This window comes from Nonomuraea sp. NPDC001684 (assembly GCF_053596515.1).
In genome coordinates this window covers 55,892-110,501 of the sequence record NZ_JBSFGJ010000001.1, presented here as the reverse complement: position 1 = coordinate 110,501, position 54,610 = coordinate 55,892, and the positions used below count along the sequence as shown (strand labels likewise).

The window sequence follows — 54,610 nt, the reverse complement described above, 5'->3', positions numbered from 1 at the left end:
CTGCGGGCTTGACGCCGTCGGGGCAGGCGGTCTCGGAGCTGGAGAAGTTGTAGCCGCCCTGGTTGAAGCTGGTGCCGACGGTGACGAAGCGGTCGCCGAGCCGCTTGCGCAGCTCGCCGCCCATCGGGGCCGGCACGTACGTGGTGTCGATCGGGGTGTAGCTCAGGTGCGCGTTCAGCCCGGACACCTGGATCTTGGCGCCCGTCGTGCGGTTCCACCAGGTGACGTTGTCGGCCAGCACCTGGTCCCGGTAGATCGCCGCCTGGCGGCGGCCGTCCGCGGTGGCCTGGTCGAAGGCGAAGTCGGTGAAGGTCTGCGACAGCGCGCGGGCGTGCTGGAGCGTCCATCGGTCGGCGCCCTCCTTCTGGAGGAGCTTCAGGGCCTGGGTGGCCCGCTCGGCGTTGTCGTGCCGGGTCTCCAGGGGTACGGCCAGCGCCTGCGCCATGTACTCGCCGGCGTTCTTCGTGGTGGGGCGCAGCCCGTCGTACAACTGGGTGAGCTCGGGCAGCAGGGCGGGCCGACGCTGCTTGGCGTAGGCCAGCACCTTGTCGAAGAGGATGTCGCCGGGGTAGAGCAGGTCGGCGCCCATGAACTGGACCTTCTTGGCGTGGCCGGCGTTGTAGGCGCGCATCCACTGGACCAGGCCGAGGAACTCGCGGTTGTCGAACAGGTCGTAGGGGCCCTTGACCTCGTCGTGGAAGATCGCTTGCGGGTCGCCCTGGCCGTACAGAACATAATCATTCAGGCGCAGGCCGGTGCTCCAGCTCAGCTCGCGGGCGAACGTGGTGAATCCTTTCTCGGTCACCAGGTAGCGGAACAGCCGCTGGTTGAGGGCGTAGAACTCGGCGGTGCTGTGGGTGGCCTCGCCCACGCCGACCACCTCCGCCTGGCCCGCCATGGCGCCGAAGGCGTCCAGGTCGTGCGCCCGGGCGCCCGGGGAGGTGGAGACCAGCGGCTTGGCCACGCTGTCGAGCGCGGACACCACTCCGGTGTCGGCCGACGCCGGGGTGGCGGTCCCGGCGAGGGTCACGGCGGCCAGGCAGCTGAGGGCAAGAATCTTCATGAGGTTTCCTGATACGTGAAGGGGATTGTTGGGGCAGGTCCGAATCTCCCGGGCAGCGCTGACAGCCGGTTGAAGGTCGGCTGACGGCGGCCCGGGGCGTTGTCAGCTCAGATCCGGGGGCCGAGGAAGCAGCCGCCGGAGGCGTCGACGACCTGGCCGGTCACCCACCGCCCGGCCTCGGAGGCCAGGAAGGCGACCACGTCGGCGATGTCGTCGGGCTGACCGACGCGCGGGATGGCGTTGCCGGTGCCGACCATCTGCTGGACCTCGGGCTTGCCGAGCATCCACGGGTTCATGTCGGTGACCGTCGGGCCGGGCGCGACGGCGTTGACGGTGATGCCCCGCGCGCCCACCTGCTGGGCCAGGGAACGGCTGAGCACCTCGATGCCGACCTTGCTCATCGCGTACGGCGCCTCGGGCATCGCGATCCGGGTCGCCGCGGTGGTCACGTTGACGATCCGGCCGCCGTCGTTCAGCAGGGGAAGCGCCCGCTGGATGATGAACAGCGGCGCCTTGGTGTTGATCGCGATCAGCCGGTCGAACGCCTCGGGGGTGATGGCCTCGATCGGGCCGCCGGTGTTGACGGCGGCGTTGTTGACCAGGATGTCCAGGCGTGCCTGCCCGGTCCGCGCGGTGAGGCCCGCCTCCAGCCCGGCGAACAGGGCGTCGACGTCACCGGGCGTGCCCAGTTCGGCCCGCACCGGGAAGGCCCGGCCGCCGTCCTTCTCGATCAGCCGCACGGCCTCCAGGGCCGCGTTCTCGTTGCTGCCGTAGTGCACGGCGACCAGCGCGCCGGCGGCGGCCAGCCGCCGCGCCACGGCCCGGCCGATCCCCCGCGAAGCCCCGGTCACCAGCGCCGTCTTCCCTGCCAGGTGCATCATGTCGTCACTCCTGAATCATCTGACTTGTCCGGTGACCAGGATCCGGGCACTAAATAGCCCGAAACAATGACAAAATGCGCAAGGCAGAATTAACCCCGAAGACAACGTGGGGGAGTCGTGGAGCTTCGCGACATCGAGATCTTCCTGGCCCTGGCCGAAGAGCTCCACTTCGCCCGCACCGCCGAACGACTGCACGTCACCCCGGCCCGGATCACGAAGGCGATCCAGAAGCAGGAACGCCAGATCGGCGCCCCGCTCTTCGAACGGACCCCGCGGTCGGTGCGGCTGACGCCGCTCGGTCGGCAGCTCCGCGACGATCTCTGGCCGATGTACAGCGGCCTCCAGGAGAGCATGCGCCGGGCCAGGCTGGCCGCCGAGGGCATCACCGGCGTGCTGCGCGTCGGCATGATCCCGCACAATTCGCACGACCTGCGGCACTACTGGGACACGTTCCGCAGCAACCACCCCCAGTGGAAGCTGTAGATCCGCATCTCCCCCTTCGCCGATCCGTTCGCCGGGTTGCGGCGCGGCGACATCGACGTCCTCGTCGCGTGGCTGCCCGTCGAAGAGCCCGATCTGACCACGGGGCCGGTCCTGTTCACGGACCCGCGCCTGCTGGCCGTGGCCGCCGACCACGAACTCGCCCGGCACACCACCGGCCTGCTGGAGATGCTCGCCGACTTCCCGCATGTGGACACTCCGTCCAGGCCCGACTACTGGGCGGACGGCTTTCTCCCAGCCCGGACTCCTGTGAGCCGGCGGATCGAGCGCGGCCCCCTGGCGCGTAACACCGAGGAGATCCTCTCCCTGGTCACCACCGGAGAGACCGTCAGCCTCGTCGCCCACCACATGAGGCGGTACTACCTGCGGCCGGACATCACCTACCTCGCGCTTCGGGACGACGATCCGCTGAAGTACGCGCTGGTGTGGTCGACCGAAGCGGAGAACGACCTGATTCGCGCCCTCGCCCAGACCGTCCGGGACCTCGGCCCCCTCGACCTGCTCACCCTCTGACCGGTCGGGCGCCGAAACTCATCCGCGGGGCCGAGGTCAGGGCGAAGGTACGGCGCGCCGCCGCGCCCCGTCCTCCGGCTGAACGCTTCGGCTGGGCTGGTCGCCGTGGGGCGACGGTCCGAGGCTTCGCTCCTCAGCACCGGCTGGTCGAAGGAGGTGAGGCCTTCTGGGGCGTGTCAGATCTGTGCGGGGACGGGCGGGGGCGTGGACAATCACGGCTGCTCGCGTCGTCAACCGGTTCAGCGCTTGTGGCGGGGGTCAGAACTTGCCTGACTGCACCTCTATGCGGTGTCCCAGTTGCTTGCTCAACTCCGTGTGGAAGCTGACGCTGAGAGGTGGCCATCCCCAGAAGTCGAATGCGAGCGCCCCGAGGTCGAAACCGGACCCGAACTGCCACTCGGTGACCGGGACGGAGGCGCCGCATGAGGAGCAGATGACACTTCCTTCGCCGGTCTCCTTCCAGGTGTCGATGCCGTCGCTGAACGGCTGCCAAGCCGCCTGGTCCGCCTCCCACGCGTTCGGGTAGTCGATGATCACAGTCGTCGCGTCACATCGTGGGCAGGTCGCGGAGTCCGCCTCGCTCATCCCCTGCCCTCCGACGTGGTGATCCCGCCCGACGATGACCGCCACCGGGCCCGGTATCCACGATGGGTCCGAGGAATCAGCCACTGCTCGTTGCCAGTTGGGGCCGGGCTCGTATCCGTCGTCCACTTGCAGGCTGTACATGCCGTCCCTGGACCTTTCGCGCGTGATCAGCCCTTCGGCGACCATCCAGTCGACCACCCGCTCTGCGAGCGACTCAGCCTCTTGGCCGGTCACCTCGACATCGACGATCCGCTCGAAGTAGTCACCCATCGTCTTTCAACTCCTTCTCGGTAGCTGATGCCCACTGTGCCACTTTCCTGAGAGAGTGGCGCCGTTCTCCCACTCACCCCGCGGCCCTGTCAGCTTTCAGCATGTGCTGGAAGGGGATACTCGTGGTTTTCAGTACGGCCGGATCGTGCTGTGCCGCAGGCCATATCTGAAGGTAGTGGTCATCAACGGAGCAGCGCTCTTCGGCCATTCCTCGGACGTGATATCGCAGACGATATGTGCCGGGACCGGAAAGCAACGGGGAAAGGTCGTGCGCCTTTTCGTCGTCCCAATCCATGAGCCATCCGGCCAGGAAGACCTGGCCCGACGGGGAGTCGAAACTGATCTCCACGATGTCCTCATAGCCGTCCAGGTCAGCGCCCGGATCCTGGTCGGCGACCGTCACGGTGAAGGGGATCAGCCCCCAAAGTGTGGCGATGTTCAGGCTGGCGAAGCCTCTTCCTTCCGTTGTAACGAGGCCGACCGAGTGGGTCGGTGAGTCAGCTGGCCTGCCATTGGGCTCGTGGTCTCCCTCGTCCAGGAGATAGACCTGACCGCAGTCTGCGACCTCCACATCGATTGAGCCGCGGCGGATCGTCTCGCATAGCATCGTGAACATGGACGAGGCCACCACCGTAAGGCTCCCGCACGGGCAGAACCTCAGGTGCGACACATGCCAGAGCGAGATCTTCGAGTCCCGTCAGTGGAAGCTGCAGACGACCGGAATGAGTTTCATGGGCCTGGACTGGGCCAACCGAGACGCGACCTGCTTCGTCTGTACCACTTGTCGGCGGATTCACTGGTTCCACCTGTAAGGGAACCGGCTGCCGGCGCCCGGAGGTGATCATGGTGCGCGTCGCTGTGTCGGGGCACAGGGGCTTGCCGGGAGAGACCGCTGTACTGGTCGATCGGGCGATACGTGAGGCTCTTGTGGCGTGCCTTCCCGACCTCGGTGGGTTGTCCTGTCTGGCGGACGGGGCCGACCAGATCTTCGCTCGTGCGGTACTCGATCTCGGCGGTGTGCTGTAGATCTGTGTGTCCCGCCTGCTCGTCCTGCTTTTCCGGCTGTTCGGCTGGGTTTGTGCTCGGGGGGCTGGTGAGAAACCGTATCCCCGGGAGGAAAGACGGCTGGTGGTAGGAGAAAGAACTACACCTCGGTGTCGGACCGCGGCTCGGTTCTTTGCCTTCCACCTGTCACTGTGCTCACGTCAGAGCACGCTCCGGGCCACCGGTGCGGCATCTTCTTCCCTGCGTGGAACAGGCAGGAGCCGTGAACCTAGAGGCGCAGATCCTTGAGGTGATGCTACGGGTCAAGGCGCTCGAGACGAGCACCCGCACCGCGGACGACCTCACCATGATCAGCATCGTTCTGATGATGACCGAACTCGTCACCTTCCAGGCTGAGCTGAGACAAGACTGCGAGGCCCTGGTGGACGAGATCGCCAGGCTCCGGCGCCAGATCAACGGCCACGGCTGCGGTCTCCTGCGCCGTCCGGACGTTCGGCAGCGACCGGAGAGCAACTGACGGGCCGGTGCCGGTTGGGAAGGCCTCCTGTCGGGGGAGACGCCGTCTTCGTCTACGCGGCAGGAGGGCTCATGTCCCACGCTGTCTGGGATCATTGAGTGTGGTGCGTAATGCGGCGGGGCGGTTGTGGGCGGACCTGGCTCGGGTGCCTGTCAGGTTTCCCGGGCGGGGAGAGGTCGCGGTGGTCGTCTCCTCCGGGTCGGGGTTGTGCCCGCCCGGATGGACGGGGATCGTCGTGCTGGACGGCGGGGCGCTGGTCACGGTGCCTGATGCAGGGTTGGTCGTGCCGTTGCGTCAGGCCCTGTGCGGTGGTCTCGGTAAGGACGGCGTCGATCTTCCGCGGCTTTCCGAGCGGCTGGAGGTCCGCGAGGTTCTGGGGCCGGCGACGCTCGCGTACGTCGATGCCGAAGCGTTCGTTCCCAGCCATGCCGGGACGGAGGTCGAACGGCTGGCGGCAGGGGATCGGGACGTCGGCGGGCTGCTGGCGGCGGCGAGCGAGCAGGATGCCGACGAGAGCGGGCTGGCGGAGGTCGATTCGGCGGTCTGGGCGGTTCGTGCGGGCGGTGATGTGGTCGCCGCCGCCGGGTATCGGACGTGGTTGGACACGGCGGCGCATCTGTCCGTACTGACTGCCGAGGGGTTTCGGGGGCGGGGGCTGGCTCGGGCGGTGGCGTCGGCGGCGGTGGCCGACGCGCTCGGTGCGGGGTTGCTGCCGCAGTGGCGGGCGCGTCCGGAGGCGTCGCGGCGGGTGGCCCGAGCTCTCGGGTTCCGCGAGCTGGGGTCACAGGTGAGCCTTCGCGTAGAGCGGTGAGCGTGTCTCTGCGGAGCGGTGACCGTGTCTCTGGGGAAGGCGCTCACCGACCAGCTGCGCGAGCAGCTCGTCAGCAGCGCCCGCGACCTGCGCTGGATCCGGTGGCGAGCGCGTGGCCGGGAGGCGAGGACGTACGTGGACCGGCTGCTGCGGATGGCCGACCTGATCCTCGGCAGGGCCGCTGCGGATGATCGCCATGGCTCCCCGGCTGGATGAGGAGCTGGCCCGGCGCTTGGTCAGATCGCGTCGGTGAAGCGGGTGAGGAGGGTGCGGAGGGTGGCGCGTTCCTCGGCGGTGAAGGCGGCGGAGATGCGGCGTTCGATGATCACGGCTGCCTCGTCCGCCACCCGCAGCGCCTCGCGACCGGCGTCCGTGAGGTGGGTCTCCAGCATGGTGCGGTGCCACTGATGGGGGGAACGCTCGATCAGGCCATGTTCGAGCAGGTTCTTCAGTACGACGTTCATGGCCTGCGGCGTGACCAGGCATTCCCTGGCCAGGGCGGCGGCGGAGATGCCCGGGTTGGCGTGGAGGGCGAGCAGGGCGGCGTACTGGGGCACGGTCAGTCCGGCGGTCTTGACCGCGGCGTGCTTGGCCGCCATGAGTCGCTGCTCGGCGCGCTTGACGTCGAGGCCGAGCCGCTCCTCCGGGGGCATGTCCATGCCAGGAGCCTACAAGTCGGCAGGGACTCAAAGCTCTTATGATCATAAAAGCTTTGATAGTGTTCCGGGCATGTCTGTGATTCCGGAGAGCCATCTCGACCTGCTGACCCGTCCCCTGTACGTCCATCTGGCGACGTTGATGCCCGACGGCACCCCGCAGGTGACGCCCGTGTGGACCATCTGGGACGGCGAGTTCCTGCGCTTCACCACCACGAACGACCGGCAGAAGGGACGCAACGCCGGCGCCCGCCCGCACGTGGCGATCTCGGTCAACGATCCGGAGCAGCCGTACCGCTACCTGGAGGTGCGGGGCACGGTGGAGCGGGTCGAACCCGACCCCCAGGGCGACTTCTTCGACGTGCTGGCCAGGCGGTACGGCCTCGACTACGCACGGCCCGTCGGCGACGCCGAGCGCAGGGTGGTCATCGTGGTGCGGCCCACCCGCTGCACCAGCCAGTGACCGGACACCTCTAGGACGGCTGCCGGGGGCGGGGCTGGGCGCGCATGTGCATGCGTTCGCCCTGCCGTCCGAACAGGTTGAGCACCTCCACCGGATGATCGCCCGCGGGGCCGAACCAGTGGGGCAGGTGGGTGTCGAACTCGGCGGCCTCGCCGGGCCCCATGACCAGGTCGTGGTCGCCCACGATCAGGCGGACGCGTCCCGAGAGCACGTACATCCACTCATAGCCCTCGTGCGTGACGGGCTGCGGCTGGTTCTGGTCGGCGGGGATGACCGACTTCCACGCCTGCAGCGGGCCGGGCTGGGCGGTCAGGGGCAGCACGGTCCGGCCGTTGCGGACCACCGGCTTGAGCCGGACGCGCGGGTCGCCGACCTCCGGCGCGCCGACCAGCTCGTCCAGCGGCACCTGGTGCGCCTCCGCGATCGGCAGCAGCAGCTCCAGGCTGGGCCGGCGCTGCCCCGACTCCAGGCGCGAGAGCGTGCTCTTGGAGATGCCGGTGGCCTCGGCCAGGGCCGACAGGGTCACGCCGCGCTGGGTGCGGAGGTGTCTGAGCCGGGCGCCGACCTGGGCCAGCGTGGCGTCGATCCGCGATTGCTGCTCCATGGGGTCCATTCCACCTCCGATTTCCCAGAAATGGCAACAGAAGTTGTCGTCCCCGCGTGCCGGATCGCACCATCGGGGCTGGAGGTGATCGCCATGACTACGGCGATGAACAGCAAGGACACCGAGTACGACGTGGTGGTGGTCGGCGCGGGGGCGGCCGGACTGAGCGCGGCCCTGCTCCTCGGGCGCGCGCGCCGCAAGGTGGTCGTGGTCGACGCGGGCGCGCCGCGCAACGCCCCGGCCGCGCACATGCACGGCTTCCTGTCCCGCGACGGCCTGCCGCCCGCGACCCTGCTGGAGCTCGGCCGGGCCGAGATAGAGCGGTACGGCGTGCGGTTCGTCCGGGGGCGTGTGGAGGAGGTCGAACCGGGCTTCGCGGTGCGGCTGGAGGGCGGCCCGGTGCTCGGCGCCCGCCGCCTGCTGGTCGCCACCGGCCTGTACGACGAGCTGCCCGCCATCCCCGGCGTGTGCGAGCGGTGGGGCAAGGACGTCCTGCACTGCCCCTACTGCCACGGCCACGAGGTCGGCGACCAGCCGCTGGGGGTGCTCGGCACGCATCCGGGCGCGGTCCACCAGGCCCTGCTGCTGCGCCAGTGGAGCGACGACGTCGTCTTCCTCACCCACACCCTCGACCTGACGCCGGAGGACCGCGACCGGCTGGAGGCCCGCGGCGTGCGCATCGTCGGGGGCCTGATCGACCACCTCGTCGTCGAGGACGGACGGCTGCGCGGCGTCGAGCTCGCCGACGGGCGGGTGCTGCCGCGCGCCGCCGTGTTCCTGTTCCCGCGCATGGCGCCGCAGGACCAGGTGCTCACCCGTCTGGGCTGCGACAAGGACGACGCCGGCTGGGTCGTCACCGACCGGACGGGACGGACCAGCGTGCCCGGCGTCTGGGCGGCGGGCAACGTCGTCGACCCGCGCGCGCAGGTCGTCACGGCGGCGGGGATGGGTTCGGCCGCCGCGTCCGCCGTCAACGCCGACCTGGTGGACGAAGAGGTGCGGGACGCCGTCGAGCGGCGCCGCGCGACGTCCGTCCTGGCTCGCTAGCCCCCGCACGCAAGGAGACTTCGTCATGCCCGCGCATGTTCCCGGCTCGGTGCGCAGCGTCACCGAGCAGAACTTCACCGAACGCGTCCTCCAGGCGGAACGTCCGGTCCTGATCCAGTTCTGGGCGGCCTGGTGCCGTCCGTGCCAGATGGTCACCCCGATCGTGGAGAGCCTGGCGGCCGACCGCGCGGGCGAGGTGGACGTCGTCCGGGCCGACCTGGACGACCAGCCCGGCCTGGCCGCCCGGCACGGCATCACCGCCGTCCCCGCCTTCGTGGTGTACGCCGGCGGCCGGCCCGCCGGTTCCTGGACGGGAGCCGCTCCCCGGCACGTCCTGGACGAATACCTCGCCTCGGCCCTGCGCGCGGCGGGGGCGGACCGATGAGCGCCACGGCCACCGGAGGGGCGGCGGTCGCCCGCGGCAGGTTACCGCTGGGGGTCTACCTGCTGTCCTTCAGCCTGTTCTCGATGGGCAGCGCGGAGTTCCTGCTCGCCGGGGTGCTGCCGGCGGTCGCCGCGGACCTGCGGATCACGCTGGCCTCCGCCGGCGGGCTGATCTCGGCGTTCGCGGCGGGGGTCGTGATCGGCGGGCCGCCGCTGGCCGTCATGACCCTCCGCTGGCCGCGCCGGACGACGCTGGTGGTCGCCCAGGCGGCCTTCGCCGCCTGCGTGGCGATCGGCATCCTCGCCGACAGCCATCCGGTGCTGCTGGTCACGCGCTTTCTCTCCGGTCTGGCGTACGCGGGGTTCTGGGCGGTGGCGGCGGTCACCGCGATCGGGCTGGTCCCGGCGGACCGCACCGCCCGCGCGTCCGGGGTGGTCGTCAGCGGGCTGAGCCTGGCGATGATCGCCGGCGGGCCGGCCGGAGCGATGATCAGCTACTTCACCGGGTGGCGCGGCGGGTTCTGGGCCGTGACCGTGCTCACCGTCGCCGGCGCCGTCCTGACGCTCGTGGCGCTGCCCGCCACCGGCGGGCACGGGCAGGCGAGCGTCCGCGGCGAGCTCCGCACGATGCGCCGGCCGCAGCTGTGGATCGTGTACGCCGTCACCCTGCTGAGCACCGCGGCCTACATGATCTCCTACAACTACCTGGCGGCGTTCCTGACGCAGGTCACGGGCGTGCCCGGGGTGTGGGTGCCGGTGATCCTGACGCTGTTCGGCGTGGGGGCCTTCGCCGGGCTGTCGGTCGGGGGCCGCATCGCCGACCGGCTGCCCACCCACGCGCTCCTGGCGGGGGCGCTCGGGATCGCGGCCTGCTCCGTGCTGCTGGCGGTGCTCGGGCGGCATGTCGCGGCCGTCGTGCCGCTGGTGCTGCTGCTCGGCGTCGCCGGGTTCGTGCTGAACCCGGCCATCTACGGGCGCGTGTTCGCCATCGCGTCGGGGGCGCCGGCGCTCGCCGGGGCCACCACGGTCTCGGCCTTCCAGCTGGGCATCAGCCTGGTGCCGGTGCCGGCCGCCGTCGTGCTGGACGCGGGAGCGGGGGTCGCCGCCGTCCCGTGGATCGGCGCGGGGCTGGCCGCGCTCACGGTCGTCCCCGTCCTGCTGGACCGGTTGTCGTCGCGCCAGGCGGGTTAGCAGACGCCGGGCAGGCCGCAGACCTTGACGGCCATCTTCCTGGCGTTCTTGGTGAGCCGGCCGGGGTCGTAGTCGCCCTCGTCGGTCCGGTAGATGATCAGCGCGCTGCCCCGGCGCGCGACGACCCCGGTGACCGTCTGGTTCACGTTGCCGTCCTGCCAGGTCCGGTAGCCCATGCCCACGGCCTCGTCCCCCGCCTTCACCCTGGTCGTCCGCCACTGGACCTTGATCGAGGGCATCGACGGGTCACCCTTGCGCGCGCACCGCCCGGCCTCGGCGCGCAGGCCGGCGAGCGCGGCACGGGCGGCCCGCGGGCTCTTGTAGAGGACGAGCTGCTCGGCCGAGTTGCTGGGCGCGCTGCTCCAGTAGGTGATCGTGCGGGCGGCAGTGCGGCCCCGGTCGACGGCCCGCCGATGCCCGCACGGGTTCAGCTCGAAGGGCGCGGTGAGCCTGTCGCTGATCTTGTATCCCTGCTCGGCGGCGTCGTCCGGGCTCAGCGGCACGCGCGCCTCGCGCTCGGTGAACAGGAAGTTCTTCGGAATCTCGGTCACGGCCGCCGGGGACAGGGCCAGCAGCAGGGAGAGCGTCACGCCGATCATGAACAGTTGGATGCCGCCGGGACCCGCTTGGTTCTGGGCGTGTGGCGCGGATCACAGCAAGGGCGTGTCACGGATGGGGCGGGAGCTTGCATCACGTGGTCAGACGCACCGCATGAAAGGGCACGGCGATGACCACACAGCGCGAGAACGGTAAGGCTCCGCACCACGTCCTGGTGCTGGGGGCGGGGTACGCGGGGATGGCGGCGGCCATTCAGCTCGCGGCGCGGACCAAGGGGCGGACGGACGTCCGGGTGACCCTGGTCAATCCGCGGGAGCGGTTCACCGAGCGGTTGCGGATGCACGTCGTGGCGAGCGGGCAGCAGGTCGCCGAGATGCGCATCCCTGAGCTGCTGGAGGGCACCGGGGCCCGGTTCGTGCGCGGCTGGGTGACCGCCGTGGACGTGCGGGCCAGGAGCGTGCGGATCGACGACGACCAGGTCCTGCACTACGACACCCTCGTGTACGGGCTGGGCAGCGTGGCCGACACGGTGACGGTGCCGGGGGTGGAGGAGCACGCGTACACGCTGGACAGCGTGCCGGACGCCGAGGCGCTGGCCGCCCGGCTGGGCCGGCTGGGCAGGGGCACGGTGGCCGTCTGCGGCAGTGGGCTGACCGGCGTCGAGTCGGCCGCCGAGATCGCCGAGCGCCACCCCGAGCTGGACGTCGTGCTGCTCGGCAGGCAGGAGCCCGGCGCGGCCATGGCGGCCGGGCCGAGGGAGTACGTCAGGAAGGCGCTGGCCCGGCTGGGCGTCCGGGTGCGCAGCGGCGTCGAGGTCACGAAGGTGCTGCCCGGATCGGTCGAGGTGGTGTGCGGACCGGACGCGGAGAGCGTCGCCGCCGACGTCGTGCTGTGGACGAGCGGCACGCGGGTCTCGCCGCTGGCGGCGGCCGCCGGGCTCACCGTGGACGACCGCGGCCGGATCGTCACCGACGCCTTCCTGCGCTCGGTCTCGCACCCGGACGTGTACGCCCTCGGCGACGCCGCCGCGATCCGCCAGGGTTACGGCGTCATGCACGGCACCTGCCAGAGCGGCATGCCGACCGGCGTGCACGCCGCGGTGTCGATCCTGCGCGCCCTGGACGGCCGGCGGCTCAAGCCGTTCCGCTTCGGCTACTACCACACCCCGGTGAGCCTCGGCCGCAACGACGGGGTCGTGCAGTTCACCCACCCCGACGACAGCCCGCGCCGGGTGTATCTCACCGGTCGCACGGCCGCACGGTATAAGGAGACGGTGACCGCAGCACCCTGGCCGACGTACCTCCGCATGAAGAAGATGCCGGTCTCCGGCGCGCTCTGGCCGCGTGGCGGCCGGTTCACCCGGATCGGCGCCGGGCGATGAGCCGCGCGTACCCGGAGCAGGACCAGCAGGTCTTCGACGAGCATCGCAAGCTGCTGTTCTCGGTGGCCTACCGCGTGCTCGGCTCGGCGGCCGACGCCGAGGACGCGGTCCAGGACGCCTGGATCAGGTGGTCGGCCGACGACCGTTCGCAGGTGGCGGATCCGAAGGCGTACCTGGCGCGGATCGTGTCGAACGTGGCCCTGCAGCGGCTGCGGTCCACGCAGTACCAGCGCGAGACGTACGTGGGGCCGTGGTTGCCGGAGCCGATCCTGACCAGCGGCGACACCGCCGACGACGTCGCGGGCGCAGATTCGGTCTCGACGGCGATGCTGGTGGTCCTGGAGACCCTGAGCCCGCTCGAACGCGCGGTGTTCGTGCTCAAGGAGGTCTTCGGCTTCAGCCACGCCGAGATCGCCGAGGCGGTGGAGCGTTCCGAGGCGGCGGTGCGCCAGGTCGCGCATCGGGCGCGGGAGCACGTGCAGGCCCGGCGGCCGCGCTTCACGGCGGACCGGACGCGGCAGCGGGACGTCACGCGGCGCTTCCTGGCCGCCGCGACCGGCGGCGACATCAACACGCTCATGGAACTGCTGTCCCCTGACGTCACCCTGTGGACCGACGGGGGCGGGAAGGTGCGCCAGGCGCTGCGTCCGGTCGTGGGCGCGAAGACGGTGGCCGCGTGGTTCGCCGCGATCGGCACGGTCTCCTACCAGGGCGTCGAGCCGGGCGACATGCGGGCCGAGCTCGCCGAGATCAACGGCGGCCCCGGCGTGGTGTTCCGCGGTCAGGGCAAGGTCGTCGCCACCGTGACCTTCGACTTCGACGCCGACGGGCACATCACCGCCGTCCACAACGTCGCCAACCCCGACAAGCTGGGGGCCGTCGCGGGCGGGACCGCCCGCGACCTCACGCCTTGACAACCGGTGCTGACCCGGCCGGTGGCGACGACCTGACATGTCGGTTGTCCGCCATGCCCTAGTCATGGTGTGTACGTCCCTTTCTGGCGAAACTTTGTTCTGCCGGTTGCGCAACCCCCCAACCGGTAGAAAGAGAGCCACCGCCATGCCATTCAGTCGTAGAGCGGCGCTGCTCAGCGCCGCCCTCGCCGCCACGCTCGTCGCGGCCGGCACCGGAAGCGCCCACGGTGACGCGACGGCCCCCGCCGCCGGCGTCACCGGTGTCCCGGCGTCGTCGGTCACCACCGCGCGGGTCACCCTCATCACCGGGGACGAGGTCACCGTGGCCAGCCAGGCCGGCCGTCCCGTCTCGGTCACCGTCACCCCCGGCGAACGGTCGGCCGGCGCCCTGCGCACCTACACGGTCGGCGGCGACGTGTACGTGCTGCCGAACGAGGCCGCGCCGCTGGTCGCCTCGGGCCAGGTGGACAAGCGGCTGTTCAACGTCACCCAGCTCATCGCCCAGGGGTACGACGACGCCCACAGCGAGTCGATCCCGACCATCGTCCGCTACACCGGCAAGGGCTTGGCCAAGGCCGCTCCGCCCGACGGCGGCCGGCTCACCCGGTCCCTGCCCGGCATCCGGGGAGCGGCCGTCGCCGCGGACAAGAAGCGCGGCGGCGCGTTCTGGGAGGCCGTGGACGACGACACCGCCAAGGCGGGAACGCCCAAGGCCCGGCTCTCCGGCGGCATCGAGAAGCTCTGGCTGGACGGCAAGGTCAAGACGCTGCTCGACAAGAGCGTGCCGCAGATCGGCGCCCCCGAGGCATGGGCCGCCGGTTACGACGGGACCGGCGTCAAGGTCGCCGTACTGGACACCGGCGTGGACGCCGAGCACCCCGACCTGGCCGACCGGATCGCCGAGAGCCGCAGCTTCGTCCCCGGCGAGACGGCGAAGGACGGCCACGGGCACGGCACGCACGTCGCCTCCACGATCGCGGGCAGCGGCGCGGGCTCGGGCGGCACGTACAAGGGCGTGGCGCCCGGCGCCCGGCTGATCGTGGGCAAGGTGCTGGCCGACGAGGGCGCCGGCATGGAGTCGTGGATCCTCGACGGGATGAACTGGGCGGCGCACTCGGGCGCGAAGGTCGTCTCGATGAGCCTGGGCGGCCAGGAGGGCGCCGACGGCACCGATCCGATGGCCGTGGCGGTCAACGAGCTGACCGCCGAGACGGGCGTGCTGTTCACCATCGCCGCGGGCAACAGCGGCCCTGGGACGACCACGGTGGGCTCGCCCGGCGTGGCCGAGGCGGCGCTCACCGTCGGCGCGGTCGACTCGGCGGACGCGGTCACCGACTTCTCCAGCCGAGGGCCCCGCGGCGGCGACGGGGCGCTCAAGCCGGAGATCACCGCTCCCGGCTTCAAGATCGTGGCGGCCCGCGCCGCGGGCACCTCGATGGGCACGCCGGTGGACGGCTCGTACACCACGGCGAGCGGCACGTCTATGGCCACGCCGCACGTGGCGGGCGCCGCCGCCATCCTCGCGCAGCGGCACCCCGACTGGACCGCCGCGAGGCTGAAGAACCAGCTCGTCAGCACGGCGCGGACGACGGCCGGCACCCCCGTGCACAGCCAGGGCGCCGGCCGCGTGGACGTGAGCCGCGCCGTACGCCAGCCCGTCTCGGGCTCCGGCGTGATCGACTTCAGGCTCGCCGACTGGGACGCCGGAGAGCCGGTCACCAAGCAGATCGAGTACGTCAACGACGGCGACCAGCCCGTCACCCTGACGCTCGCCGCCAAGGGCGCGGGCGAGGACCTGCCGGCCACGGCGCTGACCCTGGGCGCCCAGACGGTGACCGTGCCGGCGCACGGCACCGCGTCGGCGGCCGTCACCGTCAACACCTCGGCCGTGCCGGCGGGGGCGCACGGCGCGCACGTCACCGCGACCACCGCCGACGGCCAGACGGTCGTGACCACGGCCGTCGGCTTCGTCCGGGACGTGGAGCGCTTCGACGTCACCCTCAAGGTGCTCGACCGGGACGGCAAGCCGACCACCGGCGCCGCCGTCGTGCACGACATCAACCTCGACAGGCTGGCCCTTCCGGACAGCTACCTGATCGGCGCGGACGGCACCGCCAAGGTCCGGCTGCCCCGGGGCGAGCACGCCTTCATGGCGGAGATCTTCCACTACGCCGCCGACGGGAACCGGGTCTGGGAGTACACCTACGGCGCCGAGCCGGGCGCGGTCATCGACTCCGACCGGACCATCACCTTCGACGGTGCCAAGGCCGGACAGGTCACCATGGACACCCCGAAGCCGAACCAGACGGACAGGGTCCGGCTCGGCCTGTCGGTCCAGAGCGCGGCCGGCACCAGCGCCTACGGCCTCGAACAGTGGATGAACGGCGAGACGAAGGTGTACTCCGTCCCGTCCCAGGGCACGAGCAGCCGCTTCGAGTCCCGGGTCGCCTGGTCGCTCACCGCGCCGGAGCTGAAGGCCCAGGTCCTCGGCGCCGGGGCCGAGCCGATCGAGCCGGCCTACTTCCGGGGCCGGGCCGGCTCCGCGCGCATCGACGGCGCCCAGGTCCTGCGGGCCGCGGACGCCGGGAGCGGGCGTCCCGAGGACTACGTGGGGCAGCCGGTCCGGGGACGGCTCGCGCTGGTCAAGCGCAGCGCCGAGCTCACGCCGCAGCAGCAGGTCGACAACGCGGCCGCCGCGGGAGCGGGCGCGGTCATCATCTACAACGACAAGCCCGACAACTGGGGCGCCGACAACTGGAGCACGTCGCCGACCAGGATCCCGGCGATGACGCTCGCGGGTGAGCAGGGCGCCCGGCTGGCCGCGGCGGCGGCCAAGGGCAGGCTTCAGGTCCGGCTCTCGGGCACGGCGGTGAGCCCGTACGCCTACGAGCTGGTCAAGTACCGCAACGGCGGCGTCCCGGCGGACCAGCGGTACAAGGTGCGCGACGCAGAGCTGGCCACCGTGCAGTCGTCGTTCCACGCCTCGGCGCCGGACACGGAGGCCGGGTACGCCCGGGCGCTGGTCTCGCCGATGCAGGGCACGGCCTACCAGGTCTTCACCCGGATGGTCATCCCGCGGCCCCTCACCGAGTACGTCACGGCCGACCTGCGGACCTTCGAGTCGATGCAGGTGGGCTCGGTCTGGGAGGGCGGCCAGGCGTGGCAGCAGACCGCGCCGTCCGTGCTCAAGGCCGGTCAGCGGGTGTCGCGCGACTGGAACAAGGCGGTGGTCCGCACGGCGCTGCCGGCCGCGGTGGACAAGTCGGCGGTCCGCGAGGGCGCGATCGGCGTGCTCTTCGCGGGCGGGCTGTTCGACACCGCGCCCGGCCAGACGTACCTGTTCCGCGCCTCCGCCGACAAGGAGCAGTCGACGGTCTACCGCGACGGCGAGCTGCTGGGCTCCGCGCCGTCGGCGGCCGTCGCCTTCCCGGTGGTGCCGGAGCGCGCCCGGTACCGCGTGGTGACCGACGTGCAGCGGAACGCACCTTTCTGGACGACCTCCACCAAGGTGCGCACCGACTGGACGTTCCACTCGCAGCAGGTGGCCGCCCAGGACCTGCTGCCGGTCCTGTCGATCGACTACGACCTCGACGTGGACGAGACCAACAGCGCCCACGCGAACGCCCCCACCCGCGTCGGCCTCGGCCTGCGCTACCCGAAGGGCCTGGCGGGGCCGCGCATCACCCGGGCCGCCCTGTGGACCTCCGCCGACGACGGCGCCACCTGGCAGCCGGTACGGCTCGCCGGGGCCGGTGAGCGGGCCTTCACCGGCACGATCAGGAACCCGGCCAAGCCCGGCGGGTTCGTGTCGCTGCGCGTGCAGGCCACCGACGCCGACGGCGGCACCGTCGAGCAGATCGTGACCCGCGCGTACCAGCTAAGCCGATAGTTCCAGGTGAGGGGCGTCCCCGGCGGGGGCGCCCCTCACGGCGGGATCATGCCGGACCGGGCCGCGTACCAGGCCAGCTGCATGCGGCTGTCGGTCCCGGCCAGCTTCATCAGCCGCCGGATCCGGCGCTGGACGGTGCGCTCGCTGGTGCCGAGCCGGCTGGCGACCGTCTTGTCCGGCATCCCGGACAGCAGGTACGTCATCAGCGTGACATCGGTGTCGTCCCAGGCCGCGACCCCTTCGGTCACGCTCGTGGCGGTGAGCCGCAGCGGGGTCGCCGCCTGCCACACCCGCTCGAACAACTCCACCAGAAGATGGACCAGGGACTGCCCCCTGACCAGGAGGAAGCCCGGTTCCACGCTCGTCTGGTCGGGCAGGACGGGCAGGAGCACGACCTCCCGGTCCACGATGATCATCTTGCTGGGCAGCTCGGCGGCGATCCTGATCTCGTAGCCGCCCTTCAGGAACCTGGCGATCTCGGCCGGGGCCCTGGGGTCGTCCAGCGCGGCGCGTTCGTACACGTAGCGGTAGGTGGCCAGGGCGTTGGTGGAGTCGTCGAGGTTGACGTCGAGCACGTACGGGGGCCGGAAGAAGGCCAGCACCTCCCGGCGGGCGCCGCGTTCCAGGTTGCCGAGCCAGGTGGCGAGCTGTTCCGGCGTGGTGAGCGCCTCGATCTCGCCCGCGGGCGAGGCCGCGCCCGTGCGGTAGACCTCCACCAGCTCGGCCAGCCTGCCCTGCACCTGCTGCAACGCGGCCTGGCGCTCGGCGATCAGCGTGCCGAGGCCCACGTCGGGGGGCACGGCCATGTACAACCCGGTGTTGTCGCGGCTGGCCAGACCGAGCGCGACGAGCCGCGTCACGGCCGCCGTCACGGCCGTCACCGGCAGGTCCAGCGCCTCGCCCACGTCGGGGATCGTCACCCGGCGGCGGCGCAGGAGCTCCAGGTAGACGACCTCCTCCTCGTCGCTGAACCCCAGCCTATCCAGCATCTTTCATCACTTTCCGGCTGCCTGGCAGCATCACGGTCGCTCGTACGCGGGCGCGGCCAGCTCCCAGAGGCCGACGGGCCGCAGGGCGCGCGCGGCGGCGAGCAACTGCTTCTCGGGCACGTCGCCGCCGGCGATCCGCAGCAGGGTGTTCCCGTGGGCGGCGAACAGGACCGTGCCGCGGGGATACCTCAGCACCCACAGGTTCGGCGCCGCCTTCGTGCAGATCAAGTCTGAGGTGCTGCTCTCCTGCTCGCAGGCGTGCTCGGGAGGCGCGCTCTCCGTTCGGAGATCGACCACGACGGTGACGGCGTCGGCGCGCTCGTACGTGAGGCTGAGGTCCGGGTGGTGGATCTCCACCTCGGTCAGCCGGAAACCGGGCAGGTCGGGCACGACGTTCGTGGCGTTCCGGGCGGCCATGGCCTGCGCCTGTGCGGCGAGCGCCGTCACGCCGTGGTTCGCCCAGGCCGCCAGGAACACGGACGCGGCCACGCCGGCCGCCGAGAGGCGCAGGGGCGTGGCGACGGGCAGGGCGATCCCCGCTCCCAGCGCGTAGCCGCACGCCCCGGCGGCCATGGTGATCAGGCCGACGCGCCAGGCGCCGAAGGCGAGGAGGGCGGAGAAGGGCGCGGTCATGGTCAGGCCGACGTACAGCGCGACCAGGGCGAACTGCCCCAGCAGCGCCACGAGCCACCAGTTCCGCAACATGGCGTACCAGGAGAGCAACATCCCGGCCGGAAGCGTCGCGAACAACATCAGCAGCAGGTTGCCCGCGGCGTCCTCAGGGCCGTGGAAGGCGATGACGGCCTGTGCCAGGCCCACGACGGCCCCCACGAGGGCCGCCCGGATCAACGCGTTCATGCCCGATCATGGACGATCTTCGCCCATTCCTGTCAAGAGGGGGCATCCGTCCGCTTCTGCCGCGAGAACCAGCGCCAGGACGGCGGCAGGAGCAGCAGGGCGACGACGGGCACCGGCCCGAGGGCGTTCGCGACGAGCAGCCGCACCGGGTCGAGGCCGCCGGAGTCCATCAGCCGCAGCACCACGTAGTCGGTGACGACGAGCACCTCCAGGGCGACGACCGCCCAGCGCACCCACATGGCGCGCCTGCCGAACCGGCCCAACAGCCAGCCGGTCAGCCCGAGGATCGCCGCCTCCCACGCGACCAGCAGCAGCGGGCCGGGGGCGAGGACGGACAACGCCGCGGCGCCCAGGGAGACGACTGCCACCAGCCCGAACGCCACCTGGAGCGTCATGAGAAACCTGGCGGCCCGTACGACGAAGGGCATCGGCTCGGTCCGCACGGTCACCGTCATGGGAGAAATCATGACGGATCGGCCCCCGCCGGGACAGGGGAACCCCGCGTGAATCCCGTCTTTCGATCAGGGGACGATCGTCCGTCCCGGGAGTCCTCAATTGGACAGCGGCATGCGCGCAACGGATATTGGACGGGAATGGAGGATCTATTACATGGATGCGCGTCTGGACCATCTCGTTCTCTGGGTCTCCGACCAGCTTGCCGCCCTGCGTTTCTACGAGCAGGTGGTGGGCCTGCCGGGGGTCCGGGGGGAGGAGTTCCGCGAGGGCAAAGCGGGGTTCCCGAGTGTACGGATCGCCGAGGAGACGATCATCGACCTGATGGCGCAGGACGTGTCGAAGGGCGTGGAGGAGGGCACGGGGGTGACGGGCAGCGCCGGACACCAGATCAACCACTTCTGCCTGTCGGTGAGCAGAGAGGACTTCGAGGCGCTCAAGGTGCGGCTGAAGGACCACGGGGTCGAGGTCACCGGCACCGGCTCCAACTCCTTCGGCGCCCAGGGCATCGCCCCCGAGACCATCTTCTTCCCCGACCCGGACCGCAACGTCATCGAGGTCCGCTACTACCGCTGAGCGGGCGGAGTTGTCGGTCGGGTTTGGTAGACAGGTCGGCATGGGTGTGAGCGTCGACGAGTTCCTCGATCTGGTGCGCGGGCTGCCGGAGGTGACCGAGCATCCCAGCGCGGAGTGGGTCGGTTTCAAGGTCCACGGCAAGGGCTTCGGCTACCTGTGGGAGAAGACCGAGACCGTCGGGGTCAAGGCCACGATCGAGGAGCAGCTCGCGCTGGTGGCCGAGCGGCCCGAGGTGTTCGAGGTGCAGTTCACCGCCGGGCGCTTCGGGTGGGTCGTCGTCCACCTCGGCAAGATCGACATCGACGAGCTGTTCGAGCTGATGGCCGAGGCGTGGTGCCTGACCGCGCCCCGGCCGCTGGTCAGCGCGTTCGAGGCGGAGCACCAGATCGCGCCCTCGTGAGCCGGCGGTAGTCTCGGGCAGCGTGACCCCCGTCGACATCCGGCTTCGCGAGTGGCGCGAGGACGACGCCCCGGCCGTGCTGCGCGCGTTCCGTACGCCCGATCTGCGCCGCCAGTCGTCCTTCCCCGTCGTCACGCTCAAGGACGCGGTGGGCTGGATCACGTCCTGGACGGGCGTCGGGCACGCGTTCGCGGTGACCGTCGAGGGCGGCGCGGTGGTCGGCAACGTGGCCGTGGCCGGGATCGACGCCCACGACAACGGGTGGGTGTCCTACTGGGTCCTGCCCGCGCACCGGGGGCTCGGGATCGCGACGGCGGCCACCGAGGCGCTGGCCCGGTGGGCGTTCGGCGAGCGCGGGCTCTTCCGGCTGGAGCTGGGGCACCGCACCGACAACCCCGCGTCGTGCCGGGTGGCGACCAAGGCGGGGTTCCGGGCGGAGGGCGTCGAGCGCGGCAAGCTCCGCCACGAGGGTGTGCGCCTCGACGTCGAGCGCCACGCCCGCCTCGCCACCGACTGACCCGCCCGGCCCGCTCCCGCCGCGGAGGACGCGGGGGGCGACGCTCGCATGGGGAAGGCTTGATCCCACTGCGGAGGCCCGGGGGGCCGACTGCTCCCGGCGCGGACGGTCCGGCGGCCGGGGAGCCCGGGAGGGCCGGGTGATCGGGTGCGCCACGTGGTGGCGGAGTGATCGGGTGCGCTGGTCACGTGGTGGCGGGGTGAACTACCCTTTTTCGGGTGGACAGCGAGAGCCGGGCCGCGGCCGGGCTGCTGGCGGCCCTGAGCAGGGCGGCCGAGATCCTCGCCGGCTTACGCCACCCTTTCGTGCGCAGCCGTCCCTTCTCCTGTTTCGTCCCGCCCTCGGGGGTGCGCACCGGCGCGGACTTCGTCCTCCCCGACGGCCGCGAGGTGCGCTTCGAGGTGTCCCTCACCGTCTCCGGCGACGCCTTCCACGTGGCGGGCGGGATCACCGCGGAGGGCGAGCCGCTGCTGGAGCTGCCGCGCCGAAGCCTGCCGAACGTGCACGACGCGCTCGCCGTCCTGGACGACTACGCGGGCGACGTCGCCGCCCCCGCTGACCGCATGCTGGACGGCCTGCTGGACGAAATTGTCTAATTGTCTGACAATGGCGGCATGAAGAACGGACCTCTCGCCGTCGTGGGCGCCTCCGCGCTCTGGGGCACCGCGGGCACCGCGGGGCTGCTGGTCTCGGCCGACTCCGTCGCCCTGGCCGCGGCCCGGTTGGTCATCGGCGGCGCCGCGCTCGGCCTGCTCGCGCGGGCCGGCGTCCGGCGGGCGTTCCGGCCGGTGCTGGTGCCGGCGGCCCTGGCGGTGGCGGCGTACCAGCTGTGCTTCTTCGCGGCGGTCGGCCGCACGGGCGTGGCCGTCGGCACGGTGGTCGCGATCGGCAGCGGGCCCGTGTTCACGGGCCTGCTGTCCTGGGTGCTGCACGGCCGGCGGCCGAGCGGGCGGTGGGCGCTGGCGACCACGGCGGCGGTCTGCGGGTGCGCGGCGCTGATCGGCGGCGGCGGCGCGCAGGCGGGCGGGCAGATGGTGTCGGGGGTGCTGTTCGCGCTGCTCGGCGGCCTGCTCTACGCCTTCTACGCGGTCTCCGCGGCCAGGGCCATCGAGAAGGGGGCCGAGTCGGACGCCGTGATGGGCGTGCTGTTCGGCGGCGCCGCCCTGGTCATGCTGCCGGTGCTGCTGGTCAACGGCGTCGGCTGGCTGGGGGAGCCGCGCGGGCTGCTCGCCGTGCTCTACCTGGGCCTCGGCACCACCGCGCTGTCCTACATCCTGTACGGGCGCGGCCTGCGCACCACGCCGGTCGCCACGGCCTCGACGCTGGCGCTGGCCGAGCCGGCCGTCGCCGCGCTGCTGGGCCTGCTGGTGCTGGGCGAGCGGCTGGCCCCGCTGTCGATCGCCGGGCTGGTGATGCTGGTGCTCGGGCTGGTGGCGGTGGCCGTGCCGGAACGCGGCAGAGCCCGGGGCAGCGAGCAGGGCAGGGAAACGGCACTAGCATCACAGCCGTGATGTTGCCCCTCAAACCCGTCTCCACGGTCGGCGCGCTCGCCGACGCCCTGCGCACCCGCGTGCTCTCCGGCGAGATCGCGCCGGGCACGCCGCTGCCCGAGCAGGAGATCGCCGCGTCGTACGGCGTGGCCAGGCCGACCGTGCGCGAGGCGCTGGCCGGCCTGGTGCACGAGGGACTGCTCAGACGGGAGCGCAACCGCAGCGCTTATGTCCCCGAGGTGACGATCTCGGACCTCCAGGACCTCATGTACGTGCGCCGCCCCCTGGAGGACCTGATGGCTCAGGCCGTGGCCGGCCGCCGGGTGCCCGACGCCGAGGCCGCGCTGCTCAGGTGGGCGGAGCTGCCGGCCGACGCGCCCTGGTCGGCGACCGTCGCCGAGCACATGGCCCTGCACGAGGCGCTGATCGAGGCGGCCGGCAGCCGGCGGCTCGAACGTCTCTACGCCACGCTCGCCGCCGAGACCAGGCTCGGCATGGTGCGCCTGCGCCAGGTCTACCGCGACCGGGACGTCCTGATCCGCGAGCACCGCGAGCTGCTCGACGCCATCGCGGCCGGCCCGGTGGAGGCGGCGCGGGCGGCCGTCGCGGCGCATCTCAGCCACAACTGGGGCAGTCCCGAGCTTCCTTGAACGGGTGGCTCATGTGCGTCATTGAGCGCGAACCCTTGCGGGACGGCCCCGGAACTCGCAAGAATCGCGGCCATGCACGGCAACCCGATGCCGGACTCCTACGTATATGTCACCGAAGAGGGCGTCACCCGCCACTACGCCGACGGCAGCGTCGAAGCCCTCGCGTGGGAGGACGTGGTGGAGGTCCGTGTCGCCACCGAATCCGGGGAAGACGTCCACTACATCCTGCTCGATCGGGACGGTGAAGGCTGCGTGGTGCCGCGTTCCGCGACCGATGCCACCTTTGTCGCCCGGCTACGCTACTTGCCCGATTTCGATCTCGACCGGCTGAACCTGGCCGCCGATTCCGTGCGTGACGGAGTTGTGGTCGTGTGGCGCAGCCCTGATCCGCCGTCCGCATTGCCGGACCTGGAGTACGACTAGCGGCTCCGCCTCCCGGTCACCTGGCGAAATGTCGCCATAAACCTCACATTTTCTCGCTCTGATGCTGCACTTTTGGATCGTTCCGTCAACCCCCGAAACCCCTAGATCGACGTCCGATTGTGGACATTTCCCGTTATTCCCCAGGTTGGAATCGATCTTTACTCTTTAGTGGGGGCCGCCGCCCTTGATAACGCATGGGTCATTGTCAACCTATGCGGCACAAGGAACGTCCTGTTATCGCGGTGAAAGCAGTTATCACAGGGTGGTGCTATGAGGGTGGGGACTGGGGAGTCCACTGCTGTGCTCCTCGAGGCCGCGCCACGCCTTGAGTCCAACATCTGGACCCGGGCGTATCTGCGGCTCCTGTTAGGCGGGGACACGGCGTGCGCGCTGTTCGCGTGCGCGTGCGTGCTGGGCGTACGCCTGGCCTCCGGCGTGTACGTGCCGATCGCCGAGTACGTGCTCGGGCTCGGCCTGCTCGTCGTCTGGCCGGTCGCGCTCATGATGGCGGGCGCGTACCGTCAGCGCGCCAACGGCGAGGGCACCGAGGAGTTCAAGGCCGTCTTCACCGGCGGCATCGGGCTGATGGCCACCACGGCCATCCTGGCCTACGCCACGCAGACGGCCATCGCGCGCAGCTTCGTCATGGCGATGCTGCCGCTGGTGCTGCTGGCCACGCTCTACTTCCGCTACCGCATGCGCAAGCGGCTTCATCGCAGGCGGGCGATCGGCGAGTACATGCGGCAGGTGATCGCGGTCGGGCACCGGGAGTCGATCCTCGACCTCGTCGTGCAGTTCCGCCGCCAGCCGCACCACGGCATGCAGGTGGTGGGCGCCTGCCTGCCGCACGACACGCTCGACGTCGACCTCGACGGCATCCCCGTGATGGGCTCCTTCGGCGACGTCGCCGAGGTCGTGGCCCATTCGCGGGCCGACGCGGTGGCCGTCCTGGCCTGTCCCGAGCTGGACGGCGCGGCGCTGCGCCGGCTGGCCTGGAGCTTGGAGACCGCGCGCACCGACCTGTTCGTCGCGCCCGCGCTCATGGACGTCGCCGGCCCGCGCATCAGCATCAGGCCGGTGGCCGGGATGCCGCTGCTGCACGTCGAGCACCCGGAGTTCGACGGCACCCGGCAGCTCGTGAAGGCGGCCTTCGACCGGCTGGTGGCCGGCGCGGCCCTGCTCGTGCTCGCGCTGCCGCTGCTGACGCTCGCCCTGGTGATCAGGCTCACCAGCCGGGGGCCCGCGCTGTTCCACCAGACCAGGGTGGGCAGGGGCGGCCGGGAGTTCCGGGTGGTGAAGTTCCGCACGATGGTGGTGGACGCCGAACGGCTCAAGCACCAGCTTCTCGCGGCGAACGAGTTCGACGGCGTGCTGTTCAAGATAAGGAACGATCCAAGGATCACCCGCGTCGGCGCGTTCCTGCGCCGCTACTCGCTGGACGAGCTGCCGCAGCTGCTCAACGTCATCCGTGGTGAGATGTCCCTCGTCGGCCCCCGGCCGCCGCTGCCGGAGGAGGTCGCCAGGTACGGCGCCGACGTGCGCCGCCGTCTGGTGGTCAAGCCGGGCATGACCGGCCTCTGGCAGGTCAGCGGGCGCTCCGATCTGACGTGGGAGGAATCCGTCCGGCTCGACCTGCGCTACGTGGAGAACTGGTCACTCCTGCTCGACCTGCAGATCCTGTGGAAGACCTGGTCCGTCGTCACCCGTGGAGAAGGGGCTTACTAGCAGTGAAGGCACTCGTGCTCGCCGGAGGGTCGGGCACACGGCTCCGGCCCATCACGCACACCTCGGCCAAGCAGCTGGTCCCCGTCGCCAACAAGCCGGTCCTGTTCTACGGGCTGGAGGCCATCGCGGCGGCCGGGATCCGGGAGCTCGGCCTGGTGGTCGGGGACACGCAGGCGGAGATCGAGACGGCCGTGGGGGACGGCTCGGCGTTCGGGCTGCAGGTCACCTACCTCCGCCAGGAGGCGCCGCTCGGGCTGGCCCACGGCGTGCTGATCGCCCGCGAGTTCCTCGGCGACGACGACTTCGTCATGTACCTGGGCGACAACTTCGTCGTCGGCGGCATCAACGACCTGGTGGACCGGTTCGCCAGGGAGCGGCCCGCCGCGCAGATCATGCTGACCAGGGTCGGCGATCCCGGCCAGTTCGGGGTCGCCGAGCTGGACGCGAAGGGCCGGGTGGTCGGTCTGGAGGAGAAGCCGGCCCGGCCCAAGAGCGACCTGGCGCTGGTCGGCGTGTACCTGTTCAGCCCGGCGATCCACGCCGCCGTCGCCGAGCTCAAGCCGTCGTGGCGGGGAGAGCTGGAGATCACCGACGCCATCCAGTGGCTGATCGAGGCCGGGCTGCGCGTGGAGTCGTCGGTGATCTCGGGATACTGGAAGGACACCGGCAACGTCACCGACATGCTGGAGGTCAACCGGCTGGTCCTGGAGTCGGTCGAGCCCGGCGTGCGCGGGCGGGTCGACGAGGCCAGCGAGCTGATCGGCCGGGTCGTGGTCGAGCCGGACGCGGTGGTCGAGCGCTCCCGCGTGGTCGGCCCGGCGATCATCGGCCGGGGAGCGCGCGTCCAGGACAGCTACGTCGGGCCGTTCACCTCGGTCGGCGCGTCGTGCGTGGTCACCGGCAGCGAGATCGAATACTCGATCCTGCTGCCCCGGGCGTCCATCGACGGCGTCGGCCGGATCGAGGCGTCACTGATCGGCCACGACGTCGAGGTCACCCGAGCGCCCAACACGCCCAGAGCCCACCGTCTCGTGCTGGGCGATCACAGCAAGGTACAGATCACTACATGACAAGAATTCTGGTGACCGGCGGCGCGGGATTCATCGGCTCCCACTTCGTCCGGGGGCTGCACGACGCGTACGTCACGGTCCTCGACAAGCTCACCTACGCGGGGAACCGGGCCAACCTCGAAGGGGTGCGGCACGAGTTCGTCCACGGCGACATCTGCGACGCCGAGCTGCTGCGCGAGGTCGTCCCCGGGCACGACCTGGTGGTGAACTTCGCCGCCGAGTCCCACGTCGACCGGTCGATCGAGGGCGCCGCCGCCGAGTTCATGCGGACCAACGTGCTCGGCACCCAGACGCTGCTGCAGGCGTGCCTGGAGGCGGGCACGCCCAAGGTCGTCCAGGTCTCGACGGACGAGGTCTACGGGTCGATCGACATCGGCTCCTGGGACGAGTCCGCGCCGGTGCGCCCGCGTTCGCCGTACGCGGCCAGCAAGGCGGGCGGCGACCTGATCGCCCGCTCGTACGCGATCACCTACGGCCTGAACGTGTCGATCACCCGCTGCGGCAACAACTACGGCCCCCGGCAGTACCCGGAGAAGCTGATCCCGCTGTTCGTCACGAACCTGCTGCGCGGCCGCCCGGTCCCGCTGTACGGCGACGGCGGGAACGTGCGCGACTGGATCCACGCCGAGGACCACTGCGCCGGCATCCGCCTGGTCGCCGAGAAGGGCGAACCCGGCGAGATCTACCACATCGCCGGCACCGCCGAGCTGACGAACAAGGAGCTGACCGCCCGCCTGCTCGAAGCCTGCGGCCGCGACTGGGACTCGGTGCGCCACGTCGAGGACCGCAAGGGCCACGACCGCCGGTACTCCCTGGACGACAGCAAGCTGCGCAAGCTCGGCTACCGCCCGGAGATCCCGTTCGACCAGGGGTTGAAGGACACCATCCGCTGGTACGCCGAGCACCGCGACTGGTGGCCCGCGTGACCGGGCGCCTGCCATGAGGTGGCTCGTCACGGGCGGCGGCGGGATGCTGGCCGCCGACGTCCTGGAACGGGCCGCGCTGACCGGCGAGCCGGTGCTCGCGCTCGCCCGGTCCGAGCTCGACCTGTGCGACCGGCGCGCGGTGCGCGACTTCGTCGCCGCCTACCGGCCGGGCGTGGTGGTCAACTGCGCCGCCTGGACCGCCGTGGACGACGCCGAGACCCACGAGGACGAGGCACTGGAGATCAACGGGCACGCGGTGGGCTGGCTGGCCGCGAGCTGCGCGCGGGCCGGGGCGCGGCTCGTGCACGTCTCCACCGACTACGTCTTCGACGGCACCGCGCCGGGCCCGTACCCGGAGGACGCGCCGACCGCGCCGGTGAACGCGTACGGCAGGACCAAGCTCGCCGGCGAGCGGGCGGCGCTGGAGCACGGGCACCACGTGGTGCGCAGCGCCTGGCTGTACGGCGCGGCCGGCCCCAACTTCGTCCGGACCATGATCAGGCTGGCGGCCGAGCGCGACACCGTGGACGTGGTCGACGACCAGCACGGCCAGCCGACGTGGACCGCCGACCTGGCCGACTATCTGGTACGGCTGGCGCGCTCCGAGCTGCCGCCGGGCGTCTACCACGGCACCAGCTCCGGGGAGACGACATGGTGCGGCCTGGCCAAGGAGATCTTCACGCTGCTCGGCCTGGACCCGGACCGGGTGCGCCCGGTGAGCTCGGCGGGCTTCCCCCGGCCGGCCCGGCGGCCGGCCAACAGCGTGCTCGCGCACACGAAGGGAGAGCCGATCCGGCACTGGCGCCAGGCGCTGCGCGCGGCCTGGCCGGTGCTGACCCGCGGGCGCCGGTGCGGCGTCGCGTAGGCGGCGCGGTGCTGTGGATCATGGTGGCGGGCCTCGCGGGCTGGGCGGGGCTGCGGCTGCTCGGGTGGGAGCCGAAGTTCCTGTGGTCGCAGCTCGTGTCGTTCACGCCGTACGCGGCGGCGTTGTCGGTGGTGCCGCTGGCGTTCGCGCTCTACCTGCGCGCCGGGGCGCTGATCGCCGCCGCGCTCGCCGTGACCTGCGCGTTCGCGGTGGCCGTCGTGCCGCGCGCGGTGCCCGAAGGCAACCCGCCGGCCGCCGGGCCGGTGCTGCGGGTGCTGGCGGTCAACCTGCTGCACTCCTCCGTGCTGCCGCCGGTGCTGGTGGAGACGGTCGAGCGCGAGCGGCCCGACGTGCTGCACCTGCTGGAGTTCACCGGCCTGATGCGGGAGCGGGTGGAGGAGCTGGGGCTGACGCGGCTGCTGCCGTACCGGATCGTGCTGCCGGGGGAGGACTCGTCGGGGGCGGCGATCTACTCGCGGTACCCGTTGCGGGCCGCGGACTCGCCGATCGCGGCGCCGCCCTTCGAGGAGAGCCCGCGCCACCTGCCCGCCGTCGTCACGCTGCCGGGCGGGCGGGAGGCCGAGATCGTCGCCGTGCACGCGTGCGCGCCCTCGGAGGGCTGGCGCACGGCCTGCTGGGCGTCGAGCATCCGGGCGCTGCCGCCCGCCGGCGGCCGCCTGCGGATCCTGGCCGGGGACTTCAACTCCACGCTCGACCACGCGGTGCTGCGCGACCTGATCGCCACCGGCTACCGGGACGCCGCCGACGTCACCGGAAAGGGGCTCTCCATGACCTGGCCCTACTACGAGCAGCCGCGGCTGTTCCCGAAGGTGGCCATCGACCACGTGCTGGCCGACCGGCGGATCGCGGTCCGGAGCTTCCAGACCCTGCGGGTGCCGCGGACCGACCACCGGGCCACGCTCACCGAGCTGGTCCTTCCTTGATGTGACGTTTCCGGAGCTGAGACCGATATGTCATGGACACCCAGGGGGACGGATGACGAGGTTGCCGGAGCGGAAGACGGTGTTCGGCACCGTGCTGGACGCCCTCACCATGAACCAGGTGATCGCCCGCTGCGTGGCGGCCGTCGCGGAGGGCGGCAGGCTGACCATCGGCGTGGTGAACGCCGCCAAGGTCGTCAACATGCGCGCGGACGCCGCCCTGCGCCAGTCGGTGCTGGACAGCGACCTCGTGCTGGCCGACGGGCAGGCGGTGGTCTGGGCGGCGCGGGCGCTCGGTCACCGGATCCCCGAGCGGGTGGCGGGCATCGACCTGTTCACCGAGCTGATGGCCGAGGGCGACCGGCGCGGCTACCGGGCGTACTTCCTGGGCGCGACCGGTGAGGTGCTGGCCGGGGTGCTGGACGAGGTGCGCACCCGCTACCCGGGGCTGGCCGTCGCCGGCTCCCGCGACGGCTACTTCGCGCCGGAGGAGTCGGCCGAGGTCGCCGCCGAGATCGCCGCCTCGCGGGCCGACCTGCTGTTCCTGGGCATCACCTCGCCGAAGAAGGAGATCTTCATCCGCGAGTGGGGCGAGCGCACCGGGGCGCGGATCATCCACGGCGTGGGCGGCTCGTTCGACGTGCTGGCCGGGCGTACCCGCAGGGCGCCGGTGCGCTGGCAGCGATTAGGGCTGGAGTGGCTCTACCGCATGCTCCAGGAGCCGCTGCGGCTCGGGCCGCGCTACGTGCGCACCAACGGCAGTTTCCTGCTCCTGGTGGTCAGGGAGTGGGCCGGTGTCAGACGCAGGATCGAGGAGACGACGTGACGGATCACCGGATCGCTCTGCTGAGCTCCGGCCACCAGGACTTCGTGCGGGGCATGCTGGACCTGTCGGTACGCGGCCTGCCCCCCGGCTACGCCGACGGCGGCTTCGTCTTCACCCGCCGGGGCCGGCGACAGCCCGACGGCACGTGGACGGCCGTGCCCGAGGGGCGCAGCATCCGCTACTCCGCGATCGTCGCGCTCGGCGTGGCCACCCTGGAGGAGGCCCGGCAGCGGGCGGCGCTGGCCGGCGACGACGTCCTCGACCTGGTGGGGAACCTGGTCAAGCGGCTTCCAGAGGTGAGCGGCGCCGGCGACGCGGCGCTGATCTGCTGGGCGGCGGCCGAGGCCGGGCACGCCGACCTCGACCTGGCCCTGAGCCGCCTGGCCGAGCTGGACGCGGGTGGGCAGATCCACACCGTCGAGGCGGCGTGGGTGCTGGCCGCCCTGGTCGCGGCCGGGGTGCGCGACGGCCGGGCCGAACGCGCCCGCGAGCGGCTGCTCGGCGGGCTGGCCGGCAACCGGCTCTACCCGCACGCGCTCGGCCGCGGCCCGCTGGTGCCGCGCTACCGGGCCCACGTGGGCTGCTTCGCCGACCAGGTCTACCCGCTGCAGGCGCTGGCCCGGCTGCACGCCGCCACCGGGGACGCCGAGGCGCTGCGGGCCGCCGAGCAGGTGGCCGCGGGCATCTGCCGGGCGCAGGGGCCGGAGGGGGAGTGGTGGTGGCACTACGACGCCCGTACCGGCTCGGTGGTGGAGGGGTATCCGGTGTACAGCGTGCACCAGCTCTCCATGGGGCCGATGGCGCTGCTGGACCTGGCCGACGCGGGCGGCACGGCGTACGTGGCGGAGATCTCCAAGGGGCTCGACTGGATGATCGAGCGGCCCTCGTTCGTGCTCGACGACCTGGCGCTGACCTGGCGGAAGGAGGCCAGGGCCGATCCGCGCAAGCTGGTGCGCGGGCTGCGGGCGATGGCGACGGGGGTGCACAAGGAGATGCGGCTCGGCGTCCTGGACCGGGTCTACCCGCCGGTCGCCGTGGACCGGGAGTGCCGGCCGTACGAGCTGGGGTGGTTGCTGTACGCGTGGCTGGCCAGATGCGGACAAAGCGCGTGACTTAGCCCTGGATCGGTGCGATAGATCGATCCAGGGCTCGGGGGATTTTTCCGTTTCAAGGGGGTTCCCGTGTTACGGCGGCTTCGCCATGCGCTTTTTTCCGTCCTGCTGATCACGACCGGGCTGGCGATCGTCGCGCCGCCGCCCGCGCAGGCACTGCCGGGCAGCTTCCAAAGACAGGTGGTCTTCAGCGGCCTGACCAATCCGACCAACATCGAGTTCGCCTCGGACGGCCGGGTGTTCGTCGCCGAGAAGAGCGGCCTGATCAAGGTCTTCGACTCACTCACCGACACCACGCCGACGATCTACGCCGACCTGCGCACGCAGGTGCACAACTTCTGGGACCGCGGGCTCCTCGGCCTGGCCCTGCACCCGGACTTCCCGGCCGACCCGCGCATCTACGTGCTGTACTCCTACGACGCGGTGCCCGGCGGCAGCGCGCCGCGCTGGGGCGCCGCGGGCGTGAGCGCCGACCCGTGCCCGACCCCGCCCGGCGCGACCGGTGACGGCTGCCTGATCACCGGGCGGTTGTCCGTGCTGGCGCCCTCGGGCGGCTCGGTCGCCGAGACGCCGCTGATCACCGGCTGGTGCCAGCAGCACCCCAGCCACTCCGTCGGCGACCTGGCGTTCGGCCCCGACGGCATGCTCTACGCCAGCGGCGGCGACGGCGCCAGCTTCAACTTCGCCGACTACGGCCAGGACAACGTGACCAGCTCCGACGTCACGCCGGACAACCCCTGCGGCGACCCGCCCTCGCCCGTGGGCACCGCGCTCAGCCCGCCGGCCGCCGAGGGCGGCGCGCTGCGCTCGCAGGACCTGCGCACCGGCGGCGACCCGGCGGGCCTGAACGGCAGCATCATCAGGGTCGATCCGGACACCGGCGCGGCCGCCCCCGGCAACCCGAACGCGGGCAGCAGCGACCCCAACGCGGCCAGGATCATCGCCTACGGCCAGCGCAACCCGTTCCGCATCACCGTACGGCCCGGCACGAACGAGATCTGGGCGGGCGAGGTCGGCTGGAACACCTACGAGGAGATCAACCGGATCGCCTCGCCCACCGGCCCGGTCAGCAACTTCGGCTGGCCCTGCTACGAGGGCCCGGCCCGGCAGGGCGGCTACGACAACCTGAACCTGACGCTCTGCGAGAACCTGTACGCGGCGGGCCCGTCGGCCGTGACGCAGCCGTACTTCGCCTGGAACCACGCCTCCAAGCCCGCGCCGAACGACCCGTGCCCGTCAGGCGGATCGTCCTCCAGCGGCGTCGCGTTCTACGAGGGCGGCTCCTACCCGCACGCCTACGACGGCGCGCTGTTCTTCTCCGACTTCAGCAGGTCGTGCGTCTGGGTCATGACCAAGGGCGCGAACGGCCTGCCCGACCCGGCCACGGTGACCACGTTCGACTCCGGGATGCCCGCCGTGGAGGTGCAGACCGGCCCCGGCGGCGACCTGTTCGCGGTCGACTACACCAACGGGCAGATCGTCCGCTACATCTACGCCAACCACCCGCCGTCGGCCGTCATCAGGGCGAGCGCCACCGCCGGCGTCGAACCCCTCACGGTGAACTTCACCGCCGCCGACTCCAGCGACGCCGACGGCGACCCGCTGACCTTCCAGTGGGACCTGGACGGCGACGGCGAGCTCGACGACTCCACCGCGACCGCGCCGTCCTTCACCTACAGCCAGCGCGGCTCCTACGTCGTGCGGCTGCGGGCGAGCGACGGCCATGGTGGGCAGGGGGACGCCACCGTCACGATCAACGTGGGCAACACCTCGCCGCAGGCGACGATCAACACGCCGTCCACCGGGCTCACCTGGGCGGTCGGCGACACGATCGCCTACTCGGGCTCCGCCACCGACGCCCAGGAGGGGACCATCCCCGGCTCGCGGATGGTGTGGAAGCTGAGCCTGATGCACTGCCCGCTCACCTGCCACGAGCACGAGATCACCTCGACCACCGGCACCAGCGGCACGTTCGTCGCGCCCGACCACGAATACCCCTCCTACCTGAAGCTCTCCCTGACCGCGACGGACGCGCAGGGCCTCACCGACATCAAGAGCGTGGTGCTGCAGCCGAAGACGGTGAACGTCGGCTTCGAGACCTCGCCTTCCGGCCTGCAGATCGGCTTCAACAGCGAGCAGTCCGTGACCCCCTTCACCAGGACGGTGATCGTGGGCTCCCACAACTCGATCTCCGCGCCGTCGCCGCAGAGCGCGGACGGCTTCACCCACACCTTCGCCTCCTGGTCCGACGGCGGCGCGGTCAGCCACGACATCACCGCCCCGGCCACCGGCGTGACCTACACGGCCACCTTCGAGCGGGCCCAGGGGCCCGACGGGCTGGTGGCCGCGTACGGGATGAACGAGGGCGCGGGCACGGCGGTCGCCGACTCCTCCGGCAAGGGCAACGCCGGGACGGCGGCGAGCACCACGTGGAGCACGAGCGGCAGGTTCGGCAAGGCGTTGTCGTTCGACGGCACGTCGAGCTGGGTGACCGTGGCCGACTCGGCCTCGCTGCACCTGACCGGCGGGATGACGCTGGAGGCGTGGGTGCGCCCGACCAGCGTGACGGGCTGGCGGACGGTGCTGATGAAGGAGTTCGGCGCCGACCTGGACTGGGCGCTCATGGCCAGCGGCGGCAGCGGCCCGGCGGCGTTCGTCCACACCTTCGCGGGTACGAACGCGCAGGCGCCGGGCAACCTGCCGCTGAACACGTGGAGCCACGTGGCGGCGACCTACGAGGGCAGCCGGCTGCGGCTGTACGTGAACGGCAGCGAGGTGGGCGGCACCTCGATGTACGGCAACCTGCGCACCGGGACGGGCCCGCTGCGGATCGGCGGGAACAGCGGCTCCGGCGAGCACTTCAGCGGCCTGATCGACGAGGTGCGGATCTACGACCGGGCGCTCACCCCGGCGCAGATCGCCACCGACATGAACACCCCCGTCGGCCCCCAGGGACCGCCCGACACCACGCCGCCGACCGCGCCCGGCCCGCTGACCGCGACCGGCGGCCCGGGCAGCGCGCAGCTCGTCTGGACGCCCGCGACCGACAACGTCGGGGTGACCGGGTACACCGTCCACCGCTCCTCGACCGCGGGGTTCACCCCGTCGGGGGCCAACCAGGTGGGCTCGACCGGCGGGCCGGCGTTCGTCGACTCGGGGGTCGCGCCGGGCACGTACTACTACCGGGTGGTGGCCTTCGACGCCGCCAGCAACACCGGGCCGCCGTCCAACGAGGTGTCGGCGGTCGTGACCCAGCCGCCCGCCGTCAGCGGCCTGGTGGCCGCGTACGGCATGAACGCGAGCAGCGGCACGGCCGTCGCCGACTCCTCCGGCGCCGGCAACAACGGCACCGCCACCGCGGCGACCTGGGTGGCCGGCAAGTACGGCCAGGCGTTGTCGTTCAACGGCACGTCGAGCTGGGTGACCGTGGCCGACTCCGCCTCGCTGCACCTGACCGACGCCATGACGCTGGAGGCGTGGGTGCGCCCGTCCAGCATGGACGGCTGGCGGACGGTGCTGATGAAGGAGTTCGGCGCGGACCTCGCCTGGGCGATCATGAGCAGCGGCAGCAACGGCAGCCCGTCGGCCTTCATCCACACCTCCTCGGGGGTGAACGCTCAGGCGCCGAACTACCTGACGTTGAACGCCTGGAGCCACGTGGCCGCCACCTACGACGGCTCCACGCTGCGGTTCTACGTCAACGGCGTGGAGGTGGCCACCAACCCCACGGGCGGCGACCTGCGCATCGGTACGAGCCCGCTGCGGATCGGCGGGAACAGCGGTTCGGGTGACTACTTCAGCGGCCTGATCGACGAGGTGCGGATCTACAACAAGGTGCTCACCCGGGCCCAGATCGGCACCGACATGAACACGCCGGTCAGCTAGCTCCGGCTGCTCTCGTCGCGCAGCCAGGTGGTGTAGTCGCCCGCGCGGATCGCGCGGGCGGCCCGCCGCCTGGCCAGCACGGCCATCGCGGCGAAGACCACCGCCGCGCCCGCCAGGCGCGGCTCCTTCGCCACGATGGCCGCCAGGTCGCGCGGGCCGGTGCGCTCGCCCGCGCCGGCCGAGGTCCGCTCCAGCTCGGTGACGCTGGTCATGGCGCGGACCCGGCGGCGCAGCAGGTCGGCGACCGTGCGCGGCGGATGGATCACCACGCGGGCGGTGCCGACGATCACGCGTTCGCCGGGCGTGAACGCCAGCGAGGCGGTCAGGTCGTCGGCCATCACCGGCGGCAGCGCGCGCAGCCGCTCGTTGCCCGCGCCGTTCACCGCGATCACGCCCCGGGCGAACAGCCCGGCGCGGACGTGCGGCAGCCGCGTCCAGATCGCGTAGTAGGCGCGCACCGGCCACGGGCGGTCGGCCAGCGTCAGGTCCCGCTCCGGCGCGGCGGCGAGCGGCCCGTCCGGCGCGGCCAGCACGGCCGCCAGCGCGCGCGCCGAGGCCGTGCTGAGCTCGATGTCGGCGTCCACGTACAGGCGGGGGTAGCCGCGGGCGGCCGCGTCGCCCAGGCGCAGCGCCGCGCTCTTGGACGGGACGGGCGTGGTCAGCACCCGGACGTCGTACGGCCGGGCCACCTCCGCCGTGCCGTCGGTGCAGCCGTTGGCCACGACCACCACGTCGAACTCGCCGGGCGCAGCGTCGCCGAGCAGGCCGTCCAGCAGCCGGCCGAGCACCTTGGCCTCGTTGTGGGCCGGGATCACGACGCTCACCACGACGGGAGGATCCCCGCGTCGCGGGCCTGCTTGAGCGTGGGGGCGGCGGCGTCCTTCGCCGACAGGACCGGCTCCACGTCGATCGGCCACTCGATGGCGAGGTCGGGGTCGAGCGGGTGGATGCCGTGCTCGTGGGCCGGGTCGTACGGGGAGGAGCAGAGGTAGACGACCGTGGCCGACTCGCTGAGGGCCATGAAGCCATGACCCAACCCCTCGGTCAGGAAGATGCCCTGGCGCGAGACGTCGTCCAGCCGCACCGCCTCCCACCGCCCGTACGTCGGCGAGCCCACGCGGACGTCCACCACGACGTCCAGGGCCTCGCCCGCCACGCACATGACGTATTTGGCCTGGCCGGGCGGCACGTCGGCGAAGTGGATGCCGCGCAGCACGCCCCGGCCGGAGACCGAGCAGTTGACCTGGGCCAGCTCGATCGAGCGCCCTGTCGCCTCCCGCAGGTCGGCGGCGCGGAAGCTTTCCAGGAAAACGCCCCGGGGATCGCTGAGGATGCGGGGGGTGTAGAGCAATGCTCCATCGATGCTCAGGCGTTTCATGAAGACACTTGTAACACTCATTGCCGCTCACCCGAAGTATGGCTGTGGGTTTCCAAAGGGGGAAATCTTGTCATTTCTGGGTGGGGCCCTTTGTTGATGACATCGTGCCGGTTGTGCGGCTCGACGGACCTGGTCGGCGTGGTGGATCTCGGGGCGACACCGCCCTGTGAGCTCTTCCTCACGGCGGAACAACTCGATCAGCCCGAGCTCACCTATCCCCTTCATCTGCGGGTTTGCACGGGCTGCTGGCTGGCCCAGATCCCGCCGTTGATCACACCGGAAGAGACATTCACCGAATACGCCTACTTCGCGTCATTTTCTGCCTCCTGGGTGGAGCACGCGCGGCGGTTCGTCGACGCGGCCGTGGAACGGTTGAAGCCGTCGTTCGTGGTCGAGGTGGCCAGCAACGACGGCTACCTGCTGCAGCACGTGGTCGGACGCGGCATCCGGTGCCTCGGCATCGAGCCGTCGGCCAACGTGGGGCAGGCGGCCAAGGACAAGGGCGTGCCGACGCTCACCGCGTTCCTCACCCCGGAGACGGGCGCGTCGGTGCGGGACGGGAACGGTCCGGCCGACCTGGTGGTGGCCAACAACGTCTACGCGCACATCCCCGACGTCATCGGCTTCACCAAGGGGCTGCGCGCCCTGGTGGCCGACGACGGATGGGTCTCGATCGAGGTCCAGCACCTGCTCACGCTCGTGGAGCTGAACCAGTACGACACGATCTACCACGAGCACTTCCAGTACTACACGGTGGCCTCCGCGCAGCGGGCGCTGGCGAGCGGCGGCCTGACCCTGGTCGACGTCGAGCTGCTGCCCACCCACGGCGGGTCGATCCGGCTGTGGGCGCGGCCTTCGGGCAGCCCGTCCGGCCGGGTGCTCGACGTGCTCGCCAGGGAGAAGGCCGCCGGGCTGCACGACCTCTCCGGTTACGCGGGGTTCGCGGAGCGGGTCGCCCGCGTCCGCCGCGACCTGCTCCGATTCCTGATCACCGCCGCCGAGGAGGGCAAGACGGTCGCCGGGTACGGCGCGCCGGGCAAGGGCAACACGCTGCTCAACCACTGTGGCGTCCGGCCGGATCTGCTGGCCTACACCGTGGATCGCAATCCGTACAAACACGGCAGGTTCACGCCGGGCACCAGGATCCCGATCGCTCCGCCGGAGCGCATCGCCCAGGACCGTCCGGACTATGTGCTGGTCCTGCCGTGGAACCTGCGCGAAGAGCTCACCGCTCAGCTCTCCTATGTGCACGAATGGGGAGGCCGGCTGGTCTTCCCGATCCCACACCTGGAGGTCGTGTGAAGGTTGTCTTGTTCTGCGGAGGATTCGGCACCCGGATGCGGACCGGTGTGCCGGGCGAGGTGCCCAAACCGATGGCGCTCGTCGGTCCGCGACCACTGCTCTGGCACGTGATGCGCTACTACGCCCACTTCGGACACAAGGAGTTCATCCTGTGCCTGGGGTACGGCGCCCACCACATCAAGGACTTCTTCCTCGGCTACCAGGAGGCCACCTCCAACGACTTCGTGCTGCGCGGCGGCAAGGTCGAGCTGCTGTCGAGCGACATCTCCGACTGGTCCATCTCGTTCGTGCAGACCGGGACGGACTCCCCGATCGGGGAGCGGTTACGCCGGGTCCGCAGCCATCTGGGCGACGACGAGGTGTTCCTCGCCAATTACGCCGACGTGCTCACCGACGCGCCGCTGCCCGAGATCATCGACCGGTTCACCGAGTCCGGCGCGGCCGCCTCGATGATGGTGGTGCCGCCGTCCCAGACCTTCCACTGCGTGGACGTCGGCGAGAACGGGCTGGTCGGCGGCATCTCGCCGGTCAGTGAGATGCCGGTGTGGGTCAACGGCGGCTACTTCGTGCTGACCCAGGAGATCTTCGAGCACATCCCTGAGAACGGCGACCTGGTCGCCGACGGCTGCGCCGAGCTGGCCAAGCGCGGACGCCTGCTGGCCTACCCCCATCGCGGCTACTGGCGGCCCACCGACACCGTCAACCAGCGCATGGAGCTGGACGAGGCGTACTCGCGCGGCGTGCGCCCGTGGGCTCTGTGGGAACGGTCCCGGTGATCGGACTGCGTCCCGGGGGCGTGACCTCCGTCGTGGCGCTCGCCGCGCACTGCGACGACCTGGCGATCGGAGCCGGCGGCAGCCTGCTGACGATCTGCGCCGCCCGTCCCGGCGTGCGCGTGGACGCGCTGGTGCTGTCCGGCGGCGGGACCGAGCGGGAGGACGAGGAGCGCGCCGCGCTGGCCGACTTCTGCCCCGGCGCGGACCTGCGGGTGAGCGTGCTCAAGCTGCCCGACGGCTACCTGCCGGCCCGCTGGGAGGAGGCCAAGGCCGCGGTCGAGGAGCTGCGCGCCCGCACCGAGCCCGGCCTGATCCTGGCGCCCTGGCGCGGCGACGCCCACCAGGACCACCGGGGGCTGGCCGAGCTGGTGCCCACCGCCTTCCGCGACCACCTGACGCTCGGCTACGAGATCGTCAAGTGGGACGGCGACCTGGCCGCCCCTGCCGTCTACCAGCCGCTCACGCCGGAGGTGGCCGAGCGCAAGGCGGACCTGCTCCAGCGCCACTACGCCTCGCAGCGGCACCGCCCCTGGTACGACCGCGAGGCGTTCCTGGGGCTGGCCCGCATCCGGGGCATCGAATGCCACACGCGGTACGCCGAGGCGTTCCACGTGTCCAAGCTGACCGTCGATCTGGAGAACTGATGCGGGTACTTCTCACCGGCCACCAGGGCTACCTGGGCAGCGTGATGGCCCCCGTCCTGGCCGAGGCCGGGCACCAGGTCGTCGGCCTGGACTCCGGCCTGTTCGCCGACTGCGTGCTCGGGCCCGAGCCCGAGCCGGTCGAGGCGCACGCCGTGGACCTGCGCGACGCCGGGCCCGAGCACGTCGCCGGGTTCGACGCGGTGATCCACCTGGCCGCCCTGTCCAACGACCCGCTCGGCGCGCTCGCGCCCGACCTGACCTACGACATCAACCACCACGCCTCCGTACGGCTGGCCAGGCTGGCCAAGGACGCGGGCGTGCGCCGCTTCCTGTACGCCTCCACCTGCTCGGTCTACGGCGCCTCCGGCGGCGCGGACCTGCTGGACGAGGAGGCCCCGCTGCGCCCGGTCACGCCGTACGCCGAGTCGAAGGTGCGGGTCGAGGACGACCTGACCGCGCTGGCCGACGACGACTTCACCCCGGTGTTCCTGCGCAACGCCACCGCCTTCGGGTTCTCGCCGAGGCTGCGCGCCGACATCGTGCTGAACAACCTGGTGGGCCACGCGCACCTGACCGGCGAGGTCCGGGTGTTGTCCGACGGCACCCCGTGGCGTCCGCTGGTGCACGCCAGGGACATCGCCGACGCGTTCGCCGCCGCCCTGACCGCGCCGCGCGAGGCCGTGCACGCGACGGCCTTCAACGTGGGCACCGAGGCCAACAACGTGACCGTGGCCGAGATCGCGGCCGAGGTGGTCGCGGCCGTCCCCGGCTCGACGCTGACGATCACCGGCGAGACGGGCGCCGACCCGCGCTCCTACCGCGTCGACTTCTCCCGGATCAGGTCCGCCCTGGGCTACGAGGCCCGCTGGACGGTCAAGGCGGGCGCCGTCGAGCTCATCGACGCCTACCGCGAGCACGGCCTGACCCGGCACGACTTCGACCGCCGCTTCACCAGGCTGGCCCGGCTCGCCGACCGGCGCGAGGCCGGCACCGTCGACGCCACCCTGCGGCCATGACCGGCCCGGAGATGCACGACCTGGTACGGCGGCTCTACCCGCTGTGCCGCAGCATCACCGGCGACGGCCTGCGCCGCACCCTGGAGATCATCGGCGGCTCGATCCCGCTGGAGATCACCGAGGTGCCGACGGGCACGCAGGTGCTCGACTGGACGATCCCCCGCGAGTGGAACATCCGCGACGCCTACGTCAAGGACGCCGCCGGGAACCGGGTCGTCGACTTCCGGCGGAGCAACCTGCACGTCGTCGGCTACAGCGCGCCGGTCGAGGCCACCATGTCGCTGGCCGAGCTGCGCGGACGCCTGCACACGCTGCCCGGCCAGCCGGACCTGGTGCCGTACCGGACCAGCTACTACGCCGAGACCTGGGGCTTCTGCCTGAGCCAGAACACCCTGGACGGGCTGGCGGAAGGCCCGTACGAGGTCAGGATCGACTCCACGCTCGCCGACGGCCACCTGACCTACGGCGAGCACGTGATCCGGGGCCGCAGCTCGCAGGAGGTGCTGATCTCCTGCCACGTGTGCCATCCCTCGCTGGCCAACGACAACCTGGCCGGGGTGGCGGTGGCGGTGTCGCTGGCCCAGCGGCTCCTCGACCCCTGGTACACCTACCGGTTCGTGTTCGCGCCCGGCACCATCGGCGCGATCACCTGGCTGGCGCTCAACCGCGAGCGCGCGGACCGGATCAGGCACGGCCTCACGCTGGCCTGCGCCGGGGACGCCGGGACGATCACCTACAAGCGCAGCAGGCGCGGCGACGCCGAGATCGACCAGGTCTTCGCGCACGTGCTCAAGGACCGGCCGCACACCCTCCTGGACTTCTCGCCCTACGGCTACGACGAGCGGCAGTACTGCTCGCCGGGGTTCGACCTGCCCGTGGGCTCGCTGACCAGGACGCCCTACGGGGGTTACCCGGAGTACCACACCTCGGCCGACGATCCGGACTTCGTGCGGCCCGAGGCCATGGAGGACACCCTGGAGACGCTGTGGAGCGCCGTGCGGGTCCTGGAGGGCAACCGCCGCTACCAGAACCTCAGCCCGTACGGCGAGCCCCAGCTCGGAGCGCGCGGCCTGTACGGCTCGCTGGGCGGCCGCAGTGACACGAAACAGGCCCAGATGGCGATGTTGTGGGTGCTCAACCTTTCCGACGGGCGGCACAGCCTGCTCGACATCGCGGAACGGTCGAACCTGCCGTTCCAGGCATTGGCGGACGCGGCGAACGCCCTGCAGAACGCGGGCCTGCTGAAGGAGTGGGTGGATTGAGCCTGGCGCTGAAAGTCGGCGACGTGGTCGAGGTTCTCAGTGCTGAAGAGATCCTGGCGACCCTCGATGAGCGCGGAGAGCTGGACAGCCTCCCGTTCATGCCGGAGATGCTGCGGTTCTGCGGGCAACGGCTGACCGTCCACAAGGTGGCCAACAAGCTCTGCGACACGATGACCAGGACCGGGATGCGGAAGATGGAGGACGCCGTCCACCTGACCGGCTCCCGCTGCGACGGCACGGCCCACGGCGGCTGCCAGACGGCCTGCCTGCTCTACTGGAAGACGTCCTGGCTGCGGAAGGTCGACGGGCCGCCCACGGCCGAGGAGCGGGTCCGTCCCGAGCGGCCGCTGCTGCCGCTGCTGGAGGTCAACACCCGCAAGGAGCCCGCGCCGGACGGCGAGGAACGGTTCCGCTGCCAGGCGACCGAGCTGCTGCGGGCCGCCCCCGAGCTGCTGCCGTTCCGCAGCATGGGCCAGTACGTCACGGACGTCCGGGTGGGCAACGCCGGGATCGCCTCGACCGTCCGGACGTTGTTCTTCGGCCTGTTCAACCGCTACCAGCGGCTGTCCAGGAGGTTCCCCCGGGCGCTGCGCTTCAGGGGCGGCCTGGACTGGGGGTTCGTGCAGCCCGGCCCGCACACCGGCCCGGCCCCCACCGGGACGACCGACCTCCAGCCGGGCGAGCTGGTCCGCGTCAAGTCCAAGGACGAGATCGTCGCCACGCTCACCACCAAGGGGTTCAATCGGGGGCTGGGCTTCGAGGAGGACATGGCCCGGTCGTGCGGCAAGGTCGCCCGGGTCACCGCGCGGGTCGAGCGCTGCATCGACGAGAAGACCGGAAAGCTACTTGAGATGAAAAATCCGTGCATCGCCTTGGACGGAATCATCTGCGACGGTGTGTACAAGTCCAACTGCCCCCGCGCGTTCATCCCGTTCTGGCGGGAGATCTGGCTGGAGCGGGTCAACGAGCAAAAGTAGGGCACAGCATGGTGGATCAGGCGAGCCCGGACATCAGTGACATTGGGCGCAAGGCGGGTCGAGGGGCGGTGTGGAGCCTGCTCGGCACGCTCGTCACCCGTGCGGGCTCGTTCATCCTCGGGCTGATCCTGGCCCGGCTCCTCGCACCCGCGGACTTCGGCACGTACGCCGTCGCGCTCGCGGCCACCCAGTTCGTCATGGTGGTCAAGGACGTCGGCGTCATGTCGGCCGTCGTGCAGTGGCGCGGCCGGCTGGAGGACATCGCGCCCACGGCCACGACGCTCACGATGATCTCCGCGCTCGGCCTGTACGGGATCTTCTGGGTCGGGGCGCCGTACTTCTCGGCGCTGGCCGGCAGCGCGGAGGCCACCACCGTGGTGCGCATCCTCACCGCGGTCATCCTGGTCGAGGCGGTCACGGCGGTGCGCAGCGCGGCCCTGCTGCGCTGGTTCCGCACCGGCAAGAACGCCAAGGCGGTGCTCGCCGGCTTCCTGGTCAACGCGCCGGTGGCCATCGTGCTCGCGGTCAACGGCGCCGGGGCCTACAGCTTCGCCTGGGGGCAGCTCGCCGGGGCCGTGGTCACCGGCGTCTTCATGCTGATCTACGCCCGGCTGCCCTACCGGCTGGGGTTCGACCGGAACGTCGCGGGCCGGCTGCTGAGGTTCGGGATCCCCTCGGCGGCCGGGATCGCCCTGGAGGTCCTGCTGCTCAACGTGGGCTACATCATCGTCGGCAACATCATGGGCGATGCGTGGCTCGGGTTCTACCTGATGGCGTTCAACGTGTCGAGCTGGGTGCCCGGCATCATCGGCAGCGCCATCCGCATGGTGTCGATCGCCGGCTTCTCCCGGCTGGCCGAGCGGGACGAGGAGTCGCTGTCGATCGGCGTCCAGCGCAGCGTGCCGCTGCTCATCGCCATGGTGCTGCCGCTGGCGGTGTTCATGGCGGTGCTGGCGCACTCGCTGATCATCTTCATCTACGGCCCGCAGTGGGAGCAGTCCGCCGGGGTGCTGCGCTTCCTGGCGGTCCTGATGGTGGTGCGCATGCTCACCGCCTTCGCGCTCGACATCCTGAACGGCCAGGGCGCCACCCGCTCGACCGTCTGGATGAACCTCGGCCACGCCGCGGCGATGATCCCGGCGGTCATCGCCGGCACGCACCTCGACGGCATCCGGGGCGCCGCGATCGGCCAGGCGGCCGCCGCCGTGCTGGTCGCGCTGCCGCTGGCGATGATCGCCGTGCAGCGGGCGGGGGTCCGGCTCGGGCCGGTGCTGCCCGGTCTCGTACGCCCGGCGGTCGGGGCGGTGGTCTGCGCCGCCGTCATGCTCGGCCTGGCGAGCCTGACCCACGGCAGCCCGTTCGTCCAGCTCGCCCTGGCCGGCGGCGGCGGACTGCTGGCGTACGTGCTGGTCGTGGTGACCCGCGACCAGTTCCACCTAGTGAGCGCCCGTCTGGTGCGGCTGCTGCCCGCCCGCGCGCGCTGACCCCGAGGAGAGACGATGCTGGTGTCCATCGGAATCCCGGTACGCAACGGCGCGGACCGGCTGGAGACGGCCGTGCGCTCCGCGCTCGCCCAGGATCACGCCGAGCTGGAGGTCGTGATCTCGGACAACGCCTCCACCGACGGCACGCAGGAGCTCTGCCGCGAGCTGGCCCGCCAGGACGACCGCATCGCCTACCACCGCCAGCCCCACGACCTGCACGTGGTGGGGAACTTCGTGGAGGTGCTGCGCCGCGCGCGCGGCGAGTTCTTCCGCTGGATGGGCGACGACGACCTGCTCGAACCCGACTACGTCTCGCGCACGCTGGAGCCGTTCCTGGCCGACGAGCGGCTCATCCTGGTCACCTCCGACGTCCGGTACACCGGCGCGGACGGGACCGTCCACGAGCCGCGCTACCGCGGCACCCGGATGCTCTCCGACGACCCGGTCGACCGCCTCGACGAGCTGTGGGACGTGGTCACGACCCAGCACCACGGCCTCGACCCCCTCTACGGGCTGATGCGGCGCGAGCGGGTGGCCGCCGTGCCCAGACCGCTGATGATCCGCGAGGACGAGGTCTACGCCACCATGCTCGCGCTGACCGCGCCCTGGGGGCACGTCCCGCGGGTGCTGGCCCATCGCAACCTGCGCGAACGCCGCCTGTCCGGGATCGCCGCGGCGCTCGGCGTGCCCGCCTGGACCGCCCATTTCGCCACCACGCTGCAGTTCCGGGCCATGCACCGGGCCCTCGGCGGCACGGAACTGTCGGCGGAGCAACGCGCCCGCGCGCGGGCCGTGCTGCTGCGCACGTACTGGCGGCGTCAGCAGCAGATGCTGACGCACCGCAGCCGCAAGATCGCCGGGTTGGCCGCCCGACTCGTCTCCTCGAAAGGGTGAAACCCTCGTGCTGATTCGCATCGTGCGGCTGCTCATGCAGCCGGGCCGCATCCTGCTGGCCGTCCTGCGGCGCCTGCCGTTCGGCTCCCACGAGCTGCGCTGCGCGCTCGACCTCTATCCGCGGCCGCACTACGCGTACGGCGTCCAGCAGGCGGCCGAGCTGGCCAGGCGGCTCGGCGTCGGCCGGATCAGCGTGGTCGAGTTCGGCGTCGCCGGCGGCGCGGGCATGGTCGAGCTCAACCGCATGGCGGCGCTGGCGACGGCCGCGACCGGCGTCAAGATCGACGTGTACGGCTTCGACACCGGCGCCGGCCTGCCCAAGCCCACCGACTACCGCGACCTGCCCTACATCTGGCGCGAGGGCGACTTCGTCATGGACGTCGAGGCCCTGCGCGCCCGCCTGGGAGCGGCGCGGCTGATCCTGGGCAACATCGAGGACACCGTCGGGGAGTTCCTGGACGGCGAGCACCCCGCGCCCATCGGCTTCGTCTCGATCGACGTGGACTTCTACTCCTCGACGGCGGCGGCGCTCAGGCTGTTCGCCGGCGACCACCGCTACTTCCTGCCCCGCGTGTTCGTCTACCTGGACGACACCGTCGGCGACGACGACCAGGTCATCCACAACGACTACGTCGGCGAGCTGAGCGCGATCCGGGAGTTCAACGAGGACAACAAGGCGATGAAGCTGGCCCCGATCCACGGCCTGCGGCACAAGCGCCCGGTCCCGGCCCCCTGGAACGACAACATCCAGGCGCTGCACCGGTTCGACCACCCCGACTACTCGACCTATGTCGCCCGTCCGGACACCGAGACACAATTGCCGCTGTAATTCCCTGTAACGAAGAAGCGGGCACCGGCGAGAGAAAGGAAAAGAACGACGCGAGGGGGTAAATCTCGCTATGTCCGTTATATTAACCAATAGCCGAATTCGGGATGATGTTCGGCGCCAAATGATCTTCAAAGGGGACGTGTTCCTCTACTCCGCCACCCCCGCCTCGACCAAGCTGATCGAGTTCGCCCGCGAGCTGATCGAGGAGGCGTTCGGAGCACGCGACCCCCAGACCGCCCAGCACGAGATGCCGGTGGAGGACTTCGCCGCGCTGCTCGCCGAGCTCAAGCCCCGCTTCATCCATCATCCCACCAGCAAGAAGCTGATCCGCGCCCTGCTGGAGGAGCTCGGCATGGCGCTGGACGAGACGTACTTCGACGTGCCGCGGCTGCGCACCTCGACCGCCGACCACTACCTCGACTCGGGCATCTCCTACGCCTACCACGCGCACAGGGACTGCTGGTACTCCGCGCCGTTCTGCCAGGTCAACTGGTGGATGCCCATCTACGAGGTGGTCCCGGAGAACGTCTTCGCCCTGCACCCGCAGTACTTCGACCGTCCCGTGCGCAACGGCAGCGGGCGCTACGACTACGCGGAATGGACGGCGGTGAGCCGGCCCACCGCCGCGCAGCACGTCCACAGCGACACCAGGGAGCAGCCCAAGCCGGAGGAGGCGCTCGACCTCGACCCCGAGCTGCGGCTCGTCCCGGAGCCGGGCGGCATGATGCTGTTCTCCGGTGCGCACCTGCACTCCACCGTCGCCAACACCTCCGGCAGGACCCGGTTCAGCATCGACTTCCGCACCGTCCACATCGACGACGTCCGCTCGCGCGCCGCCGCCCCCAACGTGGACGCCGCCTGCCGCGGCACCACCCTGCGCGACTTCCACCGGGCCGACGACCTGTCGCGCATCCCCGAGGAGCTCGCGGCGGCCTACGAGGCCGAGGCGCTGGCGAAGATCACCTGATCCGGGTCACCTGAACCGCGCCCGCGCGGCCTCGCGCAGGCTCCGCCAGCCTCTGTGCCGCTGGAAGGGCAGCTCGAAGACGGACGCGAACAACCACGCCACTCCCACGCTCGCCGGCACGGCCAAGGCGAGCGTGAGGAGGAAGGCGGGCATCCCCGGCGGCACGCGCGGCGCGACCACCAGCCGGTTGACCATGACGACCAGCGGCGCGTGGATCAGATAGAGGCTGTAGGAGAACGAGCCGAGCCGCCGTACCGGACGGGTGTCGAGCAGCCGGACGAGCCAGGAGGGCCGGCCCGTCGCCACGCCGGCCAGCAGCAGGCCGGCGGCGGGACCGACCGCGAGGTCCACCCAGAAGAAGTGCCCGACCACCCACTCCGGACCGGCCGCCACGACCAGCGCGAGCACCGGCAGCGCGGCCGCCGCGGCCAGCCAGTGCCAGGGCGGCCGCCCGGTGCGCTCCGACGCCCGCACCACCCCGGCGCACACCGCGCCCACGGCGAACAGCGCGGCGAACTGCGGGGTCAGCCGCATCAGCAGCTCCACGGCCGGCACGTACGGCGCCAGCGCCCCCACGGCCACCACGACCAGCGTCACCGCGCCCAGCATCACCGCCGCCCCCCACCGGCGCAGCACCAGCACCATCAGCGGGAACACCAGGTAGAGCTGCGCCTCGACGGCGATCGACCACATGGCGCCGTTGGGGCTGGGGGAGCCGAAGACGTCCTGGAGCAGCAGGCCGTAGATGAGCACCGACTGCCCGGTGGGCGCCTGCTGGCCCGGCTGCGGGATGACCGTCCACGCGATCACCAGGCTGAACAGCAGCGCCGCCCAGTACGGCGGCAGGATGCGCCAGGCCCGCCGGTTGAAGAACGCGGGGATGCTGCCCAGCCGCCAGCCGGACCGGGCGGGCGAGACCGCGAGGGAGAACCCGGACAGCACGATGAACACCACGACCGCGAAGTGCCCGTAGAGCAGCCACCCCGTCCACCAGGGCGCGTCGTTGACCGGGAACCCGGGGAACGACAGCAGCCAGCAGTGGTGCAGGACCACGAACAGCGCGGCCAGCCCCCGTAACCCGTCGAGCCCGGCGAGCCTGCTCCGTGTCGCCGGACGCTCAGTTGTCAGCCCCACCGAAAGCCCCCGTCGCCGTAGTCGTAGGTCTATCGCGGCGATCACGTCCGATGTAACCGATCTGGGGGGATGTAACGTCTGCCAGTGATTGGGCGATGGTCCGCTATAGGGCAAGTTCGCTGATGCGGGGGAACGTACCAAAATGGAGTTCTGGAAGGCGATTCTTGGTCTTCTCCGACGAATTCTGATAGGCCCGCCGCTGATCCTCCTGTCGATCCTGGTGGGCGGCGTGGTGTACCTCGTCCTCCCGGCCCACTACACGACCGACGTCTCCCTCGTCCTCGCGACCCCGGTGAACGGCGGCACGGTCAACAGCGACAAGACCAAGCAAGGGCTGACCAACCCCTTCCTCTCCTTCAACGACGCGCTCAAGACCGGTGCCAGCATCGTCATCCTCGCGATGAACACCCAGGACGTCTGGACCGAGCTCGGCGCCCCCAAGGACGGCCCGACCGAGATCACCATCGACGACGGGCGCACCAACCCCAACGTCCTGGACATCAACGGGCCCTACATCTACATCAGGGTGGACAGCGAGTCCCCGCGGCAGGCCACGACCGTGCTCATGGCGGCCCGCGAGCGCGTGGCGAGCGAGCTGTTCAAGTGGCAGAAGACGCTCGGCGCGCCGCCGAACACCTTCATCACCTCCACCGACATCGTGCCGCCGTCCAAGCCCGAGGCCGACCACAGCGCGAACTGGCAGGGGGCGATCGGCGGCGCGCTGCTCACCCTGTTCCTGGGGCTCGGCATCGCCTACGGCGTGGTGGTCCGGCGCGAGCCCCGGCAGCGCCGGCAGCCCGAGCCCGCCGCCCCGGCCGCGCCTCCCGCCGCCGCTCCCGTTCCGATTCCGGTGCCGGCTCCCGTTCCGGTGCCGGCTCCCGAGCCGGTCGAGGTCCAGGCGGCCGAGCCCGCCGAGCTCCCGGTCCTCGACGAGGACAGCTCGGCCACCATGGAGTTCCCCGCCTACCGGGCCGGCCCGCTGTCGCCCGTCCCGGGGCCGAGGAAGGCGAACCAGGACGACGGCGAGAAGTGAGGGCCCGCCATGGACTTCTGGGCGACGGCGAAGATCCTGTTCAAGCGCTGGTACGTGACGGTCCCCGCGTTCCTGCTCACGGTCGTCACGGCCCTCGGCGTGTTCGCCGTCGCGCCCAAGACCTTCATCTCCAGCTCGGCGCTCGTGCTGACCCTGCCGGTGACCGGCGGCAGCGTGCCGAGCGACCCCAAGTTCCCCAATCCGCGCACCAACCCCCTGGTCTCCTTCGACCAGGGGCTCAGCATGACCTCCTCGATCCTCATCCAGGCGCTCAACACCCCCCGGACGGCCGCCGAGGTCGGCGCGCCCATCGGCGGCGACGTCACCCTCAAGATCACCAGCGGTGGCACCAACCCCGAGCTGATGCCCGCGACCCCGTTCATCGTGATCATCTGTGAGGCGCCGACCGCCGAGCTGGCCCACGGCATCGTCGTGAAGGTCACCGCCCTGGCCCAGAAGGAGCTGCGGGCCCGGCAGCAGCAGGTCAAGGCGCCGCCCACCACGTACGTGACCGCCACCGTCGTGGTGCCGCCGACCGCGCCCGACGAGAAGAAGGGCAGCCGTATGCGCAGCGCCGTCATCACCGGCGCGCTGGCGTTCTTCATGAGCCTGTTCGCCGCCTTCGCCGTCGAGAGCTTCGCCCGGCACCGCCGTTCGCGCCGCCGGGCCGGGGGCGGTCCCGTGCGGTTCGAGCCCGCGCTCGCCAACGGCGCCAGGACGCCGGCGGGACACGAAGGATGACCGGCACCGTCCTGCCGCGGCGCGCCGACGGCGCCACCCTGGCCTGCCTGTTCGTGCTGTTGCTGCTGATCCTGCCGGCCCGCCTGGCGGTCGCCGGGCTGCCGCTCTCGCTCACCCCCGCCGAGATCATGGCCCTGTTCATGGGCGTGGTGTGGGTGTGCGCCCAGATGGTCGGCACGACCGGCGTCGCCAAGGGCGGCAACCCCGTCCGCACCTCGATCTTCGTCTACGGCATGCTCCTGCTGGCCGTCTACGGCTACACGACCTACCGCTACCTGCCCTCCGACGAGCTCAACCTCGCCGACCACACGCTGGTGCTCTACCTGGGGTACGCGAGCCTGCTGCTGGTGATGTGCGACGGGATCGGCAGCCGCGAACGCCTCGACTTCGTGCTCAAGGCGGTCGTCATCGGCGGCACGTTCGCCGCGATCGTCGCGTTGCTGCAGTTCCGGCTGGACTTCGACCTCACCGAGTACATGCGCGTCCCGGGCCTGCGCCACTCCTCGGTCGAGGAGGTGCCGACCGTGATCTCCCGGTCCGACCTGCGCAGGGTCGCCGGCACGCTCGGCCACCCGATCGAGTTCGGCGCGCTGTCGGCGATGCTGCTCCCGCTGGCCGCCCACCTCGGCTTCCAGGCTCGCAGCCGGGGCCAGGCCGCGACCCGCTGGTGGGTCTGCGCGGCCGTCATCGCGGCCGGCCTGATGTTCTCGGTCTCCAGGACGGCCGTGCTCGGCCTGGCCGGGGCCGGGCTGATCCTGCTGCTCGGCTGGTCCAACCGGCGGCGGATCGTCACCATCGGCGCGTTCGTGGTGTTCCTGGGCGTCATGAAGGTGCTGGCGCCGGGCCTGATCGGCACGTTCTACAACCTGTTCGCCGGCGCGGGCGAGGACAGCAGCGTCATCTACCGCACCCACGACTACCCCTTCGCGATGCGGGAGTTCGCCAAGAGCCCGTTCTTCGGCCGCGGCCTCGGCACCTGGTACCCCTTCAAGCACCAGGTGTTCGACAACCAGTACCTGCTGTCCCTGGTGGAGACCGGGGTGGTCGGCGTGCTGGGGTTCGTCGGCGTGATCGGGTGCGGGATCGTCGTCGCCCTGCGGGTGCGCCGGATGAGCACCGACCCGAACGTGCGCAACCTCGGCCTGACCATCGCCGCCTGCCTGGTGATCCCGCTGCTCGGCGCGGCCACCTTCGACCTGCTGTCCTTCCCCGGCATCACCAGCGTGCTGTTCCTGCTCGTCGGCGCGGCCGGGGCGCTGATGCGGTTCGAACGCCGCGATCAGGCGGCGAGAACGGCCCTGAGCTCCTTCCACGTGCCCGCCGACCTGTCGCGCTCGCTGATCGCGGTCACCGGCAACGGCCACGGCAGCGCGAGGTCGGGGTCGTCGTAGCGGACGGCCAGGTCCTCGGCCGGGTCGTGCTCCCTGTCGATGCGGTAGCAGACGTCGGCCTGCTCGGTCAGCGCCTGGTAGCCGTGCAGCACGCCCGGCGGCACGTACAGGTTGGCGAAGGTCACGTCGTCGAGCCGGACGGCGACGTGCGAGCCGAACGTCGGCGACCCGGGCCGCGCGTCCACCAGGACGTCCAGCACCGCGCCGCGGGCGGCGCGCACCAGCTTGGCCTCGCCGCGCCCCGACCGGCCGTGCATGCCCCTGATCGTGCCGAGCCGCGAGCGCGACTGGCTGTCCTGGACGAACGCCGTGTGGTCCAGCCCGTGCTCGGCGGCGATCACGGCGTCGAAGGTCCTGGTGAACAGGCCGCGGTCGTCGTGGCTCGGCGTCGGCACGAACAGCAGCGCGCCTTCGAGCCCCAGTCGCTCGACTCTCATCGTGTTCCTCTCCTGTGGAAGGGCTCGCGGCTCCTGTGTGAGGGTCCGCGGTTCAGCCCGGCAGGGCCCGCAGCCGGCGGGACGGCCTGAGCAGGGCCACGACCGAGGCCCTGGCCGTACGCCGCCCGGCCGCCGCCCGCATCGCCTCGCCGAGCAGCACCGCCAGGTAGAAGCCCGCGGTCGCGACCCGGCCCCGGCGCCGCCGGAACAGCCGGACGCGGTTGACGGTGAGCAGCGCGGCCAGCATCGGGCTGGTCTTGGCCTCGCCGCCGATGTGCTCGACCACGGCGGCCGGCTCGTACCAGAGGGTCCAGCCGGCGTCCGCGGCGCGCAGCGCGTACTCGGTCTCCTCGCTGTAGAGCAGGAAGGACTCGTCCCAGGGGCCGAGCCGGGCCAGCGCCGTGGCCGAGACGAGCATGGCGGCGCCGGTGGCCCAGTCGGCCGGGCCGGGACGTTCGTAGCGGGCCGGATCGACGACCATCTCGCCCAGCGTGCCGATCCGGCCCGCCAGTCGGCCGCCGACCAGCGACTCGGCCAGCGCGCGGCGTACCGCGGGCGTGCGGCGCAGCGAGTGGTGGAGCACCCCCTCGGTGCTGACCAGCCGGGGGACCGCGATGCCGGTGCCGGGCCGGTCGAGGGCCGCGGCCAGCACGGCCAGCGCGCCGGGGCGCAGGCGGCAGTCCGGGTTCAGGACGAGCACCGCGTCGAGGTCGTCCAGGTCGAGCGAGGCGACCCCGGCGTTGATCGCCGCGGCGTACCCGGCGTTCCGGCCCACCTGAAGGGGCCGTACGGGCAGGCCGGCGGCCTGTTCGGCGATGGCGAGCGAGTCGTCCTTGGAGGCGTTGTCGGCCACGACGACGTCGGTGAGCCGGACCCCCTTCGCGCCCTCGGGCAGGGAGGCCAGGCAACCGCCGAGGACCGGCGCGCTGTTGTAGGTCACGATCACGATCGCGACTCGGGGAGAGCCGGGCGTCACATGTCGCCATCGGCGGCCGGGAATGGATCGTTACAGGTAACAGAAGGCACTGATGAGGCGATGAGGAGGTAGGGGCCGGGTGTCGTAGGAGACGGAGACACATTCCATGCAGGATCTGCAGGCTTTCACCTTCCACCGGGACGAGCTGTTCCCGCTGGCGGACAAGTACTCCGAGCAGTTCCGTACCGCCTCGCCGTTCCGTCACGTGGTCATCGACGACTTCCTGCCGCCCGAGGTGCTGGAGCCCGTCCTCGACGAGTTCCCCGAGCCGCGCGACGCCACCTGGCAGCGGTTCGACAGCGCGCGCGAGGTGAAGCTGGCGCTGGCCGACACCGAGCGCATGGGGCCGGCCACCCGGCGCCTGCTGGCCGAGTTCAACAGCGGCGTGTTCGTCGAGTTCCTGGAGCGGCTGACCGGCATCACGCAACTGGTCTCCGACCCGCACTTCGAGGGCGGCGGCCTGCACCAGATCCGGCCCGGCGGCTTCCTGAAGGTGCACGCCGACTTCAACCGCAGCCGCCGGCTCAACCTCGACCGCCGGCTCAACGGCCTGCTCTACCTCAACAAGGACTGGCAGGAGAGCTACGGCGGCCACCTGCAGCTGTGGAACAAGGACATGACCGAGTGCGAGGGCAAGATCCTCCCGGTCTTCAACCGGTTCGTGCTGTTCGCCACGACCGACGACGCCAACCACGGCCACCCCGACCCGCTCACCTGCCCGGACGACCGGGCCCGCCGCTCGATGGCGCTCTACTACTACTCCAACGGCAGACCCGACGACGAGGTCACCGACGACCACACCACGCTGTTCAAGCAGCGGCCGGGCGAGGCGTGGAGGAGCAACCTGCGCCAGGTCGCCAAACGCTGGACGCCGCCCGCGCTGGCCGACCTCGTCGGCGGCCGGAGGACCAAGGGCGAGTGAGGCCGTACGTCCGAGGGGGCTGGTGCCTCGTCGCGGTCCTGGTCGTGCTGCTGGGCGGCTGCACCGGGTCCCCCGGCGGGCCCGAGGTCACCCGGTCGCCCGCCGCGGCCACGTCCAGGCCGGGCACGCCGTCGCCGTCGAAGCCGGCCGAGCAGGGCTGGCCGGGCGCGCACAACACCGGCGTGCCCGAGGGGATGGCGCTGCGCAAGTCAGGATCGATCCGGGTGACCAGGAACGGCACGGTGATCGACGGCGTCGAGGTGACCGGCTACATCACGGTCGAGGCCGACGACGTGGTCATCCGCAACACGCGGGTGCGCGGCACCAAGGGCTGGTGGGGCATCCTCCAGCGCGAAGGACGCACCGGCCTGACGGTCGAGGACACCGAGATCTTCGGCAACGGCAGGGCGCGCACCCAGTTCGGCATCCTCAACCAGGGCAAGCTGATCACGATCCGCCGCGTGGACGTCCACACCATCTCCAACGGCATCCTGACCCAGCAGGGCCTGGTCGAGGACTCCTACGTGCACGACCCGAAGTACTACTCCGGCGACCACACCGACATGATCATGTCCACCGGGCCGCCCGCGCCCGGCACCGAGCTGGTCATCCGGCGCAACACGGTGATCAACACGCTCGACCAGACCGGCGCCATCGCCCTCTTCCAGGACTTCGGCGTGGTCAAGGACGTGACGGTCGAGGGCAACCTGCTGGCCGGCGGCGGCTGGTCGCTGTACGCCGGGGCCGGGGTGAAGGGGAAGTCGTCCAACATCAAGGTGATCGGGAACGTGTTCAGCCGCCGCGTCTGGCCCAAGGGCGGAGCGGCGGGGCCGGTTTCATATTGGGATAAAGACGGGCCCGGAAATCGATGGCAGGGGAACACCTGGGAAAACGGCGGCACTGTGACGCCGGGATGACGCCTCTCTGTCGGATTTGCCGCGATAGATGAGAAACATGAGCTTGTTGTGAATTTGGAGGATAACGAGTTTATTTCGGTAAAAGGCACCACTTCTTCTTTCGGCATGGCTACTCTCTCCCCTTGGGGGACTCGGACTCGGCCACGATCGGAAGGAGTCGCCTGTGTCGCGGCATCGAAGAGGGAAGAGACGTACCGGCTGGTTATCCCTGGCCGGGGTCTCCGTGGTGGCGCTGCTGGCCGGCGGGTACGGCCTCGTCGTCTCCGACGTACTGGAGCCCCGGGCCGTCCTGACGGAGGCCAGTGGGGCGAGCGGCGCGGCTTCGCCGCAGGCCGCCGCCGGCCGGCGAGCCCGGCCGCGTCCCACCACCCACAAGCCCCGGCCCACCAGGACCCGGAGCCAGGAGCCCAGGTGGTGGCCCAGGCGGCCCACGAGGAAGCCGACCGCGCGCCCGACGCGCCGTCCCACCCACCGGCCGACGCACCGCCCGACGCCGACCGGCACCCTGCCCGGCACCCCACCGGGCACCCCGCCCGCGACGCCCACGACGACGCCCACGACGACGCCCACGGTGAGCCCTCCCGCCACGCC

The 54,610-nt window shown here is 71.3% G+C and carries 58 protein-coding genes (2 of these 58 cut by a window edge); 43 read left to right on the top strand and 15 right to left on the bottom strand.

What is annotated here, in order from left to right; all coding sequences use genetic code 11:
• Positions 1-1,063: the 5' portion of an erythromycin esterase family protein gene (locus ACWCSD_RS00580; protein ID WP_449912203.1), read on the bottom strand. 269 nt of this gene lie to the left of the window's left edge; 1,063 of the gene's 1,332 nt are visible here — the first part of the coding sequence; its start codon is at positions 1,061-1,063; the stop codon falls past the left edge of the window.
• A 107-nt stretch (positions 1,064-1,170) separates the two neighbouring features.
• Positions 1,171-1,944: an SDR family oxidoreductase gene (locus ACWCSD_RS00575; protein WP_449912201.1), complete on the bottom strand. Its 774-nt coding sequence runs from the start codon at positions 1,942-1,944 to the stop codon at positions 1,171-1,173.
• Positions 1,945-2,061: 117 nt separating this feature from the next.
• Here ACWCSD_RS00575 and ACWCSD_RS00570 point away from each other — a divergent pair, with 117 nt between their 5' ends.
• Together ACWCSD_RS00570 and ACWCSD_RS00565 are read left to right on the top strand one after the other, a co-directional pair.
• Positions 2,062-2,427, top strand: a complete 366-nt coding sequence (locus ACWCSD_RS00570) for a LysR family transcriptional regulator (RefSeq protein WP_449912199.1) — start codon at positions 2,062-2,064, stop codon at positions 2,425-2,427.
• Positions 2,428-2,958, top strand: coding sequence for a LysR substrate-binding domain-containing protein (locus ACWCSD_RS00565; RefSeq protein WP_449912253.1), 531 nt, complete (start codon positions 2,428-2,430; stop codon positions 2,956-2,958).
• Between the two features lie 258 nt (positions 2,959-3,216).
• On the opposite strand, the gene ACWCSD_RS00560 is transcribed toward ACWCSD_RS00565, so the two are convergent.
• Together ACWCSD_RS00560 and ACWCSD_RS00555 are read right to left on the bottom strand one after the other, a co-directional pair.
• Entirely contained in the window at positions 3,217-3,813 is a 597-nt protein-coding gene (locus ACWCSD_RS00560) for a hypothetical protein (RefSeq protein WP_449912197.1), read from the bottom strand.
• Positions 3,814-3,886: 73 nt separating this feature from the next.
• The gene (locus tag ACWCSD_RS00555; protein ID WP_449912195.1) at positions 3,887-4,429 is read right to left on the bottom strand and encodes a hypothetical protein; all 543 of its coding nucleotides are present in this window, start codon (positions 4,427-4,429) and stop codon (positions 3,887-3,889) included.
• Between the two features lie 633 nt (positions 4,430-5,062).
• Here ACWCSD_RS00555 and ACWCSD_RS00550 point away from each other — a divergent pair.
• From ACWCSD_RS00550 to ACWCSD_RS00540, 3 genes are all read left to right on the top strand, one after another.
• Entirely contained in the window at positions 5,063-5,335 is a 273-nt protein-coding gene (locus tag ACWCSD_RS00550) for a hypothetical protein (protein ID WP_449912193.1), read from the top strand.
• Positions 5,336-5,516: 181 nt separating this feature from the next.
• Positions 5,517-6,146 (top strand): GNAT family N-acetyltransferase, encoded by a 630-nt coding sequence (locus ACWCSD_RS00545; protein WP_397154548.1) that lies wholly within the window; start codon positions 5,517-5,519, stop codon positions 6,144-6,146.
• Between the two features lie 24 nt (positions 6,147-6,170).
• Positions 6,171-6,362, top strand: a complete 192-nt coding sequence (locus ACWCSD_RS00540) for a hypothetical protein (RefSeq protein WP_397154546.1) — start codon at positions 6,171-6,173, stop codon at positions 6,360-6,362.
• 20 nt (positions 6,363-6,382) lie between these two features.
• Here ACWCSD_RS00540 and ACWCSD_RS00535 read toward each other — a convergent pair whose 3' ends face one another.
• Positions 6,383-6,805: a MarR family winged helix-turn-helix transcriptional regulator gene (locus ACWCSD_RS00535; RefSeq protein WP_397154545.1), complete on the bottom strand. Its 423-nt coding sequence runs from the start codon at positions 6,803-6,805 to the stop codon at positions 6,383-6,385.
• 70 nt (positions 6,806-6,875) lie between these two features.
• Between ACWCSD_RS00535 and ACWCSD_RS00530 the strand changes: the two genes are divergently transcribed.
• Positions 6,876-7,265 carry a PPOX class F420-dependent oxidoreductase gene (locus ACWCSD_RS00530; protein WP_358290172.1) on the top strand — a complete coding sequence of 130 codons (390 nt, stop codon included), beginning with the start codon at positions 6,876-6,878 and terminating at the stop codon, positions 7,263-7,265.
• 10 nt (positions 7,266-7,275) lie between these two features.
• Here the strand turns inward: ACWCSD_RS00530 and ACWCSD_RS00525 are convergent, their stop codons facing one another.
• Positions 7,276-7,869, bottom strand: coding sequence for a helix-turn-helix domain-containing protein (locus ACWCSD_RS00525; RefSeq protein WP_397154544.1), 594 nt, complete (start codon positions 7,867-7,869; stop codon positions 7,276-7,278).
• A 93-nt stretch (positions 7,870-7,962) separates the two neighbouring features.
• On the opposite strand from ACWCSD_RS00525, the gene ACWCSD_RS00520 reads away from it, so the two are divergent.
• The 3 genes from ACWCSD_RS00520 to ACWCSD_RS00510 are packed head-to-tail and all read left to right on the top strand — an operon-like array spanning position 7,963 to position 10,491.
• The gene (locus ACWCSD_RS00520) at positions 7,963-8,916 is read left to right on the top strand and encodes an NAD(P)/FAD-dependent oxidoreductase (RefSeq protein WP_449912189.1); all 954 of its coding nucleotides are present in this window, start codon (positions 7,963-7,965) and stop codon (positions 8,914-8,916) included.
• A gap of 25 nt (positions 8,917-8,941) precedes the next feature.
• Entirely contained in the window at positions 8,942-9,301 is a 360-nt protein-coding gene (locus tag ACWCSD_RS00515) for a thioredoxin family protein (protein ID WP_397154542.1), read from the top strand.
• Positions 9,298-10,491, top strand: coding sequence for an MFS transporter (locus tag ACWCSD_RS00510; protein ID WP_449912187.1), 1,194 nt, complete (start codon positions 9,298-9,300; stop codon positions 10,489-10,491). The genes ACWCSD_RS00515 and ACWCSD_RS00510 overlap by 4 nt, the downstream gene beginning before the upstream one ends.
• On the opposite strand, the gene ACWCSD_RS00505 is transcribed toward ACWCSD_RS00510, so the two are convergent.
• On the bottom strand, positions 10,488-11,090 hold the full coding sequence (locus ACWCSD_RS00505) for a hypothetical protein (protein WP_449912185.1): 603 nt from the start codon (positions 11,088-11,090) through the stop codon (positions 10,488-10,490). The two genes, ACWCSD_RS00510 and ACWCSD_RS00505, sit on opposite strands and share 4 nt — an antisense overlap.
• A gap of 128 nt (positions 11,091-11,218) precedes the next feature.
• On the opposite strand from ACWCSD_RS00505, the gene ACWCSD_RS00500 reads away from it, so the two are divergent.
• The 3 genes from ACWCSD_RS00500 to ACWCSD_RS00490 all read left to right on the top strand — a co-directional run bounded on the left by ACWCSD_RS00500 (position 11,219) and on the right by ACWCSD_RS00490 (position 17,233).
• Positions 11,219-12,430 (top strand): NAD(P)/FAD-dependent oxidoreductase, encoded by a 1,212-nt coding sequence (locus tag ACWCSD_RS00500; RefSeq protein ID WP_449912183.1) that lies wholly within the window; start codon positions 11,219-11,221, stop codon positions 12,428-12,430.
• Positions 12,427-13,344, top strand: coding sequence for an RNA polymerase sigma-70 factor (locus ACWCSD_RS00495; protein WP_397154532.1), 918 nt, complete (start codon positions 12,427-12,429; stop codon positions 13,342-13,344). The genes ACWCSD_RS00500 and ACWCSD_RS00495 overlap by 4 nt, the downstream gene beginning before the upstream one ends.
• Positions 13,345-13,489: 145 nt before the next feature.
• Positions 13,490-17,233, top strand: a complete 3,744-nt coding sequence (locus tag ACWCSD_RS00490) for a S8 family serine peptidase (protein ID WP_449912181.1) — start codon at positions 13,490-13,492, stop codon at positions 17,231-17,233.
• Positions 17,234-17,268: 35 nt separating this feature from the next.
• On the opposite strand, the gene ACWCSD_RS00485 is transcribed toward ACWCSD_RS00490, so the two are convergent.
• From ACWCSD_RS00485 to ACWCSD_RS00475, 3 genes are read right to left on the bottom strand one after another with little or no spacing between them, the layout of a single operon-like run.
• A complete protein-coding gene (locus ACWCSD_RS00485; RefSeq protein ID WP_397154528.1) occupies positions 17,269-18,222 on the bottom strand; it encodes a helix-turn-helix domain-containing protein in 954 nt (317 codons plus the stop codon).
• Between the two features lie 30 nt (positions 18,223-18,252).
• Positions 18,253-19,080: a hypothetical protein gene (locus ACWCSD_RS00480; RefSeq protein ID WP_449912178.1), complete on the bottom strand. Its 828-nt coding sequence runs from the start codon at positions 19,078-19,080 to the stop codon at positions 18,253-18,255.
• Positions 19,081-19,112: 32 nt separating this feature from the next.
• Positions 19,113-19,535, bottom strand: coding sequence for a hypothetical protein (locus tag ACWCSD_RS00475; protein WP_397154524.1), 423 nt, complete (start codon positions 19,533-19,535; stop codon positions 19,113-19,115).
• A 154-nt stretch (positions 19,536-19,689) separates the two neighbouring features.
• On the opposite strand from ACWCSD_RS00475, the gene ACWCSD_RS00470 reads away from it, so the two are divergent.
• The 15 genes from ACWCSD_RS00470 (at position 19,690) to ACWCSD_RS00400 (ending at position 34,939) form a co-directional block, all read left to right on the top strand.
• The gene (locus ACWCSD_RS00470) at positions 19,690-20,109 is read left to right on the top strand and encodes a VOC family protein (RefSeq protein WP_397154522.1); all 420 of its coding nucleotides are present in this window, start codon (positions 19,690-19,692) and stop codon (positions 20,107-20,109) included.
• A gap of 40 nt (positions 20,110-20,149) precedes the next feature.
• Complete coding sequence (locus tag ACWCSD_RS00465; protein WP_364327188.1) at positions 20,150-20,509, top strand: MmcQ/YjbR family DNA-binding protein; 360 nt, start codon at positions 20,150-20,152, stop codon at positions 20,507-20,509.
• Between the two features lie 22 nt (positions 20,510-20,531).
• Positions 20,532-21,026 (top strand): GNAT family N-acetyltransferase, encoded by a 495-nt coding sequence (locus tag ACWCSD_RS00460; RefSeq protein WP_449912175.1) that lies wholly within the window; start codon positions 20,532-20,534, stop codon positions 21,024-21,026.
• Between the two features lie 218 nt (positions 21,027-21,244).
• Positions 21,245-21,622 carry a hypothetical protein gene (locus tag ACWCSD_RS00455; protein ID WP_358290119.1) on the top strand — a complete coding sequence of 126 codons (378 nt, stop codon included), beginning with the start codon at positions 21,245-21,247 and terminating at the stop codon, positions 21,620-21,622.
• An 18-nt stretch (positions 21,623-21,640) separates the two neighbouring features.
• Entirely contained in the window at positions 21,641-22,537 is an 897-nt protein-coding gene (locus tag ACWCSD_RS00450) for a DMT family transporter (RefSeq protein WP_449912173.1), read from the top strand.
• On the top strand, positions 22,537-23,166 hold the full coding sequence (locus ACWCSD_RS00445; RefSeq protein WP_358290759.1) for a GntR family transcriptional regulator: 630 nt from the start codon (positions 22,537-22,539) through the stop codon (positions 23,164-23,166). Before ACWCSD_RS00450 ends, ACWCSD_RS00445 begins: the two co-directional genes overlap by 1 nt.
• Positions 23,167-23,238: 72 nt before the next feature.
• A complete protein-coding gene (locus ACWCSD_RS00440) occupies positions 23,239-23,589 on the top strand; it encodes a hypothetical protein (protein WP_397154515.1) in 351 nt (116 codons plus the stop codon).
• Between the two features lie 270 nt (positions 23,590-23,859).
• Positions 23,860-25,314 (top strand): sugar transferase, encoded by a 1,455-nt coding sequence (locus ACWCSD_RS00435; protein WP_397154513.1) that lies wholly within the window; start codon positions 23,860-23,862, stop codon positions 25,312-25,314.
• Positions 25,315-25,316: 2 nt separating this feature from the next.
• On the top strand, positions 25,317-26,384 hold the full coding sequence (locus tag ACWCSD_RS00430; protein ID WP_397154511.1) for a glucose-1-phosphate thymidylyltransferase: 1,068 nt from the start codon (positions 25,317-25,319) through the stop codon (positions 26,382-26,384).
• Positions 26,381-27,310: a dTDP-glucose 4,6-dehydratase gene (rfbB, locus tag ACWCSD_RS00425; RefSeq protein WP_352364744.1), complete on the top strand. Its 930-nt coding sequence runs from the start codon at positions 26,381-26,383 to the stop codon at positions 27,308-27,310. Before ACWCSD_RS00430 ends, rfbB begins: the two co-directional genes overlap by 4 nt.
• 13 nt (positions 27,311-27,323) lie before the next feature.
• Positions 27,324-28,175, top strand: coding sequence for a dTDP-4-dehydrorhamnose reductase (gene rfbD / locus ACWCSD_RS00420; protein ID WP_449912169.1), 852 nt, complete (start codon positions 27,324-27,326; stop codon positions 28,173-28,175).
• The gene (locus tag ACWCSD_RS00415; RefSeq protein ID WP_397154507.1) at positions 28,160-29,119 is read left to right on the top strand and encodes an endonuclease/exonuclease/phosphatase family protein; all 960 of its coding nucleotides are present in this window, start codon (positions 28,160-28,162) and stop codon (positions 29,117-29,119) included. Before rfbD ends, ACWCSD_RS00415 begins: the two co-directional genes overlap by 16 nt.
• Positions 29,120-29,171: 52 nt before the next feature.
• Positions 29,172-29,942 carry a WecB/TagA/CpsF family glycosyltransferase gene (locus ACWCSD_RS00410; protein ID WP_449912167.1) on the top strand — a complete coding sequence of 257 codons (771 nt, stop codon included), beginning with the start codon at positions 29,172-29,174 and terminating at the stop codon, positions 29,940-29,942.
• Complete coding sequence (locus ACWCSD_RS00405; RefSeq protein ID WP_449912165.1) at positions 29,939-31,054, top strand: hypothetical protein; 1,116 nt, start codon at positions 29,939-29,941, stop codon at positions 31,052-31,054. The genes ACWCSD_RS00410 and ACWCSD_RS00405 overlap by 4 nt, the downstream gene beginning before the upstream one ends.
• 69 nt (positions 31,055-31,123) lie before the next feature.
• Positions 31,124-34,939, top strand: a complete 3,816-nt coding sequence (locus tag ACWCSD_RS00400) for a LamG-like jellyroll fold domain-containing protein (RefSeq protein WP_449912163.1) — start codon at positions 31,124-31,126, stop codon at positions 34,937-34,939.
• On the opposite strand, the gene ACWCSD_RS00395 is transcribed toward ACWCSD_RS00400, so the two are convergent.
• Entirely contained in the window at positions 34,936-35,766 is an 831-nt protein-coding gene (locus ACWCSD_RS00395) for a glycosyltransferase (RefSeq protein ID WP_397154499.1), read from the bottom strand. The two genes, ACWCSD_RS00400 and ACWCSD_RS00395, sit on opposite strands and share 4 nt — an antisense overlap.
• Positions 35,760-36,317, bottom strand: a complete 558-nt coding sequence (gene rfbC, locus ACWCSD_RS00390) for a dTDP-4-dehydrorhamnose 3,5-epimerase (RefSeq protein ID WP_387678202.1) — start codon at positions 36,315-36,317, stop codon at positions 35,760-35,762. Before rfbC ends, ACWCSD_RS00395 begins: the two co-directional genes overlap by 7 nt.
• Positions 36,318-36,413: 96 nt before the next feature.
• On the opposite strand from rfbC, the gene ACWCSD_RS00385 reads away from it, so the two are divergent.
• From ACWCSD_RS00385 to ACWCSD_RS00340, 10 genes are all read left to right on the top strand, one after another.
• Positions 36,414-37,619: a class I SAM-dependent methyltransferase gene (locus ACWCSD_RS00385; protein ID WP_449912250.1), complete on the top strand. Its 1,206-nt coding sequence runs from the start codon at positions 36,414-36,416 to the stop codon at positions 37,617-37,619.
• Positions 37,616-38,395, top strand: a complete 780-nt coding sequence (locus tag ACWCSD_RS00380) for a sugar phosphate nucleotidyltransferase (RefSeq protein ID WP_364327144.1) — start codon at positions 37,616-37,618, stop codon at positions 38,393-38,395. Before ACWCSD_RS00385 ends, ACWCSD_RS00380 begins: the two co-directional genes overlap by 4 nt.
• The gene (locus tag ACWCSD_RS00375) at positions 38,392-39,039 is read left to right on the top strand and encodes a PIG-L deacetylase family protein (RefSeq protein WP_352364726.1); all 648 of its coding nucleotides are present in this window, start codon (positions 38,392-38,394) and stop codon (positions 39,037-39,039) included. The genes ACWCSD_RS00380 and ACWCSD_RS00375 overlap by 4 nt, the downstream gene beginning before the upstream one ends.
• Positions 39,039-40,055, top strand: a complete 1,017-nt coding sequence (locus tag ACWCSD_RS00370; protein ID WP_397213721.1) for an NAD-dependent epimerase/dehydratase family protein — start codon at positions 39,039-39,041, stop codon at positions 40,053-40,055. The genes ACWCSD_RS00375 and ACWCSD_RS00370 overlap by 1 nt, the downstream gene beginning before the upstream one ends.
• A complete protein-coding gene (locus ACWCSD_RS00365; protein ID WP_449912158.1) occupies positions 40,052-41,317 on the top strand; it encodes a DUF4910 domain-containing protein in 1,266 nt (421 codons plus the stop codon). The genes ACWCSD_RS00370 and ACWCSD_RS00365 overlap by 4 nt, the downstream gene beginning before the upstream one ends.
• Entirely contained in the window at positions 41,305-42,294 is a 990-nt protein-coding gene (locus ACWCSD_RS00360; RefSeq protein WP_449912156.1) for a hypothetical protein, read from the top strand. The genes ACWCSD_RS00365 and ACWCSD_RS00360 overlap by 13 nt, the downstream gene beginning before the upstream one ends.
• Before the next feature lie 8 nt (positions 42,295-42,302).
• Positions 42,303-43,778: an oligosaccharide flippase family protein gene (locus ACWCSD_RS00355; protein ID WP_397154488.1), complete on the top strand. Its 1,476-nt coding sequence runs from the start codon at positions 42,303-42,305 to the stop codon at positions 43,776-43,778.
• Positions 43,779-43,793: 15 nt separating this feature from the next.
• The gene (locus tag ACWCSD_RS00350) at positions 43,794-44,672 is read left to right on the top strand and encodes a glycosyltransferase family 2 protein (RefSeq protein WP_358290065.1); all 879 of its coding nucleotides are present in this window, start codon (positions 43,794-43,796) and stop codon (positions 44,670-44,672) included.
• A gap of 7 nt (positions 44,673-44,679) precedes the next feature.
• Positions 44,680-45,501: a hypothetical protein gene (locus tag ACWCSD_RS00345; protein ID WP_397154485.1), complete on the top strand. Its 822-nt coding sequence runs from the start codon at positions 44,680-44,682 to the stop codon at positions 45,499-45,501.
• Between the two features lie 121 nt (positions 45,502-45,622).
• Entirely contained in the window at positions 45,623-46,468 is an 846-nt protein-coding gene (locus tag ACWCSD_RS00340) for a hypothetical protein (RefSeq protein WP_449912152.1), read from the top strand.
• 6 nt (positions 46,469-46,474) lie between these two features.
• Here the strand turns inward: ACWCSD_RS00340 and ACWCSD_RS00335 are convergent, their stop codons facing one another.
• A complete protein-coding gene (locus ACWCSD_RS00335; protein ID WP_449912150.1) occupies positions 46,475-47,602 on the bottom strand; it encodes an acyltransferase family protein in 1,128 nt (375 codons plus the stop codon).
• Between the two features lie 142 nt (positions 47,603-47,744).
• Here ACWCSD_RS00335 and ACWCSD_RS00330 point away from each other — a divergent pair, with 142 nt between their 5' ends.
• From ACWCSD_RS00330 to ACWCSD_RS00320, 3 genes are read left to right on the top strand one after another with little or no spacing between them, the layout of a single operon-like run.
• Positions 47,745-48,635: a hypothetical protein gene (locus tag ACWCSD_RS00330; RefSeq protein WP_449912148.1), complete on the top strand. Its 891-nt coding sequence runs from the start codon at positions 47,745-47,747 to the stop codon at positions 48,633-48,635.
• 9 nt (positions 48,636-48,644) lie between these two features.
• Complete coding sequence (locus ACWCSD_RS00325) at positions 48,645-49,376, top strand: hypothetical protein (RefSeq protein ID WP_449912146.1); 732 nt, start codon at positions 48,645-48,647, stop codon at positions 49,374-49,376.
• Positions 49,373-50,767: an O-antigen ligase family protein gene (locus tag ACWCSD_RS00320; RefSeq protein ID WP_449912144.1), complete on the top strand. Its 1,395-nt coding sequence runs from the start codon at positions 49,373-49,375 to the stop codon at positions 50,765-50,767. Before ACWCSD_RS00325 ends, ACWCSD_RS00320 begins: the two co-directional genes overlap by 4 nt.
• Here the strand turns inward: ACWCSD_RS00320 and ACWCSD_RS00315 are convergent.
• Both ACWCSD_RS00315 and ACWCSD_RS00310 read right to left on the bottom strand, forming a co-directional pair.
• Positions 50,656-51,204: a dTDP-4-dehydrorhamnose 3,5-epimerase family protein gene (locus tag ACWCSD_RS00315; RefSeq protein WP_397154475.1), complete on the bottom strand. Its 549-nt coding sequence runs from the start codon at positions 51,202-51,204 to the stop codon at positions 50,656-50,658. The genes ACWCSD_RS00320 and ACWCSD_RS00315 overlap by 112 nt on opposite strands.
• Positions 51,205-51,256: 52 nt before the next feature.
• Positions 51,257-52,180 carry a glycosyltransferase family 2 protein gene (locus tag ACWCSD_RS00310; protein ID WP_449912142.1) on the bottom strand — a complete coding sequence of 308 codons (924 nt, stop codon included), beginning with the start codon at positions 52,178-52,180 and terminating at the stop codon, positions 51,257-51,259.
• Positions 52,181-52,286: 106 nt separating this feature from the next.
• Here ACWCSD_RS00310 and ACWCSD_RS00305 point away from each other — a divergent pair, with 106 nt between their 5' ends.
• The 3 genes from ACWCSD_RS00305 to ACWCSD_RS00295 form a co-directional block, all read left to right on the top strand.
• Positions 52,287-53,102 carry a 2OG-Fe(II) oxygenase gene (locus ACWCSD_RS00305; protein ID WP_397154471.1) on the top strand — a complete coding sequence of 272 codons (816 nt, stop codon included), beginning with the start codon at positions 52,287-52,289 and terminating at the stop codon, positions 53,100-53,102.
• Entirely contained in the window at positions 53,099-54,019 is a 921-nt protein-coding gene (locus tag ACWCSD_RS00300) for a hypothetical protein (RefSeq protein ID WP_397154469.1), read from the top strand. Before ACWCSD_RS00305 ends, ACWCSD_RS00300 begins: the two co-directional genes overlap by 4 nt.
• Positions 54,020-54,182: 163 nt before the next feature.
• On the top strand, positions 54,183-54,610 hold the beginning of the coding sequence (locus ACWCSD_RS00295; protein WP_449912140.1) for a hypothetical protein. The gene runs 982 nt beyond the window's last position; the window shows 428 of its 1,410 coding nt (coding positions 1-428); it begins with the start codon at positions 54,183-54,185; its stop codon lies beyond the right edge, outside the window.

What these genes read in the sequence shown, in the direction of transcription:
- ACWCSD_RS00575 (WP_449912201.1), bottom strand. Translation starts at nt 1,944, where the DNA reads ATGATGCACCTGGCAGGGAAGACGGCGCTGGTGACCGGGGCTTCGCGG.
- ACWCSD_RS00560 (WP_449912197.1), bottom strand. Translation starts at nt 3,813, where the DNA reads ATGGGTGACTACTTCGAGCGGATCGTCGATGTCGAGGTGACCGGCCAA.
- ACWCSD_RS00555 (WP_449912195.1), bottom strand. Translation starts at nt 4,429, where the DNA reads ATGTTCACGATGCTATGCGAGACGATCCGCCGCGGCTCAATCGATGTG.
- ACWCSD_RS00535 (WP_397154545.1), bottom strand. Translation starts at nt 6,805, where the DNA reads ATGGACATGCCCCCGGAGGAGCGGCTCGGCCTCGACGTCAAGCGCGCC.
- ACWCSD_RS00530 (WP_358290172.1), top strand. Translation starts at nt 6,876, where the DNA reads ATGTCTGTGATTCCGGAGAGCCATCTCGACCTGCTGACCCGTCCCCTG.
- ACWCSD_RS00525 (WP_397154544.1), bottom strand. Translation starts at nt 7,869, where the DNA reads ATGGAGCAGCAATCGCGGATCGACGCCACGCTGGCCCAGGTCGGCGCC.
- ACWCSD_RS00520 (WP_449912189.1), top strand. Translation starts at nt 7,963, where the DNA reads ATGACTACGGCGATGAACAGCAAGGACACCGAGTACGACGTGGTGGTG.
- ACWCSD_RS00515 (WP_397154542.1), top strand. Translation starts at nt 8,942, where the DNA reads ATGCCCGCGCATGTTCCCGGCTCGGTGCGCAGCGTCACCGAGCAGAAC.
- ACWCSD_RS00510 (WP_449912187.1), top strand. Translation starts at nt 9,298, where the DNA reads ATGAGCGCCACGGCCACCGGAGGGGCGGCGGTCGCCCGCGGCAGGTTA.
- ACWCSD_RS00505 (WP_449912185.1), bottom strand. Translation starts at nt 11,090, where the DNA reads ATGATCGGCGTGACGCTCTCCCTGCTGCTGGCCCTGTCCCCGGCGGCC.
- ACWCSD_RS00500 (WP_449912183.1), top strand. Translation starts at nt 11,219, where the DNA reads ATGACCACACAGCGCGAGAACGGTAAGGCTCCGCACCACGTCCTGGTG.
- ACWCSD_RS00495 (WP_397154532.1), top strand. Translation starts at nt 12,427, where the DNA reads ATGAGCCGCGCGTACCCGGAGCAGGACCAGCAGGTCTTCGACGAGCAT.
- ACWCSD_RS00490 (WP_449912181.1), top strand. Translation starts at nt 13,490, where the DNA reads ATGCCATTCAGTCGTAGAGCGGCGCTGCTCAGCGCCGCCCTCGCCGCC.
- ACWCSD_RS00485 (WP_397154528.1), bottom strand. Translation starts at nt 18,222, where the DNA reads ATGCTGGATAGGCTGGGGTTCAGCGACGAGGAGGAGGTCGTCTACCTG.
- ACWCSD_RS00480 (WP_449912178.1), bottom strand. Translation starts at nt 19,080, where the DNA reads ATGAACGCGTTGATCCGGGCGGCCCTCGTGGGGGCCGTCGTGGGCCTG.
- ACWCSD_RS00475 (WP_397154524.1), bottom strand. Translation starts at nt 19,535, where the DNA reads ATGACGGTGACCGTGCGGACCGAGCCGATGCCCTTCGTCGTACGGGCC.
- ACWCSD_RS00470 (WP_397154522.1), top strand. Translation starts at nt 19,690, where the DNA reads ATGGATGCGCGTCTGGACCATCTCGTTCTCTGGGTCTCCGACCAGCTT.
- ACWCSD_RS00465 (WP_364327188.1), top strand. Translation starts at nt 20,150, where the DNA reads ATGGGTGTGAGCGTCGACGAGTTCCTCGATCTGGTGCGCGGGCTGCCG.
- ACWCSD_RS00450 (WP_449912173.1), top strand. Translation starts at nt 21,641, where the DNA reads ATGAAGAACGGACCTCTCGCCGTCGTGGGCGCCTCCGCGCTCTGGGGC.
- ACWCSD_RS00445 (WP_358290759.1), top strand. Translation starts at nt 22,537, where the DNA reads ATGTTGCCCCTCAAACCCGTCTCCACGGTCGGCGCGCTCGCCGACGCC.
- ACWCSD_RS00440 (WP_397154515.1), top strand. Translation starts at nt 23,239, where the DNA reads ATGCACGGCAACCCGATGCCGGACTCCTACGTATATGTCACCGAAGAG.
- ACWCSD_RS00435 (WP_397154513.1), top strand. Translation starts at nt 23,860, where the DNA reads ATGAGGGTGGGGACTGGGGAGTCCACTGCTGTGCTCCTCGAGGCCGCG.
- rfbB (WP_352364744.1), top strand. Translation starts at nt 26,381, where the DNA reads ATGACAAGAATTCTGGTGACCGGCGGCGCGGGATTCATCGGCTCCCAC.
- rfbD (WP_449912169.1), top strand. Translation starts at nt 27,324, where the DNA reads ATGAGGTGGCTCGTCACGGGCGGCGGCGGGATGCTGGCCGCCGACGTC.
- ACWCSD_RS00410 (WP_449912167.1), top strand. Translation starts at nt 29,172, where the DNA reads ATGACGAGGTTGCCGGAGCGGAAGACGGTGTTCGGCACCGTGCTGGAC.
- rfbC (WP_387678202.1), bottom strand. Translation starts at nt 36,317, where the DNA reads ATGAAACGCCTGAGCATCGATGGAGCATTGCTCTACACCCCCCGCATC.
- ACWCSD_RS00385 (WP_449912250.1), top strand. Translation starts at nt 36,414, where the DNA reads ATGACATCGTGCCGGTTGTGCGGCTCGACGGACCTGGTCGGCGTGGTG.
- ACWCSD_RS00370 (WP_397213721.1), top strand. Translation starts at nt 39,039, where the DNA reads ATGCGGGTACTTCTCACCGGCCACCAGGGCTACCTGGGCAGCGTGATG.
- ACWCSD_RS00365 (WP_449912158.1), top strand. Translation starts at nt 40,052, where the DNA reads ATGACCGGCCCGGAGATGCACGACCTGGTACGGCGGCTCTACCCGCTG.
- ACWCSD_RS00355 (WP_397154488.1), top strand. Translation starts at nt 42,303, where the DNA reads ATGGTGGATCAGGCGAGCCCGGACATCAGTGACATTGGGCGCAAGGCG.
- ACWCSD_RS00350 (WP_358290065.1), top strand. Translation starts at nt 43,794, where the DNA reads ATGCTGGTGTCCATCGGAATCCCGGTACGCAACGGCGCGGACCGGCTG.
- ACWCSD_RS00340 (WP_449912152.1), top strand. Translation starts at nt 45,623, where the DNA reads ATGATCTTCAAAGGGGACGTGTTCCTCTACTCCGCCACCCCCGCCTCG.
- ACWCSD_RS00330 (WP_449912148.1), top strand. Translation starts at nt 47,745, where the DNA reads ATGGAGTTCTGGAAGGCGATTCTTGGTCTTCTCCGACGAATTCTGATA.
- ACWCSD_RS00325 (WP_449912146.1), top strand. Translation starts at nt 48,645, where the DNA reads ATGGACTTCTGGGCGACGGCGAAGATCCTGTTCAAGCGCTGGTACGTG.
- ACWCSD_RS00320 (WP_449912144.1), top strand. Translation starts at nt 49,373, where the DNA reads ATGACCGGCACCGTCCTGCCGCGGCGCGCCGACGGCGCCACCCTGGCC.
- ACWCSD_RS00315 (WP_397154475.1), bottom strand. Translation starts at nt 51,204, where the DNA reads ATGAGAGTCGAGCGACTGGGGCTCGAAGGCGCGCTGCTGTTCGTGCCG.
- ACWCSD_RS00305 (WP_397154471.1), top strand. Translation starts at nt 52,287, where the DNA reads ATGCAGGATCTGCAGGCTTTCACCTTCCACCGGGACGAGCTGTTCCCG.